At 71.9% G+C, this 55,371-nt stretch carries 53 protein-coding genes, 1 tRNA gene, 1 other RNA gene and 1 riboswitch (1 of these 56 only partly in view); of the genes, 30 read left to right on the plus strand and 25 right to left on the minus strand.

Annotated elements, in window-relative coordinates; all coding sequences use genetic code 11:
- Positions 1 to 299: 299 nt before the first annotated feature.
- Both RQG84_RS01935 and RQG84_RS01940 read right to left on the minus strand, forming a co-directional pair.
- On the minus strand, positions 300 to 896 hold the full coding sequence (locus tag RQG84_RS01935) for a GNAT family protein (RefSeq protein WP_311208615.1): 597 nt from the start codon (positions 894 to 896) through the stop codon (positions 300 to 302).
- Positions 897 to 1,757, minus strand: coding sequence for a 3-hydroxybutyryl-CoA dehydrogenase (locus RQG84_RS01940; protein WP_311208616.1), 861 nt, complete (start codon positions 1,755 to 1,757; stop codon positions 897 to 899).
- A gap of 145 nt (positions 1,758 to 1,902) precedes the next feature.
- On the opposite strand from RQG84_RS01940, the gene RQG84_RS01945 reads away from it, so the two are divergent.
- Positions 1,903 to 2,319: a hypothetical protein gene (locus tag RQG84_RS01945; protein WP_311208617.1), complete on the plus strand. Its 417-nt coding sequence runs from the start codon at positions 1,903 to 1,905 to the stop codon at positions 2,317 to 2,319.
- Positions 2,320 to 2,379: 60 nt separating this feature from the next.
- On the opposite strand, the gene RQG84_RS01950 is transcribed toward RQG84_RS01945, so the two are convergent.
- From RQG84_RS01950 to RQG84_RS01970, 5 genes are all read right to left on the minus strand, one after another.
- The gene (locus RQG84_RS01950) at positions 2,380 to 3,753 is read right to left on the minus strand and encodes an FAD-dependent oxidoreductase (RefSeq protein WP_055962959.1); all 1,374 of its coding nucleotides are present in this window, start codon (positions 3,751 to 3,753) and stop codon (positions 2,380 to 2,382) included.
- A 173-nt stretch (positions 3,754 to 3,926) separates the two neighbouring features.
- A complete protein-coding gene (locus RQG84_RS01955) occupies positions 3,927 to 4,712 on the minus strand; it encodes an ABC transporter permease (protein WP_311208618.1) in 786 nt (261 codons plus the stop codon).
- 45 nt (positions 4,713 to 4,757) lie between these two features.
- Positions 4,758 to 5,636, minus strand: a complete 879-nt coding sequence (locus RQG84_RS01960; RefSeq protein WP_055962968.1) for an ABC transporter ATP-binding protein — start codon at positions 5,634 to 5,636, stop codon at positions 4,758 to 4,760.
- Entirely contained in the window at positions 5,633 to 5,929 is a 297-nt protein-coding gene (locus RQG84_RS01965) for a transcriptional regulator (RefSeq protein WP_311208619.1), read from the minus strand. Before RQG84_RS01965 ends, RQG84_RS01960 begins: the two co-directional genes overlap by 4 nt.
- On the minus strand, positions 5,926 to 6,546 hold the full coding sequence (locus RQG84_RS01970; RefSeq protein ID WP_311208620.1) for a hypothetical protein: 621 nt from the start codon (positions 6,544 to 6,546) through the stop codon (positions 5,926 to 5,928). Before RQG84_RS01970 ends, RQG84_RS01965 begins: the two co-directional genes overlap by 4 nt.
- Positions 6,547 to 6,743: 197 nt before the next feature.
- Between RQG84_RS01970 and RQG84_RS01975 the strand changes: the two genes are divergently transcribed.
- From RQG84_RS01975 to RQG84_RS02000, 6 genes are all read left to right on the plus strand, one after another.
- Entirely contained in the window at positions 6,744 to 7,208 is a 465-nt protein-coding gene (locus tag RQG84_RS01975) for an FMN-binding protein (RefSeq protein ID WP_311208621.1), read from the plus strand.
- A gap of 20 nt (positions 7,209 to 7,228) precedes the next feature.
- Entirely contained in the window at positions 7,229 to 8,110 is an 882-nt protein-coding gene (locus RQG84_RS01980) for an FAD:protein FMN transferase (protein ID WP_311208622.1), read from the plus strand.
- Positions 8,107 to 9,723: an FAD-dependent oxidoreductase gene (locus RQG84_RS01985; RefSeq protein WP_311208623.1), complete on the plus strand. Its 1,617-nt coding sequence runs from the start codon at positions 8,107 to 8,109 to the stop codon at positions 9,721 to 9,723. Before RQG84_RS01980 ends, RQG84_RS01985 begins: the two co-directional genes overlap by 4 nt.
- A gap of 629 nt (positions 9,724 to 10,352) precedes the next feature.
- Positions 10,353 to 12,968, plus strand: a complete 2,616-nt coding sequence (gene clpB, locus RQG84_RS01990) for an ATP-dependent chaperone ClpB (protein ID WP_311208624.1) — start codon at positions 10,353 to 10,355, stop codon at positions 12,966 to 12,968.
- Positions 12,969 to 13,041: 73 nt separating this feature from the next.
- A complete protein-coding gene (locus RQG84_RS01995; protein ID WP_311208625.1) occupies positions 13,042 to 14,082 on the plus strand; it encodes a hypothetical protein in 1,041 nt (346 codons plus the stop codon).
- Between the two features lie 63 nt (positions 14,083 to 14,145).
- Entirely contained in the window at positions 14,146 to 15,510 is a 1,365-nt protein-coding gene (locus RQG84_RS02000; protein WP_311208626.1) for an NAD(P)/FAD-dependent oxidoreductase, read from the plus strand.
- Between the two features lie 120 nt (positions 15,511 to 15,630).
- Here the strand turns inward: RQG84_RS02000 and RQG84_RS02005 are convergent, their stop codons facing one another.
- The 5 genes from RQG84_RS02005 to icmF all read right to left on the minus strand — a co-directional run bounded on the left by RQG84_RS02005 (position 15,631) and on the right by icmF (position 21,664).
- On the minus strand, positions 15,631 to 16,380 hold the full coding sequence (locus RQG84_RS02005) for a helical backbone metal receptor (RefSeq protein ID WP_311208627.1): 750 nt from the start codon (positions 16,378 to 16,380) through the stop codon (positions 15,631 to 15,633).
- On the minus strand, positions 16,377 to 16,877 hold the full coding sequence (locus tag RQG84_RS02010; RefSeq protein WP_056556506.1) for a thioesterase family protein: 501 nt from the start codon (positions 16,875 to 16,877) through the stop codon (positions 16,377 to 16,379). The genes RQG84_RS02005 and RQG84_RS02010 overlap by 4 nt, the downstream gene beginning before the upstream one ends.
- Positions 16,878 to 16,956: 79 nt before the next feature.
- Positions 16,957 to 17,607 carry a hypothetical protein gene (locus tag RQG84_RS02015; protein WP_311208628.1) on the minus strand — a complete coding sequence of 217 codons (651 nt, stop codon included), beginning with the start codon at positions 17,605 to 17,607 and terminating at the stop codon, positions 16,957 to 16,959.
- 110 nt (positions 17,608 to 17,717) lie between these two features.
- Positions 17,718 to 18,272 carry a hypothetical protein gene (locus tag RQG84_RS02020; RefSeq protein WP_311208629.1) on the minus strand — a complete coding sequence of 185 codons (555 nt, stop codon included), beginning with the start codon at positions 18,270 to 18,272 and terminating at the stop codon, positions 17,718 to 17,720.
- Positions 18,273 to 18,436: 164 nt separating this feature from the next.
- Positions 18,437 to 21,664, minus strand: a complete 3,228-nt coding sequence (icmF, locus tag RQG84_RS02025) for a fused isobutyryl-CoA mutase/GTPase IcmF (RefSeq protein ID WP_311208630.1) — start codon at positions 21,662 to 21,664, stop codon at positions 18,437 to 18,439.
- 56 nt (positions 21,665 to 21,720) lie between these two features.
- On the opposite strand from icmF, the gene RQG84_RS02030 reads away from it, so the two are divergent.
- Both RQG84_RS02030 and RQG84_RS02035 read left to right on the plus strand, forming a co-directional pair.
- Positions 21,721 to 22,227: a MarR family winged helix-turn-helix transcriptional regulator gene (locus tag RQG84_RS02030; RefSeq protein ID WP_055963004.1), complete on the plus strand. Its 507-nt coding sequence runs from the start codon at positions 21,721 to 21,723 to the stop codon at positions 22,225 to 22,227.
- A gap of 858 nt (positions 22,228 to 23,085) precedes the next feature.
- Positions 23,086 to 24,459, plus strand: coding sequence for an SLC13 family permease (locus tag RQG84_RS02035; RefSeq protein ID WP_311208631.1), 1,374 nt, complete (start codon positions 23,086 to 23,088; stop codon positions 24,457 to 24,459).
- Between the two features lie 31 nt (positions 24,460 to 24,490).
- On the opposite strand, the gene RQG84_RS02040 is transcribed toward RQG84_RS02035, so the two are convergent.
- From RQG84_RS02040 to RQG84_RS02050, 3 genes are all read right to left on the minus strand, one after another.
- The gene (locus tag RQG84_RS02040) at positions 24,491 to 24,943 is read right to left on the minus strand and encodes a hypothetical protein (protein WP_311208632.1); all 453 of its coding nucleotides are present in this window, start codon (positions 24,941 to 24,943) and stop codon (positions 24,491 to 24,493) included.
- On the minus strand, positions 24,940 to 26,841 hold the full coding sequence (locus tag RQG84_RS02045; protein ID WP_056556489.1) for an acyl-CoA dehydrogenase: 1,902 nt from the start codon (positions 26,839 to 26,841) through the stop codon (positions 24,940 to 24,942). Before RQG84_RS02045 ends, RQG84_RS02040 begins: the two co-directional genes overlap by 4 nt.
- Positions 26,842 to 26,931: 90 nt before the next feature.
- A complete protein-coding gene (locus tag RQG84_RS02050; RefSeq protein ID WP_311208633.1) occupies positions 26,932 to 27,627 on the minus strand; it encodes a metal-dependent transcriptional regulator in 696 nt (231 codons plus the stop codon).
- A 96-nt stretch (positions 27,628 to 27,723) separates the two neighbouring features.
- On the opposite strand from RQG84_RS02050, the gene RQG84_RS02055 reads away from it, so the two are divergent.
- The 11 genes from RQG84_RS02055 (at position 27,724) to RQG84_RS02105 (ending at position 38,225) form a co-directional block, all read left to right on the plus strand.
- Entirely contained in the window at positions 27,724 to 27,876 is a 153-nt protein-coding gene (locus RQG84_RS02055; protein WP_156366770.1) for a hypothetical protein, read from the plus strand.
- Positions 27,877 to 27,962: 86 nt separating this feature from the next.
- On the plus strand, positions 27,963 to 28,451 hold the full coding sequence (rraA, locus tag RQG84_RS02060) for a ribonuclease E activity regulator RraA (protein ID WP_055963023.1): 489 nt from the start codon (positions 27,963 to 27,965) through the stop codon (positions 28,449 to 28,451).
- 82 nt (positions 28,452 to 28,533) lie between these two features.
- Positions 28,534 to 29,970 (plus strand): hypothetical protein, encoded by a 1,437-nt coding sequence (locus RQG84_RS02065; RefSeq protein WP_311208634.1) that lies wholly within the window; start codon positions 28,534 to 28,536, stop codon positions 29,968 to 29,970.
- Positions 29,971 to 30,028: 58 nt separating this feature from the next.
- Positions 30,029 to 30,098, plus strand: a riboswitch (cobalamin riboswitch).
- An 85-nt stretch (positions 30,099 to 30,183) separates the two neighbouring features.
- Entirely contained in the window at positions 30,184 to 31,782 is a 1,599-nt protein-coding gene (locus RQG84_RS02070) for a hypothetical protein (RefSeq protein ID WP_311208635.1), read from the plus strand.
- Positions 31,779 to 32,612, plus strand: coding sequence for a hypothetical protein (locus RQG84_RS02075; protein ID WP_311208636.1), 834 nt, complete (start codon positions 31,779 to 31,781; stop codon positions 32,610 to 32,612). Before RQG84_RS02070 ends, RQG84_RS02075 begins: the two co-directional genes overlap by 4 nt.
- Positions 32,613 to 32,634: 22 nt before the next feature.
- Entirely contained in the window at positions 32,635 to 33,780 is a 1,146-nt protein-coding gene (locus RQG84_RS02080; RefSeq protein WP_311208637.1) for an energy-coupling factor transporter transmembrane protein EcfT, read from the plus strand.
- Complete coding sequence (locus tag RQG84_RS02085) at positions 33,764 to 35,392, plus strand: ATP-binding cassette domain-containing protein (protein ID WP_311208638.1); 1,629 nt, start codon at positions 33,764 to 33,766, stop codon at positions 35,390 to 35,392. The genes RQG84_RS02080 and RQG84_RS02085 overlap by 17 nt, the downstream gene beginning before the upstream one ends.
- A gap of 139 nt (positions 35,393 to 35,531) precedes the next feature.
- Complete coding sequence (locus RQG84_RS02090) at positions 35,532 to 36,338, plus strand: ECF transporter S component (RefSeq protein WP_055963035.1); 807 nt, start codon at positions 35,532 to 35,534, stop codon at positions 36,336 to 36,338.
- A gap of 31 nt (positions 36,339 to 36,369) precedes the next feature.
- Positions 36,370 to 37,014, plus strand: a complete 645-nt coding sequence (locus tag RQG84_RS02095) for a hypothetical protein (protein WP_311208639.1) — start codon at positions 36,370 to 36,372, stop codon at positions 37,012 to 37,014.
- Positions 37,015 to 37,043: 29 nt separating this feature from the next.
- Complete coding sequence (locus RQG84_RS02100; protein ID WP_311208640.1) at positions 37,044 to 37,799, plus strand: 2-phosphosulfolactate phosphatase; 756 nt, start codon at positions 37,044 to 37,046, stop codon at positions 37,797 to 37,799.
- A 93-nt stretch (positions 37,800 to 37,892) separates the two neighbouring features.
- Entirely contained in the window at positions 37,893 to 38,225 is a 333-nt protein-coding gene (locus tag RQG84_RS02105) for an Lsr2 family protein (protein ID WP_156364880.1), read from the plus strand.
- A gap of 60 nt (positions 38,226 to 38,285) precedes the next feature.
- Here the strand turns inward: RQG84_RS02105 and RQG84_RS02110 are convergent, their stop codons facing one another.
- Positions 38,286 to 39,434 carry a TDT family transporter gene (locus RQG84_RS02110; RefSeq protein WP_311208641.1) on the minus strand — a complete coding sequence of 383 codons (1,149 nt, stop codon included), beginning with the start codon at positions 39,432 to 39,434 and terminating at the stop codon, positions 38,286 to 38,288.
- Between the two features lie 94 nt (positions 39,435 to 39,528).
- Here RQG84_RS02110 and RQG84_RS02115 point away from each other — a divergent pair, with 94 nt between their 5' ends.
- The 3 genes from RQG84_RS02115 to RQG84_RS02125 all read left to right on the plus strand — a co-directional run bounded on the left by RQG84_RS02115 (position 39,529) and on the right by RQG84_RS02125 (position 41,998).
- Positions 39,529 to 40,434, plus strand: coding sequence for a LysR family transcriptional regulator (locus tag RQG84_RS02115; protein WP_311208642.1), 906 nt, complete (start codon positions 39,529 to 39,531; stop codon positions 40,432 to 40,434).
- Positions 40,431 to 41,030, plus strand: a complete 600-nt coding sequence (locus RQG84_RS02120) for a uracil-DNA glycosylase family protein (protein WP_055963053.1) — start codon at positions 40,431 to 40,433, stop codon at positions 41,028 to 41,030. Before RQG84_RS02115 ends, RQG84_RS02120 begins: the two co-directional genes overlap by 4 nt.
- A gap of 437 nt (positions 41,031 to 41,467) precedes the next feature.
- Positions 41,468 to 41,998, plus strand: a complete 531-nt coding sequence (locus tag RQG84_RS02125) for a hypothetical protein (RefSeq protein ID WP_311208643.1) — start codon at positions 41,468 to 41,470, stop codon at positions 41,996 to 41,998.
- Positions 41,999 to 42,070: 72 nt separating this feature from the next.
- On the opposite strand, the gene RQG84_RS02130 is transcribed toward RQG84_RS02125, so the two are convergent.
- Positions 42,071 to 42,158: transfer RNA gene (locus RQG84_RS02130), tRNA-Ser, on the minus strand.
- A gap of 62 nt (positions 42,159 to 42,220) precedes the next feature.
- Between RQG84_RS02130 and ffs the strand changes: the two genes are divergently transcribed.
- An RNA gene (gene ffs, locus RQG84_RS02135) (signal recognition particle sRNA small type) lies at positions 42,221 to 42,316 on the plus strand.
- Between the two features lie 58 nt (positions 42,317 to 42,374).
- Positions 42,375 to 43,160, plus strand: coding sequence for a hypothetical protein (locus tag RQG84_RS02140; protein WP_311208644.1), 786 nt, complete (start codon positions 42,375 to 42,377; stop codon positions 43,158 to 43,160).
- Here the strand turns inward: RQG84_RS02140 and RQG84_RS02145 are convergent.
- From RQG84_RS02145 to RQG84_RS02170, 6 genes are all read right to left on the minus strand, one after another.
- Complete coding sequence (locus RQG84_RS02145; protein ID WP_056573749.1) at positions 43,150 to 43,965, minus strand: ABC transporter permease; 816 nt, start codon at positions 43,963 to 43,965, stop codon at positions 43,150 to 43,152. The genes RQG84_RS02140 and RQG84_RS02145 overlap by 11 nt on opposite strands.
- Positions 43,962 to 44,849 (minus strand): ATP-binding cassette domain-containing protein, encoded by an 888-nt coding sequence (locus RQG84_RS02150; protein WP_311208645.1) that lies wholly within the window; start codon positions 44,847 to 44,849, stop codon positions 43,962 to 43,964. Before RQG84_RS02150 ends, RQG84_RS02145 begins: the two co-directional genes overlap by 4 nt.
- Entirely contained in the window at positions 44,846 to 45,940 is a 1,095-nt protein-coding gene (locus tag RQG84_RS02155) for a sigma-E factor regulatory protein RseB domain-containing protein (RefSeq protein ID WP_311208646.1), read from the minus strand. The genes RQG84_RS02150 and RQG84_RS02155 overlap by 4 nt, the downstream gene beginning before the upstream one ends.
- Positions 45,941 to 46,128: 188 nt before the next feature.
- The gene (locus RQG84_RS02160) at positions 46,129 to 47,244 is read right to left on the minus strand and encodes an acyl-CoA dehydrogenase family protein (protein WP_311208647.1); all 1,116 of its coding nucleotides are present in this window, start codon (positions 47,242 to 47,244) and stop codon (positions 46,129 to 46,131) included.
- A gap of 7 nt (positions 47,245 to 47,251) precedes the next feature.
- Positions 47,252 to 48,409, minus strand: a complete 1,158-nt coding sequence (locus tag RQG84_RS02165) for an acyl-CoA dehydrogenase family protein (protein ID WP_055963076.1) — start codon at positions 48,407 to 48,409, stop codon at positions 47,252 to 47,254.
- Between the two features lie 118 nt (positions 48,410 to 48,527).
- Positions 48,528 to 49,850 (minus strand): threonine/serine exporter family protein, encoded by a 1,323-nt coding sequence (locus RQG84_RS02170; protein WP_311208648.1) that lies wholly within the window; start codon positions 49,848 to 49,850, stop codon positions 48,528 to 48,530.
- Between the two features lie 100 nt (positions 49,851 to 49,950).
- Between RQG84_RS02170 and RQG84_RS02175 the strand changes: the two genes are divergently transcribed.
- Entirely contained in the window at positions 49,951 to 50,646 is a 696-nt protein-coding gene (locus tag RQG84_RS02175) for a GAF and ANTAR domain-containing protein (RefSeq protein ID WP_311208649.1), read from the plus strand.
- Positions 50,647 to 50,649: 3 nt separating this feature from the next.
- Here the strand turns inward: RQG84_RS02175 and RQG84_RS02180 are convergent, their stop codons facing one another.
- Both RQG84_RS02180 and RQG84_RS02185 read right to left on the minus strand, forming a co-directional pair.
- Positions 50,650 to 51,399 (minus strand): GAF and ANTAR domain-containing protein, encoded by a 750-nt coding sequence (locus RQG84_RS02180; RefSeq protein ID WP_311208650.1) that lies wholly within the window; start codon positions 51,397 to 51,399, stop codon positions 50,650 to 50,652.
- Between the two features lie 79 nt (positions 51,400 to 51,478).
- On the minus strand, positions 51,479 to 52,030 hold the full coding sequence (locus RQG84_RS02185; RefSeq protein WP_311208651.1) for a hemerythrin domain-containing protein: 552 nt from the start codon (positions 52,028 to 52,030) through the stop codon (positions 51,479 to 51,481).
- A 75-nt stretch (positions 52,031 to 52,105) separates the two neighbouring features.
- On the opposite strand from RQG84_RS02185, the gene RQG84_RS02190 reads away from it, so the two are divergent.
- The 4 genes in view from RQG84_RS02190 to RQG84_RS02205 are tightly spaced (at most 50 nt apart) and all read left to right on the plus strand, a layout consistent with a single transcriptional unit that may run on beyond the window.
- On the plus strand, positions 52,106 to 52,735 hold the full coding sequence (locus RQG84_RS02190) for a hypothetical protein (RefSeq protein WP_311208652.1): 630 nt from the start codon (positions 52,106 to 52,108) through the stop codon (positions 52,733 to 52,735).
- Positions 52,732 to 53,589, plus strand: a complete 858-nt coding sequence (locus RQG84_RS02195; protein ID WP_311208653.1) for an SDR family oxidoreductase — start codon at positions 52,732 to 52,734, stop codon at positions 53,587 to 53,589. Before RQG84_RS02190 ends, RQG84_RS02195 begins: the two co-directional genes overlap by 4 nt.
- Positions 53,590 to 53,639: 50 nt before the next feature.
- Entirely contained in the window at positions 53,640 to 53,918 is a 279-nt protein-coding gene (locus RQG84_RS02200) for a Rho termination factor N-terminal domain-containing protein (protein ID WP_311208654.1), read from the plus strand.
- Positions 53,919 to 53,967: 49 nt separating this feature from the next.
- Positions 53,968 to 55,371, plus strand: partial view of a fused MFS/spermidine synthase gene (locus RQG84_RS02205; protein WP_311208655.1) — the 5' portion only. The gene runs 102 nt beyond the window's last position; only the first 1,404 of its 1,506 coding nucleotides appear in the window; the start codon lies at positions 53,968 to 53,970; the stop codon falls past the right edge of the window.

The following is a 55,371-nucleotide window of genomic DNA, read 5'->3' on the forward strand; positions in this document are numbered from 1 at the left end:
AGTAGTGGGAGCGGCGAGGAACGAGTGGTGCTCCTGCGTATCGAGACCATCGGTGGGGCGGGGGTGATGATCTCGATACGTCCGACCCTGCTCGTTCCTCGCGGGTCGGGCTACTCGATCGCTGGGTTCGGGGGCTCGTGGTTCGACGTGATGCTGGTCGAGTAGTGGGAGCGGCGAGGAACGAGTGGTGCTCCTGCGTATCGAGACCATCGGTGAGGGCTGGGGTCATGATCTCGATACGTCCGACCCTGCTCGTTCCTCGCGGGTCGGACTACTCGATCATCAGGGGCGCTACTCGATCAACGGATGGCGTGGGCCGCGCGCCACTCGTCGGCGAGCAGCGCGTAGCCGAGGGTGTCGACCCAGCCGAGGTCGCGGTGGAGGGAGTCACGGACCGCGTGGAGCTCGCGACGCATGCCGACGCGCTCCATGAGTCGCCACGACGGCTCGTTCGCGGCGAAGCATTCCGCCTTCACGCGGTGCACTCCGAGGTCCTCGAAGCAGATCCGCAGGACCTCCTCGACTGCCTCGGTCATCAGGCCCTGTCCGCCTCGACGGGGCGCCAAGGTCCAACCGAGCACCACGAGCTCTCCGCGACCACGGTGCGCGACGTCGCGCTGCGCCCAGGCGTCCTCGACGTGGACCATCAGGTCACCGACGACCTCGCCGTCGAGCTCCGCGACCAGGGTGCAGCCGCGCGCCCGAGCGGTGAAGTGCTCGAGCACGAGCTCGTCGCGCGAGGCGGGCGATCGACCGGTCCACTGGTGCAGCGACGGATCGCTCCGATAGGCCCACAGAGCATCGACGTCGTCGAGAGTCAGAGGGCGCAGCGACAGGCGCTCGGTCCGCCTCGGCCAGTCGAGACGGAGCAGGGGTGAGTCGGGTGCGTCGGGCACTCAGCGATCGTAGGGGTAGAAGCCGTGGCCGGACTTCTTGCCGAGCAGGCCCGCGTCGACCATGCGGTCGAGGACCGGGGGCGGGGAGTACAGGGGCTCCTTGAACTCGTCGTACATCGAGACGCCGATGGCGCGCACGGTGTCGAGACCGATCAGGTCGGCCAGCGCCAGCGGGCCCATCGGGTGCCCGCACCCGAGCACCATGCCGGAGTCGATGTCGGCCGCCGAGGCGTACCCCGCCTCGTACATGCGGATCGCCGACAGCAGGTACGGCACGAGCAGGCTGTTGACCACGAAGCCGGCCCGGTCGGTGGCCTCGATGGGCTCCTTGCCGAGCGTCTCGGAGACGAACGACTGCATGCGCTGCAGCGTCTCGGGGCTCGTGGTGAGCGACGGGATGAGCTCGACCAGCTTCATGACCGGTGCCGGGTTGAAGAAGTGCACCCCCATCACGCGGTCGGCCCGACCCGACACGGCGCCGAGCTTGACGATCGGGATGGACGACGTGTTGGACGCGAGGACGGCGTCGTCGGACTCCAGGAGCGAGCCGAGCGTGCGGAACAGCTGGAGCTTGGTCGCCTCGTCCTCGCTCGCGGCCTCGACCACCAGGTCGCGGTCGGCCAGCGCCTCCAGGTCGGCCGTGAACGTGACCCGCTCGAGCGTCTCCGCGACGTCCTCGGACGTCATCTTGCCGCGCTTCTCGGCCCGGCGCAGCGAGCCCTCGACCCGCTCCGCGGCACGCTTGGCGGCGTCGTCGTCGACCTCCACCGTGACCACGGACAGGCCCGCGCGGGCGCCGACCTCCGTGATGCCGGACCCCATGAGTCCGCCCCCGACGACACCCAGTCGCGCGATCGTCATCGTCTCTTCCTCACCCTCGATTGCTCGGACGTCCAACGATCTCCAGCGTACGGGACGCCGACGTGCGAACGTGAGGCGACCCTCAGGTGTGACGCAGGCGCGTGGTGCGGCCCGACGAGCGGGGTCGACGTGGTGGGATGGGGCCATGCGTGCACGTCGTCCGGCCCTGCTGGCCCCGATCCTGGCCGTCGCGGTGCTGACGGCGGCCTGCAGCGGCGACGACCCCGAACCCGCCACGAAGCCGACGGCGACCGCCTCGCCCACGGCCAGCGGCCTGCCCGCGGGAACGCCCGTGCCCGAGCTGCTCTCCGGGGTCCGGTGCAACCCCGACGACGACGGCGTCTGGGCTGCGGTCGGCGTCGTCTCGAACCCCACCAAGAACCCGGTCAGCTACCAGGTGAGCGCCCAGGTGGGTCCGGCCGACGGCGCGGGACCGGCCACCACCCGCCGGCTGGTCGACGTCGCCGCCGGGACGAAGGTGCGGTTCAGGCTCGACGAGATCCCGACGTCCTCGCCGGACGGCCCGTGCCACCTGCAGCTGCTCGCCCTCCAGCCCGACTGACCCCGGACACGGCACGAGGGGCCGACCGCGTGCGGCCGACCCCTCGTGCTCGGGGCTGCGTCAGGAGCGGGCGATGCTCACCATGTCCTCACGCGGCACGACCTTCACGCGTTCGCGCTCGTGCTCGTGGGCCTCGCCGAGGCCCATCTCGTGGGCGTCGAGCTTCTCCCAGCCCTCCCACGTCGTGTACTCCAGGCCGCGCGAGTCGAGGTAGGCGTCGACGGACTGGGGCTCCGGCTGCGCCGCCTGGGCGAGCGTGGGAGCGTCCTCGAGCAGCATCGAGATGGTCTGGGCCGCGTCGGACTTGGTGTGGCCGATGAGCCCGACCGGTCCGCGCTTGATCCAGCCGGTGACGTAGGCACCCGGCAGGGCGGAGCCGTCGATCTCCACGACCCGGCCGCCGTCGTTGGGCACGACGCCGGCGGTGATGTCGAAGGGCAGGCCGGGCAGGTTGTCGGAGTAGTAGCCGACCGCCCGGTAGACGGCCTGGACCGGCCAGTCCACGAGCTCGCCCGTGCCGCGGACGTTGCCCGTGCCGTCGAGCTCGGTGACCTCGGTGCGCAGACCCACGACCTTGCCGTCCTCACCGAGGATCTCCACGGGGTTCTGGCAGAAGTGGATGTGGATGCGGTGCGGGGCGCCCGTGGGCTCCTTGGCCAGGTAGTTCTGCAGCACGTCGACGACGAGCTTCTGGCTCTTCGCGGCCCGGATCGCCTCGAGCGAGCCCTCGTCGAGCTCGAAGCCCTCGGGGTGGACGATGACGTCGATGGTCGGGGAGTGGCTGAGCTCGCGCAGCTCCATGGGCGTGAACTTGACCTGCGCGGGACCGCGGCGCGCGAACACGTGCACGTCCTTCGTGACGTTCTTCTTGAGCCCCTCGTAGACGTTGTCGGGGATCTCGGTGACGAGCAGCTCCTCGGCCGTCTTGGCCAGGATGCGCGAGACGTCGAGGCCGACGTTGCCGACGCCGAGCACCGCGACGGACTCCTGGTGCGGCTGGAAGGGCCACTCGCGGTCGACGTCGGGGTGCCCGTCGTACCAGTACACGAAGTCGGCGGCACCGTGCGAGCCGTCGAGGTCGATGCCGGGGATGTCGAGGTCGCGGTCCCGGCGCGCACCGGTCGCGAACACGACCGCGTCGTAGAACTGACGCAGGTCGTCGAGCTTGAGGTCGTCGCCGAACGCGACGTTGCCGAAGAAGCGGATGTCGTCGTTGGCCATGACGCGCTTGAGCGCCTTGACGATCTCCTTGATGCGCGGGTGGTCCGGCGCGACGCCGTAGCGGATCAGCCCGAAGGGCGTGGGGTCGCGCTCGAGGAGGTCGACGCTCGCGCCCTCGAAGGGTGCGGGGACCTCGGACTTGGTGAGGATGTCGGCGGCGTAGACGCCGGCCGGGCCGGCGCCGACGATCGCGACCCTGAGCTTCCTGCTCATCAGTGTGACTCCTGGGGGCTTGCGGGCACACCGACCGGATCATGCGGTGTGCATGAGGCCATCCTAAGTTCTCCGCACCAACACTGCGCAGTCGTCCGCGGTGCGAGATCGCCCACGTCGAGCGCGCGGCCGAGCCCGGCGATCCGTTCGGTGATCGGGCTCGGCCGGCCCGGTCAGCGGAAGCGACGACCCTCGTCGCGGCGGAACGCCCAGACGGTGACCGCGCCGGCGACCAACGTCCAGCCGAGCAGGACCAGCAGCTGGGTGGCCTCGGCACCCGACCCCGTCATCGACGAGACGACGAGGTCGCGCGCCGCTCGGGTGGGCGTGGCCTGCGAGGCGGCGTCGAGCCACGACGGGAAGGTCTCGGGCGGGACGAACAGCCCGCCCAGGAAGGCGAGCGGGAACAGCACGATCTGGGCCACGGCCAGCGCGGCCTTCGGGCGCAGCGAGTATCCGATGGCGAAGCCGATCACGAGGAACGGGACGCCGCAGGTCAGCAGCGTCAGGCCCACCAGCGGCAGGCGAAGGAACGGGACGTCCGCGTCGGTGAGCAGCGTCGAGATCAGGGCGACCGGCACCAGGCCGAGGGCGCTCAGCACCACGCCGGTGACGATCCGGGCCACGAGCGGCGCCAAGGGGCCCGCGGGGAGCGACCGGATGAACGTGTCGAAGGGCCGTTGCCGGTCCTCGGCGATGCCGGCGCCGTAGGTGAACAGGCAGACCGACACGATCGAGAACAGTGCGATCTGGCCGGTGGCGGCCGTCGCGGCGGCCGGGTCGCCGGCGATCGTGCGCTGCGGCACGACGAAGCACAGCAGCACGAGGGCCGGGAAGGCCACGGTGCTCACGATGACGATCGGCTCGCGCAGCGCCTCGAGGACGGACAGCCGGGTGTGGGCGAGGGTGATGCGCAGCGCGGGTGCGGTGGGTCGTGGTGCGGTGGTGGTCGTGGTCATGAGGTCCCCCGTGGACAGTGGGTGGGCTGGGTGGGTCGGGCGAGGTCAGGCGGCGGTGAGGTGGGTGAAGGCGTCCTCGAGCGAGGCGCCGCGGACGCGCAGCCGGGCGAAGTCGGCGGCGCCGTCGACGAGGGCCCGGACGACGAGGTCGGCGTCGCGGGCGAGGACGACCACCTGGTCACCGTCGACCTGGACGTCCACCACGCCGTCGAGCTCGGCCACGCGGCCCGTGGTGCCGGACCAGGAGAGCCGGTCCACGTCGACCCGGCCGAGCACACGCTCGAGGGTGTCGTCGACGAGCACTCGGCCCTCGGCCATGACGGCCACGCGGTCGGACAGCTCCTCGACCTCCTCGAGGTGGTGGCTGGTCAGCAGGACGGCGACGCCGTCGTCGCGGTGGGCGCGGATGCCCCGCCAGAGAGCGTGCCGGGCGTCGACGTCGAGCCCGGTCGTCGGCTCGTCGAGCAGGACCAGGGCGGGGCGCCCCACGAGGGCGAGCGCGCAGGCGAGGCGTCGCTTCTGCCCACCGGACAGGCCCCCGCACCGCCGGTCGGCGAGCTCGGCGATGCCGAACCGGTCCAGCGCCTCCAGGGTCGGGAGCGGGTCCGCATGATGGTCGGCCACGAAGCGCACGACCTCCGCGGCGGTGAGGGACTCGGGCAGTCCGGTCTCCTGGGGCGTCACGCCGATCACGGCACGGTGCGCCGGCCGACGGGGGTCGAGCCCGAGCACGCGGACCGTGCCGGTGTCGGGCGTGCGCAGCCCGGAGACCATCGACAGCAGCGTGGTCTTGCCCGCGCCGTTGGGTCCGAGCAGGCCGACGACCTGCCCGGCACGGACCTCCAGGCTGACGTCGTCGACGGCGGGTCGGTCGCCGAACGAGCGGCTGACGTGGTCGATGGTCAGGACGGGTGTGCTGGTCATGAGTCCCCCTGGAGGAGCTGGCGGAGCGTGCGGGTGTAGGTCTCGAAGGCCGTGCGGCCCGCGTCGGTGAGGCCGACATAGGTGACGGGGCTGCGACCGTTGATGGTCTTGGTCTGCTCGACGTAGCCCGCGTCCTCGAGCTTGCGCAGGTGCGTGGAGAGGTTGCCGGCGGTCATGCCGAGCTCCTTCTGCAGGCGGGGGAAGGTGAGCGACTCGCCGGGCTCGAGCACGGCCAGGAAGGCCGTGACCCGGAGGCGGGCCTGCGCGTGGATGACGGGGTCGAGCTCGCTCACGGGCGCCCCGCCCGGTCGCGTGCCGCCGCCACGGTCGCAACGGCGAACCCGCCGCCGCCGAGCACCGCCATGGCCAGGTACAGGTGTGCGCCGCCGACGAAGGAGGCGATCCCCACGGTGACCGCGATCCAGCCGCCGAGGACGAGCTGGCGTCGGTCGCGCAGGGCCGCGCCGGTGCCCATGTAGAGGCACGCGACGACGAGGCACGGCAGGCCGTTGTAGACGATGGCCGCGGCGTCGCCCTCGATGCCGGCGCGTCCGATCGCGCCCGCCGTGAGGCTGCTGCCGATGAAGCCGAGTGGCCACGCCCAGCCGAGCATCGTGTTGGTCTCGGCGTCGGGCCCGCCGGTGCCGCGCGTCCGGCCCTCGATGTGCGCGACCGTGACCACGATGGCGGCCACGATGAGCACGCCGAAGACGATCGGTCCGGGCAGTCCCGGCTGCCCCTCCGGGCCGGCCCACGCGAACATCGCCAGGTAGCCGACGCCCCAGGCCAGCGCCCAGACGCCGTAGACCACCCGTTCGTCGACGCGGACCGAACGTCGGGCGCGCTCGCGCTCGGACTCGATCAGCGCCCAGCTCTCGGCCAGGTCGGGTGCTCGGTCGTCGTCGCTCATGGTTCCTCCGCAAAGCAGTTTGTATTGCAAAGTAGTTTGCACGCCGTTCGTCGAAAGGTCAAGGCCTCGCGGAAGTCCCGGGTGCTGTGGCTGCGCTGTGGAGTGCGCCAGGATGGAACCTCGCGGAGGTCGGGTCCGTTGGGCTGGTTGACGACGCAACCACATCCGCGTCCCAGCCCGGCTGACTGGAGAGACCCATGACCCTGCGCCGCCACCAGAAGGCCCTCCTGGCCCTGACGGCCACCTCCACGCTGCTCCTCACCGCCGCGTGCGGGAGCGACGCCGACTCCGACGCCGGCTCGTCCTCGTCGAGCTCCGCCACGAGCGAGGCCACCGACGACAGCGGGTCGTCCGAGGCGTCGGGCGACTACACGGCCGGCACCTACGAGGCGTCCGGCAGCTACTCCAACCCCGCGGGCACCTCCGAGGTCGACGTCGAGATCACCCTCGGCGACGGCGGTGTCATCGACGACGTGACCGTCACGCCCAAGGCGTCCGGCACCTCCAAGCAGTACCAGGACAAGTTCGCCGGCGGCATCGCCGACGAGGTCGTGGGCAAGAACATCGACGACATCGACGTCTCCAAGGTCGCCGGCTCGTCCCTCACGTCGGGCGGCTTCAACGAGGCCGTCGACCAGATCAAGTCCGAAGCCCAGGCCTGAGCCCCACCGGGGTCCGACGCATGGCGACCTGGACGTTCGAGGCCATCGGGACGCGGTGGGCGGTCGACACCGCGCAGCCGCTGGCTCCGGGCGTCCAGGTCGACGTGCTCGCCGCCATCGAGCGGTTCGACCGGGCGTGGTCGCGGTTCCGCGCCGACTCCGTGGTCACGGCCATGTCGCAGCGGGCGGGGACCTGGCGCGACGTCGAGTCCGCCACGCTCCTGCTCGACCTCTACGACGGCCTGCACGCCGCGACCGACGGTGCGGTGACGCCCCTGGTGGGTCGCTCGCTCGTGGCGCTCGGCTACGACGCCGACTACTCCCTCAAGCCCACCGGTGCCGACGCGGTGCCCGAGGACTGGGCGGCGCTTCGGCGTGACGGCGCCGTCGTGGCCGACGTCGACGGGACCGTCCGCACCGACCGTCCGCTGCTGCTCGACGTCGGGGCGGCAGGCAAGGGCCTGCTCGTCGACCTCGTGGCGGTCGTCCTGGAGAACCGTGGGCTGAACTCGTTCACCGTCGACGCCAGCGGCGACCTCTACCACCGCGGCTCGGCGCCGATCAGGGTCGCGCTGGAGCACCCGGCCGACCCGACGAAGGCCATCGGCGTCCTGGAGCTGGAGCCCGAGCAGGCCCTGTGCGCATCTGCGGTGAACCGTCGGACCTGGGGCGACGGCCTGCACCACGTGGTCGACGGTCGCACCGGTCTCCCGACGGACGACGTGGTGGCCACGTGGACCCTCGTCGAGCACTCCTGCATGCAGGCCGACGGCCTGGCCACCGCGCACTTCTTCGCCGATCCGGAGGTCCTGATGGACCTGCACCCGCACCACTTCGTCCGCATCCACGCCGACGGTCGCGTCCTGCGGTCGCCCGACCTCCCTGGGGAGCTCTTCACATGACTCGAAGCACGACGACGCGGTCCCGTCCGAGCATCGACGGGCTCCTCGGCCGCGTCACGACGTACCGGCTCGTCACGATCGTGCTGGCCGTGGTCGCGGCGGTGTACGTGGTGTTCACGGCGACCGGCGTGATCGAGGGGCTCTCCACCGTCGGCAACCTGGTGGCCCTCGCGGTGCTGCTGGTCGCCTCGGTCGGGTCGAACCGCCTGCTCGGCCTCGTGTGGCGGCTGAGGCCGCACGACGAGTCGGCGGTGATCACGGCACTCCTGCTGTTCTTCCTGTTCGCCCCGCTCCCCGAGGCGGCCGGGGGCGACGGTGCGGGTGTCGGCGCCGCGAACCTCGCCTGGCTCGCAGCCGCGGCGGTGCTGGCGAACGCGTCGAAGTACCTCCTGGCCTGGCGGGGTCGGCACGTGCTCAACCCGGCCGCCGCCGGCGCGCTGCTCGTCGTCGTCGCGCAGTGGGCGGTGGGTCGGGAGTCCAGCATCAACGCGTTGTGGCAGACCGCGGCGACCGAGTCGCTGGCCCCGTTCGTCGCCGTGGGCGCCCTGCTGGTGCTCTGGCGGACACGTCGGCTCGACGTCGGCCTGGTGTTCGCGGTGGTCGCGTTCGCCCTGGTGCTGACCGGCCTCACGGCGGGCTTCGGCACGCCGCTGTCCGAGGCCTGGCGGACGGCGCTGTACTCCTACCCGATCCTGTTCATGGCGGGCTTCATGGTGAGCGAGCCGCTCACCCTGCCGCCGCGGCGCGGGCAGCAGCTGGTCGTGGCCGCCGTCATGGCCGTGCTCCTGGGGTTCCCGACGTTCGCGTCGGTCCTCGACGTCACCCCGCCCACGTGGGGGCCGCTCTCGATGACGCCGGAGCTCGCGATCGTGCTGGGCAACCTGGTCGCGTTCGCCTTCGCCCGGCGGACCGGCGTGGTGCTGGAGTCCGCGGGCGCGCGTCGGCTGGCCGGCGACACGTGGGAGGTCGCCTTCCACCCCCGCCGCCGGGTGCGCTTCGAGCCCGGCCAGTACCTCGAGCTGCACCTCCCGCACGCCGGTGCGGACCGCCGTGGCGTGCGACGTGTGTTCAGCATCAGCTCGCCCCCGCAGTCCGACGACCTGCGCATCGCGATCCGGGTGCCCGAGCCCGCGTCCTCGTTCAAGCGGGCGCTGGTGGATCTCGACGCGGGGCAGCGCGTGCGCGCGACGGGGGTCCACGGGGACTTCGTGTGGCCGCGCGACGCGAGCCGGCGCGGCGGGAAGCCCCTCCTGCTCGTGGCCGGCGGCATCGGGGTGACCCCGTTCCTGAGCCAGCTGCGCTCCGGCGAGGCACGCGACGTGGTGCTCGTCTACGGCGTGCCCGACGGCGACGCGGTTCCGTACCGCGACGAGCTGGTGGCCACCGGCGTGCGGGTGGTGCTGGTCTCGCCGGAGCCGCCGGGCGACCTGCCCGACGGCTGGGTCCACGTGGCGGCCCCGTTCGTCACCGGCGAGGCGATCGACGAGGCGGTGCCCGACGCGGCCTCGCGCACGGCGTACGTGTCCGGCCCGCCCGCGATGGTCGCCGGCGTCCGGTCCGCCCTGCGTTCCCGCTGCGCGGGTGTGCGGACGGACTACTTCTCCGGGTACTGACCTGCGGCTCCGTGAGGGCCTGCGGCTGCGTCGGCGCGGTGGGTGTGGACCTGCGGCTGCGCCTACGTCGGCTCCGTGTGGGGCCTGCTGCTGCGTCGGTGCGGTGGGTGTGGGCCTGCGGCTGCGTCGGCGCGGCTCCGTGTGGAGGCGGCCTCCGAAAGGCCTCGACGGGACGGTGGCGCGGCGCTCGGCCGAGCTCACCGGCCCCGGCCGTGCGTTTTGACGCCTTAGTGCCGATCCTGGCGGAGGAAACCGACATCAACGGGTCAAATCGCGGATTCGGACAGTTCCGGGGCGGTCGAGGGGTCCGAAATGCCCCGAAGGTGTCCGAAACGGAAGCCGCGGTCCGAGAGCTCGCTCTGGTCGGTAGGGGCTGTCCGGTTGAGGCCCTTTCGGAGCCCACCGCGACGACGACCGCAGCCGACGCAGCCGCAGGTCCAGGCTCGCGCAAGCGGTCCGCGACGAAACGGCGTGTCGGACAGTTCCGGGCCGGTCGAGGGGCTGGGAACGCCCCGCACGTGTCCGAGACGGGTGGCCGCCAAAGTTGAGTGGAATGGACTCAACTCTCATGATGTTGTACCTGATGTACGGCGAACCGCGCCGACGGAAGGACGCACCAGGAGCAGCCCATGGACCTCTCGAACCTCACCACCCGCAGCCAGCAGGCGCTGGCCGCCGCGATGCAGCAGGCCGCAGCCGCCGGCAACCCGGCCATCGAGCCGGCACACGTGCTCACGGCCCTGCTCGCGCAGGATGGCGGCACCGCCGCACCCCTGCTGCAGGCCGCCGGCGTCGACGTGGCGGTCGTGAGGTCCGAGCTCAAGGCAGCGGTCGACGCGCTGCCGTCCGCGTCGGGCACCAGCGTCCAGAACCCCGGGCTGTCTCGCAGCACCCACGAGGTGCTGCAGCGCGCCGCCGACCTCGCCGGCGAGCTGGGTGACGAGTACATCTCGACCGAGCACCTCGCCGTGGGCGTCGCCACCGTCGCCTCGTCCGCCAAGGACGTGCTCGCCAAGCACGGCGCCACGCCCGACGCCCTCGGTGCCGCGTTCGAGACCGTCCGGGGCGGGGCCCGTGTCACCAGCGCCGACGCCGAGGACACGTACCAGGCGCTCGAGAAGTACGGCGTGGACCTGACGGCCGTGGCCCGCGAGGGCAAGCTCGACCCCGTCATCGGCCGCGACGCCGAGATCCGTCGGGTCGTGCAGGTGCTGAGCCGTCGCACCAAGAACAACCCGGTGCTCATCGGCGAGCCGGGCGTCGGCAAGACGGCCGTCGTCGAGGGTCTGGCCCAGCGCATCGTCGACGGCGACGTGCCGGAGTCGCTGCGCGGACGTCGGCTCATCAGCCTCGACCTCGGCGCGATGGTGGCCGGCGCCAAGTACCGCGGTGAGTTCGAGGAGCGGCTCAAGGCCGTGCTCGAGGAGATCAAGGCCTCCGACGGCCAGGTCATCACCTTCATCGACGAGCTGCACACCGTCGTGGGCGCCGGCGCCACCGGCGACTCCGCCATGGACGCCGGCAACATGCTCAAGCCGATGCTGGCGCGCGGCGAGCTGCGCATGATCGGCGCGACGACGCTCGACGAGTACCGCGAGAACGTCGAGAAGGACCCGGCGCTGGAGCGCCGCTTCCAGCAGGTGCTCGTCGGCGAGCCGTCCGTCGAGGACACCATCGCGATCCTGCGTGGTCTGAAGGAGCGGTACGAGGCCCACCACAAGGTCGCCATCGCCGACGCCGCGCTCGTCGCGGCCGCGGCCCTCTCGGACCGGTACATCCCCGGTCGCCAGCTGCCCGACAAGGCGATCGACCTGGTCGACGAGGCCGGGTCGCGCCTGCGCATGGAGATCGACTCCAGCCCGGTCGAGATCGACGAGCTGCGCCGCGCTGTCGACCGCCTCCGCATGGAGGAGCTGCACCTGCAGAACGAGACCGACGACGCGAGCCGTGACCGCCTCGACAAGCTGCGTGGCGAGCTGGCCGACAAGCAGGAGACCCTGCGGGCGCTCGAGCAGCGGTGGGAGAGCGAGAAGCAGAGCCTGAACGCCGTCGGCGAGATCAAGGAGCGCATCGACGAGGTGCGCATCGCCGCCGACCGCGCCCAGCGTGACGGCGACCTCGAGACGGCCGCGCGGCTGCTCTACAGCGAGATCCCCACCATGGAGGCGCAGCTGGCCGCGGCCCAGGAGGCCGAGTCGGCGCGCGAGTCCGGCGACGGCGAGGACCGGCTGGTGAACGAGGAGGTCACGGCCGACGAGATCGCCGAGGTGGTCGCGGCGTGGACCGGCATCCCCACGGGCCGTCTGCTCGAGGGCGAGACGGGCAAGCTCCTGCGCATGGAGGACGAGCTGGGCAAGCGGCTCATCGGCCAGCGCGAGGCGGTCACCGCCGTCTCCGACGCGGTGCGACGCAGCCGGGCCGGCATCGCCGACCCCGACCGCCCGACCGGGTCGTTCCTGTTCCTCGGTCCCACCGGCGTCGGCAAGACCGAGCTGGCCAAGACGCTGGCCGAGTTCCTGTTCGACGACGAGCGCGCGATGGTGCGCATCGACATGAGCGAGTACGCCGAGAAGCACGCGGTCTCGCGGCTCGTCGGTGCCCCTCCCGGCTACGTCGGCTACGACGAGGGCGGCCAGCTGACCGAGGCGGTCCGACGTCGGCCCTACTCGGTGGTGCTGCTCGACGAGGTCGAGAAGGCGCACCCGGAGGTCTTCGACATCCTCCTGCAGGTGCTCGACGACGGCCGGCTGACCGACGGGCAGGGTCGCACGGTCGACTTCCGCAACGTCATCCTCATCCTCACCTCGAACCTGGGCTCGGCGTTCCTGGCCGACCCGGCGCTGGACGACGCGGCGAAGAGGAGTGCGGTGATGGACGTGGTCAAGGCCTCGTTCAAGCCGGAGTTCCTGAACCGACTCGACGAGATCGTGACGTTCGAGCCGCTGGGCACCGCGGAGCTGACGCACATCGTGGACCTGCAGCTGGCCTCGCTCGGCCGACGCCTGGAGGCGCGGCGCATCACGCTCGACGTGACCGACGCGGCCAAGGAGTGGCTGGCGCTCACCGGCTGGGACCCGGCGTACGGGGCCCGTCCGCTGCGCCGGCTCGTGCAGCAGGCCATCGGCGACCGGCTCGCGAAGGCGCTGCTGGCCGGCGAGGTCCGCGACGGCGACACGGTGCGGGTCGACCGCGAGGTGGGCGCCGACGGGCTGCCCGTCGACGCGCTCTCGGTGCAGGCCGGCTGAGGCACTCGGCCCCCGCCGCGGCCTGTCCGCGGCGGGGGTCTGCCATGGGGGCCGCCTCGTTAGGGTGGTGCCCATGGCAGACCGCCCGCCGAGACCTCAGGCCCTGACCCTCACCTGCATCTTCGTGGGCGTGGGGTCGGCGCTCCTGCTCGTGAACCTGGTCTCGACGTTGTCGTCGTGGGGCTCCATCGAGCTGCAGGACGCGGTGCGCGAGGCGCTGGCCACCGAGCCGCTCAAGGAGGCCGGGATCGGCCTCGACCAGGCTCTCGACGCCCTTCGGTACGCCGCCTACGTCGGGGTCGTGCTCACGGCCTCCGGAGCCGTCTTCGCGCTCTACGCCGCCCGAGGTCATCGGACGTCGCGGGTCATGCTGACCATCCTGTGCGGCCTGGCGTTCCTGGTCTTCGCGGCGATCGGGCTCCCGGGACTGCTCCCGGCCGCCTTCGCCGGCGTGTGCGGATGGTCGCTGTGGACGGCCGAGTCGCGGCGCTGGTTCGACCAGGTGAACGGGCGGGCCGTGCCTGCTCTCGCGACCACCACCCGCACCGGTGCAGCGGATCCCTTCGCCGCCGTGCCGCCGTCGTCGACGCCCGAGGTCGAGGCCCCGGCGGCCTTCCCGTCCGCCGGCGAGCAGCCCGCGACCCCCACCCCGTCGCACCCCGTGCCGTCGCGCGCAGCCTCCACCGCTCGACCGCGGTCGGTCACCGTCGCCGTGGTCACCACCGTCGTCTCGTGCGCCGTGGTCGGCTTCTTCGGCCTGATCGCCCTGCTGGTGTCGACGATCGGGGCCGACGCCTACCGGTCCGCGCTCTCCGAGCCCGGGATGGCGCAGGACTGGCTCCGCTCCGCCGGGGTCGACGCCGACCAGGTCATCGGGCTGCTGCGTCTGTCGTCGACGGTCTGGCTCGTGCTCAGCGCCGTCGGCCTGGCCGCCGCGATCGCCACCGCCAGGCGGATGTCTGCCGGCGTCGTCGCCCTGAGGATCGTCGCGGCCCTGACGGTCGGCGTGTCCGTCTTCTTCCTCCCGCTCGGCATCGTCACGGCTGCGGCGGCCGTCGTCGTGGTCGTGCAGCTGCGCCGTCCGGACGCGCGCGCCTGGCTCGCGCGGGCGTGACCGGGCTCACTGACCCCCTCGTCGGGAGGCGGCCCCCGGAGCGGCGCGAGTAGAGTCTGAGGCATGAGCAGCAACGTCGTTCCCGCCCGCAAGCGCCCCCACGTCGTCGTGGTCGGAGGCGGATTCGGAGGCCTGTCGCTCGTCCGCAAGCTCAAGCGCGCCGACGTCGACATCACCCTCATCGACCGGCACACGTACAACACCTTCCAGCCGCTGCTGTACCAGGTCGCGACCGCGTCGCTGAACCCCGGCGACATCACCTGGTTCCTGCGTGCGGTGCGCGCCGACCAGAAGAACGTGCGCTTCGTGAAGGGCATCGTCACGAACATCGACCACCAGGCCAAGGTGCTGAGCCTGCACGGCGAGGTCTCGGTGACGTACGACTACCTGGTGCTCGCCAACGGCGTCACCACCAACTTCTTCGGCACCCCCGGGGCGGAGGAGTTCTCGCTCCCGCTCTACAAGCGCTCGCAGGCGCTGCAGGTGCGCGACCGGTTGTTCGAGAACCTCGAGGAGTTCGCGATCAACGGCCAGGACGAGGACCTGCGCATCATCGTCGTGGGCGGCGGTGCCACGGGCGTCGAGACCGCCGGTGCGTTCGCGGAGTTCCGCAACAACGACATGCCGACCACCTACCCCGAGCTGGACCGCGCGCGGATCCACGTCACACTGCTCGAGATGGCCCCGAACGTCCTGGGCCCGTTCGACGAGAAGCTCCGTGCCTACGCCGAGAAGTCGCTGCTCAAGCGCGACGTCGACCTGCGGCTGAACACGGCCGTCAAGGAGGTCCGCGAGGACGGTGTGGTCGTCGAGACGGACGGCCGCAGCGAGTTCCTCTCGGCGGGCATCGTCGTGTGGGCCACGGGCGTCACGGCGCACCCGACGGTGCTCGACTGGGACGTGCCGCAGGGCCGCGGCGGCCGCATCGAGGTCGACGAGCACCTGCGCGTCAAGGATCGCGCCGACACGTTCGCCATCGGTGACATCGCGATCGGTCCCGACCCGCTCCCGCAGCTCGCGCAGCCCGCGATCCAGGGCGGCAAGCACGTGGCCAAGCTGATCAAGGCCGAGCTCAAGGGCAAGGCCGACCGGGTGAAGCCGTTCAAGTACTCCGACAAGGGCACCATGGCCACGATCGGCAAGTCGTCGGCCGTCGCGGAGATCACCTACCTCCCGAAGCTCACCGGCTTCCCGGCGTGGATCATCTGGGTGGGCCTGCACATCGCGACCCTGCTGGGCAACCGCAACCGGTTCGCGACCCTCATCAACCTCTCCAGCAAGTACCTGTTCTCCGGCAGCCACAACGCGATCGTCGGCGAGACGCCGTACGTCGTGTCCAAGCACAAGCTCGAGATCACCCCCCTGGAGAAGCAGAAGGCCGAGCGCCGCGTGCTCGAGCGCAAGGCCGCGTCGCAGCGCCAGTCCTGACCCGGCCGGGTTCGCGATTCCCATCACCTGATGGGAATCGTGAGCTCACCGGGGGAACGCCTCACTCACCATGGCGTGCACTCCATGGTGAGTCGGTGATGTCCAGGGTGAGTGGACCTCTCAGAGGTCGAGGGCGGTCCGGGCCTCGACCAACGACGGTCCGTACCAGGTGAGCAGCCGGCCCGACACGAGCCGCGTCGGCGCCGACGTGAACGCCTCGGGGCCGTCGTCGGGTCCGAACACGTAGGGCTCGTCGGGCAGCAGCACCAGGTCGACGTCGGGGGTGTCGACGTCGGCCAGCTCGACGTGCGGGTACCGCGAGGTCGGGTCCGGAGCCGCGCCGACCGACACCGTCCACCCGAGCCGACGCAGCAGGTCGGCGGTGAAGGTGCGGGGGCCGACGACCATCCACGGGTCGCGCCAGATCGGCACCACCACGGTGCCGCGCGCCGCCGGCACCGGGCCGCTCCAGGCTTCCTCGGCCGCGCCGAGCCAGTCGGGCACGCCCCACCCGAGCGCGTCGTCGAACAGACGTCGCAGCGACCCGAGCGCCTCGTCCACGGTCTCGATCCGGGTGACCCACACGGGCACGCCGGCCTCACGCAGACGCCGGACGTCGAGCTCGCGGTTCTCCTCCTGGTTCGCGACCACGAGGTCCGGGCGCAGCTGCTCGATCGCGGCGCGATCGGGGTTCTTGGTGCCTCGCACACGCGTGACGTCGAGGTCGGCGGGGTGGGTGCACCAGTCGGTGGCGCCCACGAGCGCGTCGGGTCGAGCGGCGGCCAGACCCTCGGTGACGGACGGCACGAGGCTCACCACGCGGCGCGCCTCGCGGGGCACGTCGACGTCGTGGCCGAGGTCGTCCTTCATCGGCGGATGCCGAGCCCTCCGCTGAGGGGGAGCGCCCAGTCGGTGCGGTCGGTGGCGATCGCGGCGTCGAGCAGGGCGGCGATGTCGTCGGGGAAGGGCGTCGGCCGACGGGTCGCGAAGTCGACGTGGACCGAGACCGCCTCCATCACGCAGGACAGCTCCTGCCGGGTGTGGTTGGTCATCAGCGCCGCGGCGTGCAGCACCTTGTCGCTGCGGTCGACGATGACCACGCTCACGCCGATCCGGTCGCCCTCGAGTGACTCGCCGAGGTAGCGCAGGTGCTGCTCCGCGGTGAACGTGGTGAGGCCCCGCTCGGTGATGTAGGTGTCCGGCATGCCCAGCTCGTCCTGGTGGCGGGCCCAGAGCGCGTGCCCGCCGAAGGTGAAGTAGTGGCCGATGTTCATGTGGCGGTTCTCGTCGAGGTGCTCCGGCCCCACCACGTGCTCGTGCACCGTCGGGAGGGCTGCGACCTGGGCGTAGGTGGGGTGCGTCGTCACCTGACCGACCGTATCGGGCGCCGAGCGCGACGAACCCCGGGGCCGCGACGTGGGTCGCGGCACCCGGGGTCGGTCCGGCTCAGCGGCCGAGGCCCTCTCGGTCGACCTTGCGGTGGAAGTGCATGCCGGCCAGTCCACCGAGCATGGCGCCGACGAGGGCGGCCGCGACCACACCGACGAGGAGCACGACGGCGGCGAGGCTCAGGTCGGACAGGTCGCTCGGGATGCGCGGGAAGGCGTTGAGCTGGTCGAGGACGTCGTAGCGGGTCCCGGCCACGGCTCCGAGGACCGCGACGACGATGGCGGCGACGACGGCCCACGCGAAGACCGCGATGCCCTGCCGGATGCCGTCGAAGCGCGCCATGCGGCCGGCCACGTAGCCGCCGCTGTAGTACGACACGAGGACGGCGACGAGCACCAGCGCGACGCCCGCCCAGCCGATCTCGTCGGCCGAGAGACCTTGGTCGGCGGCGGCATCGGTCACGTCGGTGCCCGAGACCAGGCCGACTCCCGCGCCGGCCGCGGCGACGAGGGCGGTGAGCAGCACGGTCATGCCGGTGGCGGTGACCCAGCCGAAGAACGCGCAGACGATCTTGACCCCGCCGAAGCGCTCCTTCTGCCGCTCGACGACTTCCTTGCGGTCGACGACCGGGGTGGCGCGGTCGACGTCCGCGGTCGTGTCGGCGTGCCTCGGCTCGGAGGCGGCGGGCTGGTGGTCGTGCGTGCTCATGGCGAGCTCCTTGTCATGGGGCCTGATCGACGACCGAAGGCGTGGTCACGAACGTAGACCGGGTCCCGGGGCGGCGCGACTCGATGAGCGCGCCGCCACCGTCCCGATGCTCAGGACCTGGGCGGGGGAGTGCGGTGCTCGCCCGGCGTCTCGAACGAGTCCGGGTCGACGGCGGGTCGATCGGTCACGCCGTGCTCGTCCGCGACGTGGGAGCCGTGCGTCGTCGGGTCGGCAGGTGCCTCGGTGCCCGGGGTGAGGGGCGCCTCGTCGACCGGGCTCCGGTCGGACGCGCGGTGGTCCCGCCCGGCTTCGGGCACGTCGGGGTCCAGGCGATCGGCCTCGACGAGCCGGTCCTCGGCGGCGCCCTGCACCTCGGTGGCCTCGTTCTCCAGGTCGACGGCGTGGCGCTCCAGGCGCTCGGCCTCCAGACGGGCCTCGTCGGCGTCGGCCCGCGCCACGGCGGCGCCGGCCTCGGTGTGCTGTGCGGCCACGGCGGCCTCACGCGCCTCGTCGCGGAGCGTGCCGGCCCTCTGCCGGTCCCGCTGCTCCTGCTCGAGCCGGTGGCGGCGCTTGGCCTCGGCGCTCTTGCGGGCGACCGACACCACCACGGCGAGCAGCAGCAGTGCCACCACGACGGCGACGACGATCCAGATCCAGGTGTCCATCTCGATTCCCTCCGGGTCCGCGGCCGCACCGTCGGGTGCTGGGGGGCCACGTCCTACCCCTCCTTGGTAGCGCAGATGGCGCACGGGCGCGCGTCGGGAGGGGCGCGCAGGAGGGGCTCGAGCGCCGTTCCGTGGGTCCGGGACGGTGGCGCTCGAGACCCTGCTCAGACGTTGCGCCGGTACTGTCCGCCGACCTCGAAGAACGCCTCGGTGACCTGCTGGAGGGAGCAGACGCGGGCGGCGTCCATGAGCACGGCGAACACGTTGTCGCCCTCGACCGCAGCCTTCTTGAGGCGGGCGATCGCGGCCTCGGCCTCGGTGCGGTGCGTCTCCTGGAAGGCGTGCACGCGGTCGAGCTGCGACTGCTTCTCGGCCTCCGTGGCGCGGGCCAGCTCGACCGTCGGAGCCTCGACCTCCGACTCCGGGCGGCGGAACGTGTTGACGCCGATGATCGGCAGGGAGCCGTCGTGCTTGCGGTGCTCGTAGAGCATCGACTCGTCCTGGATGCGACCGCGCTGGTAGCCCGTCTCCATGGCGCCCAGCACGCCGCCGCGCTCGTTGATGGCGTCGAACTCGGCCAGCACGGCGTTCTCGACGAGGTCGGTCAGCTCGTCGATGATGAACGAGCCCTGGAGCGGGTTCTCGTTCATCGCCAGGCCCCACTCGCGGTTGATGATCAGCTGGATCGCGAGCGCGCGGCGCACGGACTCCGCGCTCGGCGTCGTGACGGCCTCGTCGTAGGCGTTGGTGTGCAGGCTGTTGGCGTTGTCGTAGATCGCGATGAGCGCCTGCAGCGTGGTGCGGATGTCGTTGAAGTCCATCTCCTGCGCGTGGAGGGACCGACCGGACGTCTGCACGTGGTACTTCAGCTTCTGGCTGCGGTCGTTCGCGCCGTACTTCTCCTTCATCGCGACGGCCCAGATGCGTCGTGCCACCCGGCCGAGCACCGAGTACTCCGGGTCCATGCCGTTGGAGAAGAAGAACGACAGGTTGGGCGCGAAGTCGTCGATGTCCATGCCGCGCGCCAGGTACGACTCGACGTACGTGAACCCGTTGGCGAGGGTGAAGGCCAGCTGGCTGATGGGGTTCGCCCCGGCCTCGGCGATGTGGTAGCCGGAGATGGAGACGGAGTAGAAGTTCCGCACGCCCTCGTCGATGAAGAACTGCTGGATGTCGCCCATCATCCGCAGGCTGAACTCGGTGGAGAACAGGCAGGTGTTCTGGCCCTGGTCCTCCTTGAGGATGTCGGCCTGCACGGTGCCGCGGACGTTCTTGAGGGCGTACGAGCGCAGCTCGGTGTGCTCGGCCTCGGTGGGCTCGCGGCCCTCCTTCTCCCGGAAGCGGGCGACCTGCTGGTCGACGACGGTGTTGAGGAAGAAGGCCAGCACCGTGGGTGCAGGACCGTTGATGGTCATCGAGACCGACGTGGACGGCGACACGAGGTCGAAGCCGTCGTAGAGCGCCTCCATGTCGTCGAGCGTCGCCACGGAGACGCCCGACGTGCCGACCTTGCCGTAGACGTCGGGGCGCGGGTCGGGGTCGCGGCCGTAGAGCGTGACCGAGTCGAAGGCGGTGGACAGGCGGGTGGCGTCGCCGTCCTCGCTCAGCAGCTTGAAGCGGCGGTTGGTGCGGAACGGGTCTCCCTCGCCGGCGAACATGCGGGCCGGGTCCTCGCCGTCGCGCTTGAACGAGAAGACGCCCGCGGTGTACGGGAAGTGGCCGGGCAGGTTCTCGCGCCGCCAGAAGCGCACGAGGTCGCCGTGGCCGGTGAAGCGGGGCAGCGAGACGCGCGGGACCTTGGTGCCCGAGAGCGACTCCCGCGTGAGATGGGTGACGATCTCCTTGTCGCGGACCTTCACGACCTGCTCGTCGCCGGAGTAGGCCTCGACGACGGCCGGCCACTGCTCGATCTGGTCGGCGACGTCGTGCGGGACGGCCTTGCGGGCGGTCTCGAGCAGCTCGGTGACGCCCGAGGCGTCCAGGTCGGCCTCGGCGAGCTCGTTCGCGGTGGCCTCGAGGCGCTGGGCCCGGTCGGCGGCGTCGGCCAGGCGCTCGGTCTCGGCGTGGTAGCCGCGCACCGTCTCGGTGATCTCGGACAGGTACCGCACGCGGTCGGCGGGCACGACGGCCTGGATACCGCTCGAGTACCGCACGGCCACGGGAGGCAGCACGCCCTCGGCGACCGGCAGACCGCGCTCGCCCAGGGCGTCGCGCAGGTGCTGGTACAGCGCGGTCACGCCGTCGTCGTTGAAGGTGGCGGCCGACGTGCCGAAGATCGGCATGTCCTCGGGCTTCTTGCCGAAGGCCTCACGGTTGCGGACCAGCTGCCGGCCGACGTCGCGGTAGGCGTCCTTGGCCCCGCGGCGCTCGAACTTGTTGATCGCCACGACGTCGGCGAAGTCGAGCATGTCGATCTTCTCCAGCTGCGACGCGGCGCCGAACTCCGGCGTCATCACGTACATCGAGGTGTCGACGTGCGGCACGATCGCGGCGTCGCCCTGGCCGATGCCGGGGGTCTCGACGACCACGAGGTCGAACGCGGCTGCCTTGAGCACGGCGACGACGTCGTCGAGGCAGTCGGGCAGCTCGTGGGAGCCGCGGGTGGCGAGCGACCGGAAGTACGCCCGCTCCCCGTCGAGGGAGTTCATCCGGATGCGGTCGCCGAGCAGGGCTCCGCCGCCGCGGCGGCGGGTGGGGTCGACGGCGAGGACGGCGACGCGCAGCTTGTCCTGCTGGTCGACGCGGAAGCGCCGCACGAGCTCGTCGGTGAGCGAGGACTTGCCCGACCCGCCGGTGCCGGTGATGCCGAGGACGGGGGAGGGGTGCGCGGCCGCGGCGTCCTGCAGGCGCTGGCGGTCGGCGTCGGCGAGTCGGCCGGTCTCGGCGAGCGTGATGGCCCGGGCTACGGCGGAGCGGTCGCCGGCGAGCACCGCGTCGACGTCGAAGTCGCCGAGGGTGGTGAGGTCGACGTCGCAGTCGCGGACGACGGAGTTGATCATGCCCACGAGCCCGAGGCGCTGCCCGTCCTCGGGGGAGAAGATCGTGACGCCGGACTCGCGGAGCCGGGCGATCTCCTCGGGCACGATGACGCCGCCGCCACCACCGACCACGCGGACGTGGCCGGCGCCCTGCTCGCGCAGCGACTCGACCAGGTACTCGAAGTACTCGACGTGCCCGCCCTGGTACGACGAGACCGCGACGCCCTGCACGTCCTCCTCGATGGCGGCGTCGACGACCTCCTTGACCGAGCGGTTGTGCCCGAGGTGGATCACCTCGGCCCCCTGGCTCTGGAAGATGCGCCGCATGATGTTGATCGAGGCGTCGTGGCCGTCGAAGAGCGCCGACGCGGTGACGAGTCGGACCGGGTTCGACGGGACGTGGAGATCAGCCATAGGAACCACAATAGTCGGACATCCAACTAATCGTCCACCCTGGGTAGACTGACCCCATGACCTCCGTGCCCCCCACGCCGCGGCTCGCGTTCGACCCGCTGGAACGGGCCGGAGAGCTGTGGGAGGAACGCATCGGCGACGCCACGGCCATGCGGCTCGCGACGTCGATCATGCGGGTGCAGCAGCTGGTGATCGGCCGGCTCGACGCGGCGCTGAAGCCGCACGGCATCACGTTCGCCCGGTTCGAGGTGCTTCGGCTCATCTCGTTCAGCCGGGAGGGGCGCCTGCCCCTCAGCAAGATCGGCGAACGGCTCATGGTGCATCCTACGTCGGTCACGAACGCGATCGACAGGCTCGAGACGCACGGACTCGTGGTCCGCGAGCCCGATCCGGCCGACCGGCGGCGCACCTTCGCGGCCCTCACGCCCGAGGGCGAGCGGGTGGTCGAGGCGGCCACCGAGGCCCTCATGGACGTCCAGTTCGGCGTGGCCGAGCTCGACGCCGACGACCAGCAGGCGGCCTACACGCTGCTGCGGGGGCTGCGGCAGGTCGACTTCACGTGACCGCGCCGGCGGCCCCGGCGCGCTGAACCTCGACCTGCGGCTGCGTCGCCGCGGGTGCGAGCCGACCTGCGGCTGCGTTGCTCCGGCTGGGGTGGGCCTTGCTGCTGCGTTGCTGTGGCTGCGAGTGGACCTGCTCTCCGAAAGGGCCTCGACCGGCGGACGGGTCCGGGGTCGGTCGGGCTCTCGGAGCGTGGCTTCGGGGGGACGCAAGATTCTGCGTTCGTGCGTGAGGGGGCGAAGGATGCTGCGTTCGTGGTCGGATCCCGTCGTGAACGCAGCATCGTTCGGGGTTCTGCGCGCGAAGGCAGAATCCTGCGTCCGCCGGGGGCCCTCGTGCGGCGGGTGGGCAGAGATTCTCCCTTTGCGCGGACCGTTCCACGCGAAAGGAGAATCCCTGCCCCTACGGGGTCCTTTTCGTCGCCACGATTCTTCCTTCGCGAGGCACGGTCCACGAGAAGGGCGAATCGTGCGTGAATCCCGCACAGATGAAGAATTGTGGCCGCGCCCCGCAGACCCAGCCGACCCGAGACCCGCTGCTCCGGTCGAGGCCCTTTCGGGGGCCGCCCCGACTCGGAGCCACAGCGACGCAGCAGCGAGCAAGAACCCAGCCGCGCCCCGCAGACCCAGCCGACCCGAGGCCCGCGGCTCCGGTCGAGGCCCTTTCGGGGCCGCCCCGACTCGTGGCCAAAGCGACGCGGCAGCGAGCGCGAACCCAGCCAGGACCAGTCCCACCGCTCCGGTCGAGGCCCTCTCGGAGACCAAACCGACGCGGAGCCACAGCGGCGCAGCCGCAGGCGTAGACCCCGTCAGCCCGACGTCGCCTAGGGTGAGGCCCACATCGAACGAGGGGGGATCGACGTGGAGGTCGTCCACACAGCCATCGCCATCGTGCTGGTCGTCGGGCTGATCATCTGGGTGAAGGTCGACCCGGTGATCTCGCTGGTGATCGCCTCGCTCTACCTCGGCCTCGCCGCCGGGGTCGGGTTCGCGGACACGATCACGGCGATCACCGAGGGCTTCGGCTCGATCATGGCCGAGGTGGGTCTGCTCATCGGCTTCGGCGTGCTCATCGGGGCGTTGCTGCACTCGCTCGGCACCTTCCGCAAGCTCGTGCACGCGCTGCTCAAGGTCGTGGGCGCGAAGCGTCTGCCCTATGCCCTCACCGGAGCGCTCTCCACCGTCTTCCCGTCCATCTACGTCGACGTCCAGGTCGTGCTCGCCGCACCCATCGCGCGCTCCTCGGCCCCGCACATCGGCCCGCGCGGGCTCGCGCACCTCGCCGGCGCGATCGGCACCGGCATCTTCGCCGGCTACGTCTTCGTGATCCCCGGGCTCGCGGCGGTCTCGATCGCCGGACTCCTCGACGTCCCGCTCGGCACGTGGATGCTCTACGGCATCGTCCTGGGGCCGCTCACCGCCGTCATCACCACCTACCTGTTCGGGCTGATGCTGCGGGCCGGCTGGTGGAAGCCCGAGGCCGACGAGGCGGAGGACGACCCGCTCGACTACGACGACGGCGTCGAGCAGAACACCGCCGGCACCGGCCCGGGCGAGCGCGACACGCTCCACGACGTCGAGGTGCCGCTGTTCACGTCGCTGCTGCCGATCCTCGTGCCGCTCGTGATGATCGCCTTCGGCGCGTTCGCGGAGCTGCTCGACTTCTCCAACGCGTTCATCGCCTTCATCGGCAACGCCAACGTCGCCCTCTTCGTGGGACTGCTCGGTGCCTACGTCCTCGCCCGCGCGGCCGCCGGGACCGAGCGGACCGACAAGGCGCTCAAGACCGGCTTCCACACGACGGGTGAGATCCTGCTGATCACCGGCATCGGCGGCTCGCTCGGCGCCGTCATCGAGGCCACCGGGCTCGACGCCACGCTCGCCGGGCTGTTCTCGGCCAGCGAGGGCGCGGCCGTGGTCACGAGCGTCCTGCTCGCCTGGTTCATCGCCGCCGTCCTGCACCTGGCCATCGGCTCGGTCTCGGTCGCCGCCATCACCGCCGCGGGCATCATCGGCCCGGTGCTCGCCTCCATCGAGGTGGCACCGATCGCCATCGGCCTCGCGATCGCCTCCGGAGCCATGTTCGCGCTGACGGTGAACTCCAACTTCTTCTGGATGTTCAAGTCGTTGCTCGGCCTGACCACCCAGGGCGCCCTGAAGTCGATGACGGTGGTCACCAGCATCGCGTCACTCGTCAGCCTGCCGATGGTGCTGGCGATCGCCTTCGTGGTCTGACGTCCCACCGCCGAGCGCCCAGGTCCGAGCGTCAGGGGTCGACGCGGTAGCGGCCCTCCAGGAACACGTCGACGCCCTGGATCTTCGGCACGTCGATGCAGCCGCTGACCACGCCGAGCAGCACGGAGTCGGGACTGATCTCGACCTCCACCTCGTACTCGGCGGGGACGGCGTCCCGGACCCGGTCGGCCAGGTCGGACGGTGCCGGCTGGGCGAGCTCGAGCCTCGCGTCGACCCGGTGCCGGACCCGGCTCAGGTCGTCGGGGTCGCACCGCTGCGTGTCCGCCAGGCCGGCCAGCTCGTCGTCCGGTGACAGCGCGATCCGTGGACCGACCGCCTCCAGGGCGGACCGGAACGCGTCGTCGGTGCGGTCCTGCCAGCGCGCGACGCCCTCGACGTCGACGTCCGGGGAGGTGCATCCGGACGTCACCGTGACGAGAAGGACCGTCGCGGCGACGGCGCCGCCGAGGCGTCGAGGGGTCACTGCTTGAGCAGCATCGCGGCGCCGAGCGTCTCCTCCGGCACGCCCAGGCCCTCGATGAGGGTCAGCAGGTGCGGGCGGAGCTCGGCCAGCTGCTCGTTGAGCAGCTGGGTCACGGCCTTGGCGCGCTGGTCGGAGATCCGGTTGTGGGCCATGAACCAGGCGAGGTCGTCCTCGATGACGCTCAGCGCGTACAACGTGCAGACCTTGCGCAGCAGGTCGGCGGCGTCGGGGTCCTCGCAGCGCGCGATGCCGGCGGTGAACGCCTCGAGCACCACCCGGTCCACGTGCGCCCGTCCGCACCGGATCAGGTGGTCCTGAGCCTCGTTGAAGATGCGGAAGGCCTCGTCGCCCTCGGCCTTGGCGGCTCGCTGCAGCCGTCGGGCGGCGGTCTCGATCAGGTGCTGCTCACGGTCCTCGAACAGGCTCAGCTGCGTGCCGCGGTCGAGCAGGTCGTGGGCGTCGCCACCGGTGGGCGCGGCGTCGATGAGCCGCTGGATGAGCTGGCTCGCGGCCGTCCGCTCGCGGACCGTCTCGGCCACGGTCTCGGCCACGAACCGCACCATGCCGACCGCGTCGAGCCCGCCGACCTCCTTGGCGTACGACGTGAGCAGCTCCTTGCTGAGCAGCTGGAGCATCACGTGGTTGTCACCCTCGAAGGTGGTGAACACGTCGATGTCGCCGCGCAGCACCGTGAGGCGGTTCTCGGCGAGGTAGCCGGCGCCACCGCACATCTCGCGCGACTCGTTGATCGCCCGCGACGCGTGCCAGGTCATGATCGCCTTGAGGCCGGCGGCGCGGCCCTCGAGCTCGCGCTGCTCCTGCAGGTCGGGCTCCGTCGAGCGCTGCAGCCGGTCCATGCGCGAGACCTGCTGGTTCTGGGCGAACCGGTAGGCGTACGAACGGGCGATGAGCGGGAGCAGGCGGCGCTGGTGCACGCGGTAGTCCGCCAGCAGCACCTCGGGCTCGCCGTCCTGGCCGAACTGGCGCCGCTCCAGGGCGTAGCGTCCGGCGATGCTGAGGGCCACCTCGGCGGCGGCGAGCGCCGACCCGCCGACGCTGATCCGCCCGCGCACGAGCGTGCCGAGCATCGTGAAGAACCGTCGGTTCACGTCCTCGATGGGCGAGGAGTAGGTGCCGTCCTCGGCCACGTCGCCGTACTTGTTGAGCAGGTTCTCGCGCGGGATCCGCACCTGGTGGAAGGAGAGACGGCCGTTGTCGACGCCGCCGAGGCCACCCTTGTGGCGGTCGTCGCCGATCTCGACGCCGTCGCAGGTCTGCCCCTTCTCGTCGCGGATCGGCACGATGAAGCAGTGCACGCCGTGGTTCTCGCCCCGGGTGACCAGCTGGGCGTACACCGCGGCGACGGTGGCGTGGGCGGCGGCGTTGCCGATGTAGTCCTTCGTGGCCGACGGCGTGGGGGAGTCCACGACGAACTCCTGCGTGTCCGCGTCGAAGGTGGCCGTGGTCTCGAGGTGCTGCACGTTGCTGCCGTGGCCGATCTCGGTCATGGCGTAGCAGCCCACGAGGTCGAGCGAGATGAGCCGCGGGATGAGGTCGCGGTGGCGCTCGGTGCCGAGGTTCTCGACCGCGCCGCCGAACAGTCCCCACTGCACGCCCGCCTTCACCATGAGCGAGAGGTCGAACTGGGCGAGCATCTCGATGCCGGTGACGGCCATGCCCGGATCGCCACCGCCGCCGTGCTCGGTGCGGAAGCCGGCTGCGGGGACGCCGGTGTCGACGAGGCCCTCGAGCTGGCGCAGCGTCCGCTCGCGAGCGGCGTCGATGTCGAGGTCGAGGTCGTACGCCAGGTCCATCTCGGCGAGCTCCCTGCGGGACTGCTCGCGCACGTGGCGCCACTTGCCGTCGAGGGCGATGCGGACTTCTTCGGACAGGCTCATGGACGAAACGCTACTCGTGGGTCGCTTCCGCCGCAGCGGTCCGCGCGAGGTCGGTCGGCCAGGACGCCGGGTGGTGCCGTGCAGCGGGTCTCAGGCGGCCGAGACGAAGATCGCCGCCGCGGCCACGTGCCCGACGTCGAGCGTGCGACCGTCGATCCGGACCGCCAGGGTGCCCGCGAAGTCGTGCCGCTCCACGAGGTGCACACGGACCCCGAGGACGAGCCCGAGCTCGACGAGGTGGCGCAGCAGGGCCGGGTCGTCGTCGGAGACGCGCACCACGACGAGGTCGGCGGGTGCCTCGACGTCGACCAATCGGCGTGCGTCGAGCGCGGGCAGTCGGCCGTCGGCCGTCGGGATGGGGTCGCCGTGGGGGTCGAACTCGGGGTGACCGAGCCGCTCTGCGAGCCGTTCGACGAAGTCGTCGCTCACGGCGTGCTCCAGCACCTCGGCCTCGTCGTGCACCTCGTCCCACGCGTAGCCGAGGTACTCGACGAGGAACGTCTCGACGAGCCGGTGGCGGCGGACCATCGCGAGCGCGGCCGTTCGACCCGACGCCGTGAGGGTGACCGCCCCGTAGCGCCGGTGGTCGACGAGCCCCTGGGCGGCGAGCTTCTTGAGTGACTCGGAGACCGTCGAGGGCGTCACGCCGAAGCGGTCGGCCAGCGCCTTGGAGGAGATGGGGGTGTCGTCCCACTCCTGGCTCGTCCAGATGACCTTGAGGTAGTCCTGCATCGAGGAGGACAGCGCCGAGGGGGCCTGGGTCGAGGTGGAGGGGGCGTCGGGCACACGTCCAGGGTATCGGCGGACGGCCGCAGGACGGGCGTCACAAAAGTTCGGTGGACCGAACTTCCATGTTGTCCCATGCCTGGTAGTGTCTGAGGCATGGCGAACATCGCGCACTCCGGCTCCAGCCGTCCGGCACCCCGCCGGCTCACGGCCGTCGAGTCGCGCCTGCTGCGCACCGGCCTGCTCCGCACGGTGCTCTTCGTGGCTGCCTTCGTCGCGTTCCTGGCGATCGGTTCCGCCGTCTCCTGAGGCGTTGAGTGCGTTGCGTACGTCGTGGCCGGGCGTCGGCCGCGGCGCACGCGTAGCGTCCTGCTGAGTCGACCGATGGAGGACCCATGACCAGCTGGACCACGCCCGACCTCTGCGACACCCACCACCCGGATCGGCTGGTGGTCGTCCAGCCGGGTCTGCTGCGTGGCTTCGGTGGCCGTGAGGCGTTCAGCGGCGCCGTCGAGACGGTGGCCTGCTTCGAGGACAACTCGCACGTCAAGCGACTCGCGGACGAGCCGGGCGACGGGCGCGTGCTGGTCGTCGACGGCGGGGGATCGCTGCGGCGCGCCCTCCTCGGCGACGTGATCGCCGCCCGCTTCGTCGAGAACGGGTGGTCCGGGCTGGTCATCCACGGAGCCGTGCGCGACGTCGAGATCCTGCGGGACCTCGACCTGGGCGTCCAGGCGGTCGCCCCGTGCCCCGTCCGGACCGAGAAGCGCGGCCTCGGCGACGTGGGCGTCGCGGTGACCTTCGGCGGCGCAACGATCCGGTCCGGCCAGTGGGTCTACGCCGACGCCAACGGCGTGGTCGTGGCCGACGTGCCCTTGGCCTGACGGAACCACGTCGTCCAATCTCCTGCGGCAGGCGGCGACGACCCGGCAGGATGAGGTGATCGTTCGACTTCCCGGGGGAATCATGCTCGTCTCGTCACGTCACGCACTCGCCGGCGCGTCGGCTCTGGTCGTCGCACTGAGCCTGGTGGTCGCTCCCGCGGAGGCGGCGCCCTCGCGCTCGGAGGCCACGACCACCACCTGTCCGACCTCCGTCGAGCCGCCCACTGTCGTGGGCGACCGGGTCGCGGGCGCGACGCTGACGGCCTCGGTCCCGTCTGCCCCGACGGACACGGTCGGGTGGGAGTGGCGGCGAGACGGCTTCGTCCGGGGCACCTCGCACCAGCAGGTGCTGCTCAGGACCGACGCCGGGGCCACGTTCGAGGTCACCACCACGCTGACGGCACCCGACTGCGAGCCTGTCAGGTCCACGACGGACGTCGCCGTGCCGAAGGAGATCTCGGTCCTCGCCACGCCAGCGGCCATCGCGGGTCGGCCGGCGGTCGGGTCGCGCCTCACGGCGAAGGGCGACACCTACGCGCCGTCGCCCTACGCCTACACGCGGGTCGTCCGGTGGTTCCGCGGGAACCAGCTGCTCGGCACGTCGCCGTCGTACGTCGTCAGGCCTGACGACATCGCCGGCGAGGTCAGGGCCGAGGTGCGCATGACGTCGCGGTATGCCGAGGACGTCGTCAGCAGCACGGCACCGGTCGAGATCGCGGCTGGGCCGCTCACGGGCACCGGCCCCAGCATCAGTCAGGCGGCGGTCGGGGCCACTCCTGTGGTGGACCCCGGGACCGTGACGCCGCACCCCGACGACCTCGTGACGACGTACCGCTGGTTCCGCGACGGCGTGGAGGTCGCGCAGACACGCTCCCTGCCGCCCCTGGGGCCCCAGGACCATCGGGCCGAGCTGGTCGTCGAGACCACCGCGACGACCAGCGGGTACGGCACCCTCGTCCAGCGCAGCGAGCCCGTCACGGTCCTGGGCGCGGAGGCGACGCTCGCGGTGTCGTCGAACCCGCGCGCCGTCCAGGTCGGGTCGACGTCCGTCGTGACCGTACGGGGTCTTGGTCCCCGGGAGCCGTTCTCGGTGCTGCTCTCGGGCGCCGTCCTGGCGCGTGGCACGGCCTCGCCCTCGGGTACTGGCACGGCCACGATCCGTGTCCCCGCTGACGCCACCACGGCGTCGGCTCGTCTGCTGCGCGCGGTCGGCGACTGGCCTGGCCGGACCGGGGTCACCACGGTCGCGACCGGCCGTGCAGCGCGCCTCGGCATCAAGCTGGGGTCGACGGCGCCGACGCGACGAGCGAAGAACATCATCTGGGTGAGCCGTCTGCTGCCCCACGAGAACGTGACCGTCCGGATCGGCGGCAAGGTCGTCCTGAGGAGCAAGGCCTCCTCCACCGGCTCGTTCCGGTGGACCTTCGGCGTGGGGAGCAGCCTGGGCCGTCGCACACTGACGGTCACGGGCGCCGGTGCGTCGCGCACGGGAGCGACGTCCTTCGTGGTACGTCGCTGACGCGCAGGTGATACCGTCCGCCTGTCACTCGACACACAACTCCACGTGCCCGAGTGCGGGGAAGCCGGTCCGAATCCGGCGCTGACCCGCAACCGTAGCCCTCGCTCCGCGAGGGGAGCCGGAACGCCGCATCGGGCGCCTGACCAATCACGCTGTCGTGGTCGCAGCGGGTCCCCTCGGGATCCTCATGCCTTTGCAGCGGGTGAGGACCCCATGAAGAAGTCCCTGCGTCGCGGCCTCGTCGCGACCGCCGCCACCGCCCTCGGTGCCGGTCTCCTCGCCGTCCCGGCCGCCCAGGCGGACACGTCGCGCACCCCGCAGACGGTCAACGCGGCCGACTGGCTGTCGGGCCAGGTCATCGACGGTGTGCTCGTCAACGAGGCGTTCGGTGACCCCTTCATCGACTGGGGCCTGACCCTCGACACCCTGTTCGCCCTCGACGCCGTCGGCGGCTACAACGCGAAGGTCGCCGACATCGCCGACGCCCTCGCCGAGGATCTCGGCAGCTACATCGGCACCGGCGAGGAGAGCTACGGCGGCTCCACGGCCAAGGCGCTCGTCGCCGCGCAGGCTGCCGATCGCAACACCGCCGACTTCGGCGGCACCGACCTGGTGGAGGCCACCGAGGCCCGTGTCGACGGCACGGGTCGCCTGGCCGATGAGTCGGCCTTCGGCAACTTCGCGAACGTGTTCGGCCAGGCCTTCGCGGTGAAGGGCCTTCACGCCGCCGACTCCGGCGAGGCGCCTGCGGCCACGACCTTCCTGCTGCAGCAGCAGTGCGCCGACGGCGGGTTCCGGCTGGACTTCACCGCCACCGACACGTCCTGCTCGGGCGACGACGCCCAGACCGACTCGACCGCCATCGCGGTCGACGCGTTGCTGCCGCAGAGCGGCACCCCCGCGGTGGCCACGGCGCTCGACGAGGCCGAGGCCTGGCTGAACAGCCAGCAGGACGCCTCCACGGGCGCCTTCGCGGGCGGCCCCGGCACGGAGACCGTCAACACCAACAGCACCGCGGTCGCCGCAGTGGCGCTCGAGAAGCTCGGTCAGGCCGATCGCGCAGCGAAGGCCGCCGCCTGGGTGGCGGAGCGCCAGGTCACCGCCTACAGCGCGTGCGGCACGGACCTCGACGGCGAGCGCGGAGCGGTCGGCTACGACGACGCCGCGATCGCGACGGCCGAGGACGACGGCATCGAGGTCGAGACCACGGACCAGTGGCGTCGCGCCACCGCTCCTGCGGTCGCTGCGCTGCAGTCCTACGACGACCCGAGCCCCGGACCGACGGCCACGTTCACCGTGACGCCCTCCGCTGCCAACGGTGGCTGGGTGGCCGCGGGTGGCACGACCACGGTCTCGGTCTCCGGTCTCGCAGCCGCTGAGCGTTACTGCGCCTACACCGTCGACGGCACGGCTGCCCGTGGCGGCAGAGCCTCCGCAGAGGGTGCGGCCACGCTCCAGGTCACTGCTCCGACGACTGCGGGCAACCAGCCGGTCGTCGTATACGGCTCCCGCGACGCCCGTCGGGGCACGGGCACGCTCAAGGTGCTGGGTGCGCGGACGCTCGGCCTCAAGCTCAGCGCCACGAAGATCAAGCGCAAGGGCACGATGCGGGTCACCGTCTCCGGGCTGGCCGCGGGTGAGCCCGTCAAGGTCGGCTACGGGGGGAAGTTCGTGGCCACCGGCACCGCAAGTGCTTCCAAGACCGCGACGCTCTCGTTCGCGGTCGGCACGGCCACCGGTACGAGACGAGTGAGCGTGCAGGGCATCTCGAGCAAGCGATACGCGTCCAAGACCTTCACGGTCGTCAAGTGACCCGACGCGTCCTTTCCGCACTGGTCGCCGTCCTCCTCGGGACGGCGACCGGTGCGGTCGTCCTCGCCGCACCCGCGCAGGCTGCGGCCTGCGCCAAGGGTGACGGCGTGACCGTGGTCGTCGACTACCACCAGCTGGGTGGGGGTGCCTCCACGACGTGCGTCCCCGGCGGTGGTCGCAAGGCCACCTCCGCGTTCGACGCCGCAGGCGTCTCCCTCCGCTACGCCGCCCGTCAGCAGGGCTTCGTCTGCCAGGTCAACGCGAAGCCGGCCAACGCCGGGTGCGTGCAGGCCTCGCCGTCCGACGCCTACTGGTCGCTCTGGGTCTCCAGCGGCAACGGCAGCTGGAGCTACGCGACGGCCGGCGTCGGCGGCGTCTCCGTGCCGAAGGGCGGCTGGGTCGCCTGGAGCTGGCAGGGCCAGAGCGGCAGGGCCCAGCCCGGGGTCTCCCCGGTGGGCAAGGCGGCCGCGGCCCCGGCCCCGAAGCCGTCGAGCCGGCCCACGCAGAAGGCGCCCACGGCTGCGCCGACGTCGGCGGTCCAGTCCGCGGAGGCCTCGGCCAGCGCCAAGGCGAAGGCCGAGCAGAAGGCCCAGGAAGAGAAGAAGGCTGAGCAGAAGGCTGAGCAGAAGTCGGGGCAGGAGGGAGAGGCGGGCGCCGCCAGCCCCTCCGACGGAGCCGGCGACGACGGCGCGACGTCCGACGACGAGACCCGCGCGACGTCGGCCGACGCCCGGTCGCCGTGGCCCACGCTGGTCGGTGTCGCGGCCGTGCTGGTGCTGCTCGGTGCCGCCGGGATCGTCGCGTGGCGGCGGAGGGGAAGCGCGCCCTGAGCTGCCCTGCCGCGGAACGGCGATGACCGCTCCCGCCCGTGACCTGCATCCTGGAGCCTGGTGGCTCTGGGCGCTCGGTCTCGCCGCGGCGGCGTCGTTCACCCTCAACCCGCTGGTGCTCGCGTTGATCGCGGCGGTGGTGGTCCTGGTGGTGATGGCCCGTCGCAGCGAGGCGCCGTGGGCGATGTCGTTCCGGTTCTACGTGTACTTCGCGCTGTTCGTCGTGGTGCTGCGGGTCGTGTACCGGATCCTGTTCGGCGGAGGTGCGCTCGAGGGCGACACGATCGTGCTGCACCTGCCCGAGATCCCGCTGCCCGACGCGGCCCGCGGCATCCAGCTCCTGGGCGACGTGACGTCGACGGCGCTGCTCGGTGCGCTCTACGACGGCATGCGGCTGGCCGTGATCATCCTGTGCGTGGGAGCCGCGAACTCCCTGGCGAACCCTCGTCGCCTCCTCGCCGCCGTGCCCCCCGCGTTCTACGAGGTCGGCACCGCCGTGGTCGTGGCCCTGTCGGTCTTCCCGCAGCTCGCCGAGAGCGTGCAGCGGGTCAACCGTGCGCGTCGGCTGAGGGGCGACGCCGGCAAGGGAGTCGGCCGGCTCCGGCGCGTGGTCGTGCCGGTGCTGGAGGACGCCCTGGAGCGGTCGATGACCCTGGCGGCCGGGATGGACGCGCGCGGCTACGGGCGGTCGGGTACGGCGACCCCGCGGCAGCGGCTCCTGACCGGGGTGCTCATGCTCACCGGGCTCGGCGCGCTCTGCGTCGGCGCGTACGCCTACCTCGACGGAACCGCGCCCCGTCTGCTCGCCGGGCCGGTGCTCGTGCTCGGGGTCCTGCTGGCCGCCGGCGCGCTGTGGTCGGCCGGCCGGCGCGTGCAGCGCACCCGCTACCGGCCCGACCGGTGGCGTCGGCCCGAGGTCCTCACGGCGCTGTGCGGCGTCGTGGTCGCCGTCGGGGTCGACCGCGCCTTCGACCTCGACCCGTACGTGGTGGTCCCCGACCTCGAGCGGTGGCCCACCATCGGCGTCCCGCTCGTGCTCGTGCTGCTGGTCGGTGTGCTCCCGGCCTTCCTGACCCCAGCTCCGGCGCCCGACGTCGCCGGCGGTGCCGACCGTGCCGGTGGTCCGGGGCGCGAAGCCGAGGAGGTGGACCGTGCTCGAGCTGCGTGACGTGACCTTCTCCTACGACGACGCTGCGGGGACCGGGACGGCGGAGCCGACGCTGCGCGACGTCGGCCTGGTTCTGCCCGACGGCGAGCTGCACCTGGTGTGCGGACGCACCGGCTCGGGCAAGTCGACGCTGCTCGGTCTGTTCAACGGCCTCGTGCCGCACTTCAGCGGTGGTCTGCTCGAGGGGGACGTGCGGGTCGACGGCAGCTCGATCGTCGGCACGCCACCGCGCGAGCTGGCACACCTCGTCGGGTACGTCCCGCAGGACCCGCTGTCGGGCTTCGTGAGCGACGTCGTGGAGGACGAGCTGGCCTACGGCATGGAGCAGCTCGGGCTCGACCCGCAGACCATGCGGCGTCGGGTGGAGGAGACGCTCGACCTGCTGGGCATCGCTGACCTCCGACGTCGTGCGCTGCGCACGCTGTCGGGCGGCCAGCAGCAGCGGGTCGCGATCGGCGCCGTGCTCACGATGCACCCCAGGATGCTGGTGCTCGACGAGCCGACGTCGGCACTCGACCCGACGGCCGCGGAGGACGTGCTGGCCACGGTCGCCCGGCTCGTGGCCGACGTCGGGCTCGGGGTGGTGGTGGCCGAGCACCGGATGGAGCGGGTGATCCCCTTCGCCGACCGCCTCGTGGTGGTCGAGAACGGTCGGGTCCGCGACGGCGAGCCGGCCGACCTGCTGCGCGAGAGTCCCGTCGCGCCGCCGCTGGTGGAGCTGGGCAGGCTCGTCGGGTGGGAGCCGCTTCCGCTCACCGTCCGCGACGCGCGGCGTCGGGCCGGCGACCTGCGCTCTCGGCTCGCGGGCGCGCCGGCCCGGACGGCGTCGGCCCAGACCGCATCGGCCCAGACGGGGCCCCCGGTGCTGCGGGCGCGCGACATCTCGGTCGACTACCGCCGGCACCGCGCGGTCAGCGGCGTGGACCTGACGGTCGACCCCGGCCAGGTGGTCGCGCTCATGGGCCGGAACGGGTCGGGCAAGTCGTCGCTGCTGTGGGCGCTGCAGGGCGGTCTCAAGCGCGCGAGCGGCTCCGTGGCCGTCGGGGCCGACGGGCTCGACCCGGCCGGCCTGTCGCCGGCGGCCGCCCGTGCGCTGGTGGGGCTCGTGCCCCAGACCGCGTCGGACCTGCTGTACCTCGAGACCGTCGACGACGAGTGCGCGGCGGCCGACACCCACGCGGACGCCGAGCCGGGGCGCTGCCGCGGACTGCTTGACCGGCTCGCACCGGGCATCGCCGGAGCCCACCATCCTCGCGACCTGTCCGAGGGCCAGCGGCTCGCCCTCGTGCTGGCCATCGTGCTCACGACGTCGCCGAGCGTGCTGCTGCTCGACGAGCCGACGCGCGGCCTGGACTACGCGGCGAAGGCGCAGCTGGCGGCCATCCTGCACGCCCAGGCGGCCGAGGGCCGCGGCGTCGTCGTGTCGACCCACGACGTGGAGTTCGTCGCCCAGGTGGCCGACGCGGTCGTCGTCCTCGCCGAGGGCGAGGTGGTCTCGGCCGGAGGCGTGTCCAAGGTCCTGGCCGAGTCGCCCGCCTTCGCCCCCCAGGTCTCCAAGGTGCTGGGGTCGGAGTGGCTCACCGTCGCCGACGTCGAGGGAGCCCTCCCATGACCTCCCTCCATCGGTGGATCCTCAACCTCAGGACCGCACGGGGCCCCGCATCGGTGGATCCTCAACCCCAGCGCCGCGGCTGCGGTTGCGGACCCACCGATGGGTGCGGCCACGCGTCGGCCCGGGACGGGGGTCGACGATGACGGCGCGGCTGGGACTGCGCTCGGCGCTCGTGCTCGGCGTCGCGTCGCTCGCGGGCCTGGTCATGTTCCTGTGGCCGTTGTTCATCGAGCCGACCGCGGGGGCGGAGCGGGTCGACCAGCCGTTCCTGTTCATGGCGCTCCTGCCGATCGTCGTCATGGTGGTGGTCGCCGAGCTCACCGAGGGCGGCATGGACGCCAAGGCCCTGGCGATGCTCGGCGTGCTGACGGCGGTGAACGCGGCACTGAGACCCCTGGGTGCCGGGACGGCCGGCATCGAGACGGTGTTCTTCGTGCTCGTCCTCGCCGGGCGGGTGTTCGGGCCCGGATTCGGCTTCGTGCTGGGCTGCACCTCGTTGTTCGCGTCGGCCCTGCTCACGTCGGGCGTGGGGCCGTGGCTGCCGTTCCAGATGATGTGCGCCGCGTGGATCGGACTGGGTGCGGGCCTGCTGCCGCGGCGGGTCACGGGACGGGCGGAGATCGCGATGCTCGTGGTCTACGCCGTGGTCGTGGCGTACCTGTTCGGCATGCTGATGAACCTGTCGTCGTGGCCGTTCCAGCTCGGCATCGCCGCCCCCGGGGCCGACGAGACGCTGCAGCTCGTGCCGGGTGCGCCGATCCTGGAGAACCTGCACCGCTTCCTGGTGTTCAACCTCGTCACGTCGACCTGGGGCTGGGACACGGGCCGCGCGGTCACCAACGCACTGCTGGTGGCCACGCTCGGACCCGCCGTGCTGGTGACCCTGCGCCGGGCGGCCCGGCGTGCTCGGTACGGCCGCACGGCCGAACCGGTCCCGCAGCCCTGAGGCGCGCTCGTCGTCTGTGACGATGGACGACATGCTCCGCCATGCTCACCACCTGCTGTCCGTCGTCGTCTGCGCCGCTGCCCTGGCAGCCGCTCCGTCCGCGGCGCAGGCGGCCGCCGAGGGCGAGTGCGGGTCCGACGACGTCGTGGTGGTGGTCGAGCCCGCGACGCTCGACGGTGATCGGCTCGTCCGCTGCGCCACGGACCTCGCCGGCGACGCCACTGCCTACGACGCTCTCCAGGCGGCCGGTCTCGACGTCGAGGAGACGCAGGGCTCCGCACCCTTCGTCTGCCGGATCGACGGTCGGCCCGACGCGGCCCAGGAGACGTGCGGCGCCTCGCTCTCCGGCGACGGGTACTGGGCCTTCCTCACCGCCGACGAGGGCGGCGAGTGGTCGTACGCCCAGACCGGCGTGCGCGACCACGACGTCGTGCCCGGCGAGTTCCTGGCCCTGCGGTACCAGCTGCTCGCGGACGGGGAGGACGTGACGGTCGAGACGCCCAGCACGCAGCAGACCCGCGCCGAGGCCGAGCTGGTCGCGACCCCGGGCGAGGCCGACGACGTGGCCACCTCCACCGGGTACGCCATCGGGTGGGTCGAGATCATCGTCTTCGTCCTCGTGCTCGGCGTCCTCGTGGTCGGCGCCGTGGTCCTGGCACGCCGCCGTCGGCCCTGACGGTTCTCGCTGCCCGGCACACTGGGCCCATGCTCACGACACACCAGCCGGGCCACACGGTCCGCTTCGACTGGGGCCCGGTCGGCGGCCGCGCGATCTCCGAGGGGGCCGACGTCGCCGTCGTCGTCGACGTGCTGTCGTTCACCACGGCGCTGGGGGTGGCGGTGGAACGCGGCAGCGTGGTGGTGCCGTACCCGACGGGTCGCGCCGACGCGGCCGAGGTCGCGGCACAGACCGGCGCGGTGCTGGCCGCCGACCGGGCCTCGGCGGGCCCGGACGAGCCCACGCTCTCGCCGGCGCGGCTGCTGCGGGTCCCGCTGCCGGGTCGTCTGGTGCTGCCGTCACCGAACGGGTCGGCCGTGGCGCACGCACTCGCGGGCTCGGCCACCACGGTGGTGGGCGCGAGCCTGCGCAACGCGGCTGCCGTCGCTGCCTGGATCGCGCGGGAGCACGACGCCGACGACACGGTCGTGGCCGTGGTCGCCGCGGGGGAACGGTGGAGCGACGGCTCGTTGCGACCTGCCCTCGAGGACCTGTGGGGAGCCGGTGCGGTGCTCGCGGCGCTCGAGGACTTCGAGTGGCCGGGCCTGTCTCCGGAGGCTGCCGCCGCGGCCGACGCGTACCGGCTCGTGCAGGGGCGCGAGGCCGCCCACCTGACGGCCTGCGCGAGCGGCCAGGAGCTCGTCGCGGCGGGCTGGTCCGACGACGTCGCCGTGGCGGCCGAGGTCGGGGCCAGCAGCGTCGTGCCGGTGCTGAGCGACCGCGGTTTCGTCGCCGCGCCGTGAAAGTCGACGCATTCGGAAACTATTCATGACTTTGGTCCTGAATGCTCTCGTGAAATGTCCGCATTATCGGGTGGTGGGCGATATGGTTCCGGCATGGCGAAAAAGACCGTGGAAAAGTTCTACTCCGACCTGAGTGGCGACGAGATCGACACCCCGGCCCCGACGGTGTCGTTCACGTTCGATGGAGTGGGCTACCAGGTCGACCTGACCGAGTCCGAGCGTCAGGCCTTCGCCGACGCCGTGGCCCCCTACATCGCCGTCGGCCGCCGCGCCGCCGGTCGCACCACCCGGACCTCCTCCTCGGGCGGCGGTTCCGGCGTCGACGCCAAGGCCGTGCGTGCCTGGGCCCAGGAGCAGGGCCTGGACGTCCCGGCCCGTGGCCGCGTCCCGTCCTCGCTCATCGAGGCCTACCAGTCCGCGAACTGAGCCGCCTCGGCTCCGTGACGTCCGGCCAGGACATGCGTCGTGCGAGGCGTCATCCAACGGTCAGGGCTTCTTCAGCAGCGCCCCGGTGTGCACGCCGCGAGCGGTGCGGACGGCGACGACGGCCCAGGCGCCGAGCAGGACGACGAACAGGGCGCCGGCTGCGACCTGGAGCACGTGGTTGCCGGTCAGCTGGGCGAGTCCGGAGGTGCCGGTGACCACGGTGCCGACCGGGAAGGTGAAGGACCACCAGGTCAGGCTGAATGGGAGTCCTTCCTTGGCGGTGCGGGCGGTGAGGGTGATGGCGATCGCCAACCACAGCATCGCGAATCCCCACATGGGAATGCCGTAGACGAGGGCGAAGGCGTGGAACGCGGTGCCGTAGGGGCTGTCGAGCACGTCGGGGGTCACGTTGCCCAGGTGGTGGGCCGCGGTGATCGACTGACCGACGGGACCGAGGACGATCCAGAGGGTGGGCACGGCGCCGGCGGCTCCGATGCCGTGGCGCAGAAGCCGGTTCCAGATGAACGCGATCATGACGATGCTGCACATGAGAGTGAGGCCGAAGAACATGTAGCAGGCCAGCAGCATCGTCTGCTGGGCCTGGCCGGCCGGTAGGTGCGGGATGAGGGCAGCGCCGGTGGCGGCACTGACCATGGGCGGGACCACCGGCATGAGCCAGCCGCCGAAGGCGGAGTCCTCGTGGACCTCGTGCGAGGTGAAGGCGCGGATCGGCACCAGCACGGCCGTGGTGAGACCGAGCAGGGTCCCAGCGGTCCACAGCACCCAGTCCAGCGTCAGCGCGGCAGTCATGCCGATCAGGTGGTGTCCCACCAGCACTGCGCCGGCACCAACGGTCATGAGTCCCATCGCGGGCGCGCCGTAGAAGTGCGACATCACCGGATCGTCCAGGTGACCGCGAGCCACCTCGCCATGCAACGTCCAGTGGCCGACAGTCGCCACGACCACCACGACAAGCAGTAGGAGCGCGAGGACCCAGACGGTGGTGGCGAAGACCGTGATCCCGGGCACCGTGAAGGGCAGGGAGGCAGCGGCAACTGCGACGATGCCGGTCCCCATGACCGAGGCAAACCAGTTGGGTCCGATGAAGCCAAGAGCCGGAGCGCCCTCGAGCTCACGCAGCCAGCCCGTTCGGTCGAGGGTGCTGCGGGCAGGGTGCTCGCTAGTCGTCGTCAGGTGTGCGGTGGTCATGACTCCACAGTGGTCTCGATGCGGGGTTGCCGGTAGAACCCGTCACCCTGTGGCTCCACAGGGCAAACCTGTGGAGGGCGGGTATTCTTGGAAGATGCGCAACATCCCCGATCTGGCTGCTTTGCAGCTGCTGGTCGACGTGGCTACCCATGGCAGCATCGGCGCTGCGGGTCGAGCGAACGGCATCACGCAGCAATCGGCGTCCGAACGGCTCAGAGCCGTCGAGGCCCAGACGGGATTGACCCTCCTACGTCGTGCTGCCGGAGGATCGACGCTCACCGAGTCCGGTGTCCTCATGGTCGGCTGGGCCGCACGTCTGATTGATCTCGCGCACGAGATCGACGAGTCGATCGCGACCCTGCGCGACGACCGGGCCCACCAGCTGAGCATCGCGGCGAGCATGACCGTCGCCGAGCACCTGCTTCCCCTGTGGCTGGTTCGGCTTCGCCAACAGCACGACACCGTCGTCAGCCTGATCGCCACCAACAGCGAGCACGTGCGGACGGCCGTGGCGGACGGGTCGGTCGACATCGGTTTCGTCGAGGACGGTGCCGACCCCGGTGACTTGGCGTCACTGGTCGTCGCTCGCGACGAGCTGGGCCTGTACTCGGCACCGCACGACCCGTGGGCCAAGCAGGACTCGCCGCTGGCGCCAGATGAGATCGTCACACGGCCTCTGACGTGGCGTGAGCAAGGGTCAGGCTCCCGGCGTGTCGTCGATGACGCGCTCGCAGGGCTCGGCTTGACCGCCATGGCGCCAGCCGTCGAGCTGACCACCACGTCCGGCATCCGATCGGCGGTCAGCGCCGGAAGCCCGCCAGCGTTCATGAGCCGGCGCTCGGTGCGCAGCGACGTGGAGGCGGGCCGGCTCGTCGAGGTGCCGATCACCGGGTTGGACCTTTCGCGCGACCTCACCGCGCTGTGGGTCGGCAGCGGCCGCCCGCCCGCCGGTCCGGTCCGCGATCTGCTGGCGATCGCCACGAAGGTTCGCACGAGATGAGCACCGATCGCCGGTCGCGAGTCGACGAGCCGCACGTCTTCGCGCTCAATGCGCTGGTCCGTGCGTGGCGCGCGGTGGGCGACGAACAGCGGTTCGTCCCGTGGTTCGACCCGGACGGTCCTGGCGTGAACGCGAGGATCCTGGTGCTGATGGAGTCGCCCGGCCCTCGCACCGTCGCCGCGGGTGACCTCGGGTTCAGCACCGAGGACAACGACGACCCGACGGCGGCCGCACTCCGTTCCGCGCGAGTTTCTGCGGGCATGGCCCGTGACGGGTATCTGCGGTGGAACGTGGTGCCGTGGCCGACCTACGACGCTGCCGGCCACCGCCGCCCTCCGCTGGTACGAGATCTTGAAGAGGCGCGTCCGGCGCTGGCCGCGCTGTGGGCGGCTCTGCCCGACCTCCAGGTCGTCGTCGCCGTCGGGACACCAGCCCTCCAAGGTGTCATGCGGCTGATGACGATCGACGAGACTGCCCGAGTCGTGCCCGCGCTGGGCGCACCGCATCCGTCACCACGCAACGCCCACGCTCGCGCAGAAGCCTTCAATCGACTGCGTGTGGCTCTTGAACGAGCCCAGGAGATCGCGACCTCCTGAGAGCGTGAAGATCGTGACTCACGTCCGCCGCCGACCTGTCGCACTCGTTCGGCGCGCAGGCTGTCGTTGCGCCCCAGGGCTGATGTTGCGGCAATGTCATCTCGCGGTACGACCACGAGGGTAGGGACACCCAACTGGGTTCGCGCTGCGCTGATTGCCGCCGTCGTCGGTGGTATCGCGGCCATGCACGGCCTGCTGCTCGGTGTCGACCAAGGCAGATCTCGATCAGAAAGTGGACGACCCGGAGAGCCTGACGAGCCGGTTCGCGAGACTGCTGGACGAGGAGTAGGCGCCGTGCATTTTCAGTGCGGACTGCGCCAATCCCATCCACCAGGCTGCGGCGTCGAGCAGGCCAAGGGAACTGCGGTTGGACGACCCATCGCGTTGTGCGGCCGATGTCTTCACGCGGACGCATCGGCGACGTTGAATCAAACCTGATGGCCGTACACATCGCAGAGCTCTCCGCTCTATCGGAGCGGTGCCGAGGGATCGGCGGAGGAGGTCTGGCCGAGTTCGTCGGCGATGACGTGGTCCGAAGCCTTGACTGGCCCGAGGATGTCGTGGAGCAGTGGCTGTACGACTTCGCCAGTTTGGCACCGTTTCAGGTTGGCTACGGCGATCTGGACTTGACGACCGTCGCTTGGAGGGACGAACTCGTGCCGGCGAGTGAGTTCCTTGAGATGTCGACGGGCCCAACCGACCAAGGGCTCATCGAGGAATTCGCAGGAAACCCCGATCACTGGTCTGAAGTCCGTAAACACCTCGGAGTTTCACAACACTGGGAGTCCCACGGAACTTGGCTGCGGCGCCCGCTGCTCATCGACCGTGCGCTTCTCCACACCGGTGGGATTGGACTGCAGGTCATAGAGGGGCGCACGCGGGTAGGGGTTCTGCGGGGCTTCATGGCGCGCGGGCGTCCGGTCGCGCCTAATCATGCTGCTTGGGTGGCACGCCGACGGATGATGTGACTCCAACAGTGGGACTCGACCGGGACCGGCTTCGGCGCCATTGGTTGGAGTAAGCACCCCAAGGGGTGCTCCTGGCGGAGGATAGGGGATTCGAACCCCTGAGAGCTTTCACTCAACCCGCTTTCCAAGCGAGCGCACTAGGCCACTATGCGAATCCTCCGCGGACGAGCGTACCCGCCGCATCCCGCCTGGAAGGCACCGGGTCGACCCCCGTATGCTGGCCGCAGCCCCTCGCGTGGCGCTATCTCACCCAATCCCCCAGGGCCGGAAGGCAGCAAGGGTCAGTGGGCTCTAGTGGGTGCGCGAGGGGTCCTCACGTTCCTGGAGCTTCCTCACGCCCACCCCACGGTCAGGGGTCGTCGGCAAGGATGGCGTCGTGCTCGACGACCTCGCGCCCCAGCGGCGGCGCACCCTGCTGACGGGGGCGGCGCTGCTCGTGGCCGCGGTCCTGGTCGCGGCCGGCATCGGGGTCGTCCGCACGCTCGACGCCACGGACCCCGCGCCGCAGGACGAGCTCGGACCCGTGCTGCTGGTCTCCGGGTACGGCGGGCGCGTGGCGTCCCTCGACCCCCTGCGAGACGCGCTCCGGTCGGCCGGCCGCGACGTCGAGGTGCTCGAGCCTGAGGGCGACGGTAGGGGAGACCTGCGCGCCCAGGCGGCCGCACTCGGCCGCTCGGTGGACGCGGCCCTCGAGCGCACGGGCGCGGACTCGGTCGACGTCGTCGGCTACTCCGCAGGCGGTGTGGTGGCCCGGTTGTGGGTGCGCGACCAGGGCGGCGCGGACGTGGCTCGACGGGTGCTGACGATCGGCTCGCCCCACCATGGCACCGACGTCGCCGCGCTAACGGTCGAGATCGCGGGCAGCTGCCCCACCGCGTGCGAGCAGCTCGTGCCCGACAGCGACCTGCTGCGTGGCCTGAACGCCGGTGACGAGACGCCGGACGGACCCGAGTGGGTCACGCTGCGCTCCGACGCCGACCGGGTGGTCGTCCCCACGGACTCCGCGGTGCTCGACGGCGCACTCAACCTGCGGGTGCAGCGGCTGTGCCCCGGCTCGACGACGCCGCACCGGGCGCTTCCCGGCGACGCCGCGGTGCTCGCGACGGTGGCCTCGGCGCTCGGTCGGGACGCCGCCCGCACGCCGACCGACGTCAGCTGTTGACGTCCTTGCTGCCGAAGTTGGCCCAGGCCGCCCCGAGGAACACCACGAGGTAGGCCGCCTGGGCGGCGACGCCTCGCACCACCTCGGTCCACCGGATGGGGTCGCGGAACAGGTCGACGAACGCCAGCCAGTACCGGGTCGGCAGGTACGGCTGCAGCACGTCGGCGGCCTCGAGCCCGAGGAGCACCGTCGAGCCGATGAGCACCGCCACCGTCCCGAGCGCGGCGGTCAGCCCGGACTCCACGATCGTGGAGAGGAGCAGCGCGAGCGCGGCCACGCCCAGCATCATCCACGTCACGTAGCCGAGCGCCAGGACCGTCCGCTGGATCATCTCCGCCTGGCTGAGGGTGGAGCCGGAGACGCTGGTGACCGTGCCGCTGGGGTCGCCGTCGCCGAGCAGCAGCCGTCCGAGGACGTAGGCCACGACGGCCACGACCAGCACGGCCACGAGCACGAAGGCCACGACGCTCACGAGCTTCGCCACCAGCAGCCGGGTGCGGCCGACGGGCCGGACGAGCAGGTAGCGCAGCGTGCCCGTCTGCGACTCGCCGGCGATGGCGTCACCGGCCACGACCGCCACCGCGACCGGCAGGAACAGCGGGAGCACGATGCCCAGGGCAGCGAGGGGAAAGAGCGTGCCGTCGCTCAGGACGGCGGAGAGGAACGGTGGCCCGGTGCCGGGACGGGGTCCCAGCTGCGTGGTCGCGAGCAGCACCGCCACGAGCGCGGGCAGGGCGTTCAGCATCGCGATGACCACCCAGGTGCGTCGGCGCCGCAGCATCGCGGCCAGCTCGACCCGGATCATGACGTCTCGCTCGCGCGCAGCACGACGTCCTCCAGGCTGACGCGCAACGGCCCCACGGAGTCGACGCGGACGCCGGCGGACACGAGCCGTGCGTTCACCCGGGCCGGGTCGTCGGACACCACCACCAGGCGCTCTCCGACGGACGACTCCACGGCCTCGCCCAGCAGGGCGACGGCACGCGCGACGTCGCGGGTGCCCACCACGACGCGTTCGCTCGGTGCCAGAAGGGTCTCCAGCTGGTCCTGCAGCACCAGTCGGCCGCGGTCGAGCACCCCCACGCGGGTGCACATCTGCTCGATCTCGCTCATGAGGTGGCTGGACAGGAAGATCGTGGTGCCCTCGCCGCTCAACGCCAGCAGCAGCTCGCGGATCTCGCGGATCCCTTGCGGGTCGAGTCCGTTGGTGGGCTCGTCGAGCACCAGCAGCCGCGGCCGACGCAGCAGCGCACCGGCCAGGCCGAGGCGTTGGCGCATGCCGAGCGAGTACGCACGCACGGGCCGACGGTCGGCGGGGTCCAGCCCCACCTGCTCGAGCACCTCGCCGATGCGACTGGACCGTCCACGGCGCCGCGCGTCGGGCCCGGCGGCATCGAAGGTGGCGAGGTTCCTGCGTCCCGACAGGTGCGGGTAGGCGCCGGGTCCCTCCACCAGGGCGCCGACGCGCGGGAGGACCGACGCGGCCGACGCAGGCATCGCCTCGCCGAGCACCTCGGCCTCCCCGGAGGTCGGCAGGACGAGGCCCAGCAGCATCCGCACCGTCGTGGTCTTGCCGGAGCCGTTGGCCCCGAGGAACCCGTAGACGTCGCCCTCTCGCACGTCGAGGTGGATGCCGTCGACCGCCGGAACGCCGCGGTAGCGCTTCGTCAGCGCTCGGGTCCTGATCATCGCCGCCCCACCTGCTCGGCCAGCTCGGCCGCGGCGTCCGCGAGCACCTCGGGCGTCACGGTCCCGGCCAGCAGGAAGGTGCCCTGACCACGGCCCCCCTCGGTGAGCAGCACGGACAACGGCCCGATCTCCAGCGAGGTGCCGACGTCGGTGCGCACGGCCGACGAGGCGCTCAGCTGCTCGCGCACCTGGCCGGCGAGACCGCGGCGAAGCGGCACCGCCACGAGGGCGGTGGGCCCACGGCCGTAGCCGCCGACGGCTCCGAGCTCCTCGGGGTCGCCGCGACGCTCGAGGCCGGCGACTGCGTCGGGAAGCACGAACGGTGCGAAGGCGTTGGCGCCCGCGGCGACGTCGATCGCGTCGCGAAAGCCCACGCGGGCGCCCGGGGGAGCGGTGAACGTGGTCGTGCCGGGATCGGGGGTCGACGGGTCGAACCGGATGACGGCGGTGGACACCACGGGCAGGTCCGAGGCGGTGCCGACGACGTCGACGCGCAGCGCCAGACCAGTCTCGGCGTCCGCCCAGACGTCGACGTGATCGATGGTCGACTGCTCGTCTGCCGGCTCCAGCCTCAGGCCGGGCGCCGACCGCCCCGCCACGCGTCGCTCCGGCAGGCGGGACAGCTCGGTGGCGTCGGCCCCGGCGAGCAGGCGCCGGGCCAGCTGTGACGGCACGAGGTCGGATGCGTCGGGCAGGCGGACGGTGGCATAGGGGGACGAGGTGGCGCGCTCGGACTCGAAGCGCCAGGTGGTGAGCAGGTCACCCTCGCGCACCAGGTCGGTCTCACCACTCGCGCGGACGCGGTCGACGCGCCACTGCTCGTCCGACCGCCACCAGACGCGCAGGGTGCTGGTGTCGCCCAGCAGGTCGGCGACCCCGGCGAACGAGTCGGTCTCGGGGATCTGAAGCGTGCCGCGGCTGCGCACCTCGCCCGACCACCCCAGGTCGCGTGACGCGACGACCCGCTCGAGCAGTCGGTCCGCCGAGACGTCGGAGGCCTCGGCCGGGAGCAGGCGGGGGAGCACCGGCGCCGCGGCCAGCAGGGCCGACACCAGTGCCACGAGCAGCCAGCGTCGGGCGGAGGGCTTCATCTCCTGACCACGGTACGAGGTGGGACCCCGCCTCGCCGGGTGGATCAGGGTGGATCCGGGAGCCGTCGAGTGCGTCGGTGGCGCGCTGCGGCCACGGACGGCCCCCCGACGCACGACAGCCGCACGCGGCGCCGGAAAAGGATCTGCGCCACGTGCGGCTGGATCGTGGGTCGAGCCGCGCTCCGCCGTCAGCCGATGGGGTCGACGACGCCGTGGTCGGCCACCGAGCGGGCCAGCGTGAGCAGGTGCTCCGAGCCGTCGCCGAGCGTGTGGTCGATCGCGGTCAGACGGCTCGTGTAGTGGCCGACGGAGTACTCCGCGGTCATGCCGATGCCGCCGTGCAGCTGGATCGCCTCCTGGCCGATGTGGCGGCCGGCGCGCGAGACCTGCAGCTTGGCACGCGCCGCCGCCTCGAGGACCCGGTCCGGGTCGTCCTGGAGCACGAGCGTGGCCCACGTGACGGTGCTGCGGACCAGCTCGGCCGACACGTACAGGTCGGCCGCGCGGAACGTGAGCGCCTGGAACGTGTTGAGCGGGACGCCGAACTGCTTGCGCGTCTTGAGGTACTCGGTGGTGGTCCGCAGGGCCACGTCCATGGCACCCACGGCCTCGTGGCTCAGGGCGATCTGCCCACGGGCGACGTTCCGGGCCACGACGTCGGACGCGTCGGCGGCCGGGTCGCCCAGGGGCGTGGCCGTGGCACCGTCGAACGCGATGCGCGCCGCGCGACCGCCGTCGTGCGTGCGGTAGCCGATCCGGTCCACGCCACCGGCCGAGGGGTCGACGAGGAACACGCCGACGCCGGCGTCGGTGCGGGCCGTGACGACCAGCAGGTCGGCGCGCTCGCCGTGCAGCACCGGCTCCTTGACGCCCGTGAGCGTCCAGGTGCCGTCGGACTCGGCGGCCACGACGGCGTCGCCGACGTCGTGGTGGGCGAAGGAGAGCACCAGGGCGCCCTCGGCCACGCGGCCGATGACGTCGGCGCGCTGCTCGGCCGAGCCGAGGTCGGCCACCAGGCCGGCGGCCAGGATCGTCTCGAGGTACGGCTCGGGCGCGAGCACGCGTCCGATCTCCTCGGCCACGATCGCGACCTCCACGGGTCCGGCGCCGAAGCCGCCGTCCTCCTCGGAGAACGGCAGTCCGAGGGCACCGAGCTCGGCGAGCTGCTGCCAGGTCTTCTCGGAGAAACCGGGGTCGGTCTTGGTGACCTCGCGGCGGGTCTCAGACGAGTCGTAGGTCTTGCTCAGCAGGCCGCGCACCGCGTCACGCAGGGCGGTCTGCTCGGAGTCGAGGGTGAAGTCCATGGCTGCCTCACAGTCCCAGGATGGTCTTGGCGATGATCTGACGCTGCACCTCGTTGGAGCCGCCGTAGATCGACGCCTTCCGGAAGTTGAGGTACTGCGGGGTGCTGACGCGGGCCCAGTCGGGCACGTCGGAGCCGTCTCCGGCGCCGGACGCGAGCGAGAGCGGGCCGGCGAGGTCGACGTAGAGCTCGGTGACGGCCTGCTGCAGCTCGGTGCCGCGCAGCTTGAGCACCGACGACGCCGGGTGCGGCTTGCCGTCGGCGGAGTGGGCCACGACGCGCAGCGCCGTCAGCTCGAGGGCGAGCAGCTCGTTCTCCAGGTCCGCGACGCGGGTGGCGAGCAGCAGGTCGGAGTCGAGGCGGTCGCCCGCGATCTCCTTCGCCGCGGCCAGCCAGCGCTTCGTGGAGCCGACGGGTGCCACGCCGACGCGCTCGTTGCCGAGCAGGAACTTGGCGTAGTCCCAGCCGCGGTTCTCCTCGCCGACGAGGTTCTCGGCCGGCACGCGCACGTCCTCGAAGAAGACCTCGTTGACCTCGTGGCCGCCGTCGATGAGCTCGATGGGACGCACGGTCAGGCCGGGAGACGTCATGTCGATGAGCAGGAACGAGATGCCCTGCTGCTTCTTGGGGGCGTCGGGATCGGTCCGCACGAGCGTGAAGATCCAGTCGCCGTACTGGCCGAGCGTGGTCCACGTCTTCTGCCCGTTGACGACGTACTCGTCGCCCTCGCGACGGGCCGTGGTGCGCAGCGAGGCGAGGTCGGAGCCGGCGTCGGGCTCGGAGAAGCCCTGCGACCACCAGATGTCGAGGTTGGCGGTGGCCGGGAGGAACCGCTCCTTGATCTCCTGGGAGCCGAAGGCCGCGATGACCGGGCCGACCATCGACGCGTTGAACGCCAGCGGCGTGGGGACGCAGGCCAGCTGCATCTCCTCGTGCCAGATGTGGCGCTGCAGCGGGGTCCAGTCCTTGCCGCCCCACTCGACGGGCCAGTTCGGCACGGCGAGACCGGCGGCGTTCAGCGTCTGCTGCGCCTCGACGATCTGCTCCTTGCTGAGCTCGCGCCGGGCGGCGACGGTGTCGCGGATGTGCTGCGGGACCTGGGTGGTGAAGAACGTGCGCATCTCCTCGCGGAATGCGGCGTCCTCCTCGGACAGACGAAGCTTCATGGGGACTCTCCGGGTGGGTAAGCGCTTGCTTAATCGTCACGATACGCGCTGCACCCGACACCCTGCCAGGTGCCGGGTCCCACGGCTCGACGAACGAGGGCCCCCGGGCCCGGCTCGCTCAGCCCTTCTGGCGGCGCGCGGCGGCAGCGCGCAGGGGCCCGACGAGGCGGGGTCCGGCCAGTCGACGCTCGAGCCGACGCGCCTCCCGCCCGAGCGGCTGGGCCACGTACTGGCCGAGGAGCACACCGGACGCGAGCGCCACGGCGACGCCGCCGGCGGTGATCATCCAGAGCAGGCCGAGCAGGTTCTCGCCCGCCAGCAGTGACAGGGCCCGGAAGATGGACAGACCCGGCAGCAGCGGCACGATGCACGAGACGACCACCACGAGCGGCGGCACCCGGAACCGGCGGGCGACGGAGTAGCCCACGAAGCCGACGGCGAACGCGGCCACGCCGGCGGCGGCCGGCCGGCCGACGTCGGCCTGGGTGAGCGCGGCGTAGGCGCCCGAGGTGACGGCGGCGAGCAGACCGATGGGCACCACGATGCGCTTGGGCGAGTATGCCGAGAGGGCGAAGGCGGCGGCGGTCAGGCCGGCCCCCGCCATCACCTGGGGCAGCTGCGAGAGCCCGGACGCCCCCGGGTCCAGGGCGAAGTCGACCCCCAGCCACTCGCCGACCTGCAGACCGGCGGAGACGCCGACGATGATGCCGACGGTCGCGATCATCACCTCCATGATCCGGGCGTTGGCGGTGATCGAGAAGCCGGTGAGCGCGTCCTGGATGGCACCGATGAAGCCGAGTCCGGCGAGCAGCATGATGATCGCCGCCGTCACGACCAGGGACGGGTTGACCTCGGCGGGCGTCGCGGCCACGGCCACCGCGATGAGCGTGGCAAGGAGTGCCCCGGCCACCTGGGAGTAGAAGAAGGGCAGCCGCAGACGTTCGATCCGTCGCTGCAGCACCTCGATCGCAGCACCCGCGACCCCGGCCACGGCCAGCACGATCCAGTCGCCGCCCAGCAGGAGCGCCACGCCCGCGCCGGTGAGGCCCCAGCTGGCCGTGATCGCCCAGCGCGGCCGCGGGTGGCCGGTGGAGGCGATCCGAGCCACGCGGGACGCGGCCTCCTCGCGGTCGATCTCGCCGGTGAGCAGCGCGTTGACGAGCAGGTCGACGGCGGTCAGGTCGGCGTAGTCGACCTCGCGGTGGGTCACGTGCCGGCGCATGACGATCGGCAGGTCGTCCACGCTCTCCTGGTGGCTCAGCGTGAGCGACGTGAAGGTCACGTCGACCAGCGTCTGCCGCAGTCCGAGGTGATGGGTCACCGAGGCCATCGTGGCGGTCACGTCGGCCGCACCCGCACCGTTGGACAGCAGCATCTCGCCGATCCTCAGGGCGAGGTCGAGCGTGCGCTGCACGTCCTTGGAGTCCGTCACGCGGACCATGGTGCCGGGTGGGGCAGCGAGCCTCCAAGGGTGTCCGGATCGCGAGTGGTGAAGGCAAGGCCCGGACCTCGGTATCCTCCCCTGCAGGAGGATCCTCGACATGGCGGAACAGGTAGACGACGGGCTCGACGAACGGCTGGCGGCGATGGCCCGCGAGCTGGCCACCCAGCCCACCGCGGAACGCACCGCCGAGCGCCTGACGTCGTTGGCGCTCGAGCTGGTCCGCGGCGCCTCCGACGCGGGTGTCTCGCTGGTCCGTGCTCGGGGCCGCATCGAGACCGTGGCCCCCACCAGCGAGCTCGTCGCCCGGGCCGACGACCTCCAGCACACGCTGCACGAGGGGCCGTGCGTCGACGCTCTGCACGCCGACGAGGTGGATGCACCCGACCTCACCACCGAGGAGCGCTGGCCGCGGTGGCGTCCCGAGGTGGTCGAGGCCGGTGTCCGGGCCATGTTCTGCGTGCAGCTGAACCTCGACGACCGCGGCCTCGGTGCCCTGAACCTCTACGGCACCTCCGTCGACGCGTTCGACGAGGCCGACCGCGAGGCAGCCCGTCACCTCGCGAGCCACGCCGCCATCGCCATCGCGTCGTCGCAGGAGCGGGCGTCGCTGCAGGAGGCCCTCGCCAGCCGCACGGTGATCGGTCAGGCCGAGGGCATCCTCATGGAGCGCTTCGGCGTGGACGCCGACCAGGCCTTCGCGGTGCTCGTGCGCTACTCGCAGCACCACAACGTGAAGCTGGCGAAGGTCGCACACGAGCTGGTCGACACGCGGAACCTGCCGGGCATCGGCTGACCGTCAGGCCTCCCAGGACCCCTCGTCCGGCAGGTCGCCCTCCTCGACCAGCCGACGCGCGACGTCGCGAAGCTTGACGTTGTGGTGCTGCGAGTGGCGCACGAGCACCTGGAAGGCGGCGTCGACCGTCAGCCCGTAGCGCTCCACGAGCACGCCGACGGCGATGCCGATGTCGCCGCGAGCGTCGAGGGCGCGGCGCAGTCCGTCGCGGTCGTGCGCGACGCCGATCGCCACGGAGGCGAGACCGCCCAGCTCGGTGGCGCGCAGGCACGCCTCGTCGTCGAACGCGTCCGGGTCCTCGGCGTAGAGGTCGAGCCGGCCGGGCTCGCCGCTGCGGCTGGACAACGGCACCACGACGACCGACCGGTGGCCCAGCGTCGCGACCTCGCGACCCCAGTCGCGCCAGCGCGGTTCATCGGCGGTGTCCCGGACGTGGACGTGGCCGGCGGGGCCGACGTCGGCGAGCGAGGAACCGGCTCCTGGGCCTCCCGGGAGACGGAGCGCCTCCATCGCCTGGGAGGACGTCGCCGCGATGGCCGGTCGACCCGAGGCGACCGGCACCGTCACGGCGGCGGCATCGCACGGGACCACGGCGAGCGCGAGCGAGGCGATGCGGTGCGCGACCGACTCGGTGGGCGGTGGCTGGACGCGGAAGGCCGAGGACGCCGAGGGGCTTTGCCCGGCGGTCGTGGAGCCCGAGGCCTCGGGCGAGGACGGCGACGGGGGTGGAGCAGGACGGGTCAGCGCGACCACCTCCTGGTGCGTGAGGTCGTCGGCTGCTGCTCAACCGAGGGGTAGCGAACCACATCGGTGTGGTCCGACCCACGCCGGGTCACTCCTCGTCGATGAGACCCTCGCTCCGCGCCTCGCGGACGATGCGTCGGAGGTTGTCCAGTCGTCCGCAGTCCGCGTCGATCTGCTCGTTGCGCTCCGTCGCGAAGGCCTCGCCGAGCTTCGCGAGGACCTCGGGACCGAGCTCCTCGCGCGCCGGGTTGAGGATGGTCAGCTCCTCCTCGGTGAGGTGGTGGCTGACGAGCCGGGTCAGCTCCTCGACGGCGTCGTCGAACTTCTGCGTGTCGGTGGCGGCGCACTCCATGACCGCGAGCAGGGCCTCGTTGCCCTCGGCGTGCTCGTGCTCGCCGTGGTCGGCCTCGTGGGCGTCGACGGCGCGCCGCTTCTTCAGCTGCGGGTACACGTGGCGCTCCTCGGCCTCCGCGTGCGCGACGTGCAGGGCCGAGAACGCCTGGCGCACGGCGTCGCGGTCCGACGCGGTGCTGCGCAGCTGGCGCAGCAGGTCCTCGAAGCGGCGGTGGTCGTCGAGGATCAGCTCGATGACGTCGCCCGAGACGGGCCGGCCCAGGTCGATGGTGGTGGAGGAGGTCATGGCGCGAGCGTAGGCACCCGCGATCGGTCGCGCACGTCGGTGCATGACGCGCCCGGTCCTGGGTACGTCGCGCCCATGACGACCCGAATCGGACTGGAACAGGGCCGACGATCGGCCCTGGTGCTGAGCATCGCTCATGCCGAGGACGTGGCACACCTGCGGGACCTCGAGGACGACCCCGCCACGGACGCCGTGCTGTGCCTGGTGCCGGCCGCTGTCGAGCCGGACGCCGAGGTGCAGTCCCTCTGGCACCGCGTGGCGGAGCGCCGCTTCGTCGTGGTGCTGCGGTACTCCACGGGGCCCGACGCCCAGGCTCGTCGCGCGGGCGGGGAGCTGGCCGCTCCCGGCGTCCTGGCCGCCATCTCCCGGGTGGCGGCGTGGACGACCGCGCAGGACGTGCCGGGTCTGCGGCTCATGGTCCTGGAGCCCGCCACGCCCGACGGCGCGAGCGCGGTCCTCGAGGACGAGCCCGAGATGCAAGGTCTGACGATCCAAGCGAACGTCGACGTGTGCACGACAACGGAAGGAATCACCATGACCATCGCTCCTGACGACCCGTTCGCCGTTCCCCAGCCGGACGCGGACCCCGCATCCGACCCGGGAGCCGAGCCCGACGTGCAGCCGATCGAGCCCGACGACCCGGACGACGTGCCCGAGGTCCCCCTCGAGCCGACGCCGGCCCCCGACGAGACGGGGATCCGATGAGTGACGGCTTCCCCGCCCAGCAGCAGGACCCGCCCGGCAGCACGGGGGCGATGGACCCCCAGCCGGACCACGGCGAGGAGTCCTACGTCGGCCACGGCCGCCTGGAGGGCAAGGTCGCCCTGGTGACCGGCGGTGACTCCGGCATCGGCCGCGCCGTTGCGATCGCCTACGCCCGCGAGGGCGCCGACGTCGCCTTCACGCACCTGCCCGACGAGAGCGACGACGCGGCCGAGACCGGCCGCCTGGTCGCCGAGGCGGGCCGTCGCGTGCTGGCCCTGGAGGCCGACCTGCGCGACCGCTCGGCGTGCGACGACGTGGTCGCCCAGACCGTCGGAGAGCTCGGCGGTCTCGACGTGCTGGTGAACAACGCCGGGTATCAGATGGCGCGCGAGGAAGGCATCGAGGCGCTGACCGACGAGAACCTCGACCGCGTGCTGAAGACGAACCTCTACGCCGCGTTCTGGCTGACCCGTGCGGCAGTGCCGCACCTGCGTGAGCGCGGGGGCAACGTCATCAACAACACGTCGATCCAGGCCTACGAGCCGTCGACGTCGTTGCTGGACTACGCCTCCACCAAGGCGGCGCTCAACAACCTGACCGTGAACCTGGCCGCCGAGCTCGGGGCCGACGGCATCCGCGTGAACGCGGTGGCGCCCGGCCCCATCTGGACGCCGCTGCAACCCGCCACCCAGCCGGCGGAGAAGATCGAGCAGTTCGGCTCCGACACCCCGTTGGGACGCGCGGGCCAGCCGGCCGAGGTGGCGCCTGCCTTCGTGTTCCTGGCGTCGGAGCGCGACGCGAGCTACGTGTCCGGCACGGTGCTGGGCGTGACGGGCGGCAAGCCGGTCTTCTGACCGGACGGTGCCACGATCGAACCAGAGAACCGAACGACAGGAGGTGCGCCATGCCGGCAGGCAAGGACGCGAGCGACGAGCCGTCGCTGAAGAACCCCGAGATGTACGAGGCGCTCCGGGACGACGGAGCCTCGAAGGAGAAGGCCGCCCGGATCTCCAACGCGGCCGCCCGCGACGGCGAGAAGACCGTCGGCAAGCGCGGAGGCGAGTCCGGCTCCTACGAGGACTGGACGGTCGACGACCTGCGCGGCCGGGCCAAGGAGCTCGGTCTCGAAGGCTACTCGGACCTGCGCAAGGACGAGCTGATCGAGAAGCTGCGCAACCACTGAGGGACGCCGTCCACCCTGCGGGGGTGGGAACGGCTGGAAGACTGTCGGCATGACCGACGGAGAGTCCTCCAGCGCCGTGCCCGCCCCCGGGAGCGGGCCGCCACCGCTGAGCGACCTCGCCGCGGCCGTCCTGGTGTTCGGATCGTCCGCCGCGGTGCTGGTGGTCGAGATCGTCGCGCTGCGGCTGCTCGCGCCGTACCTCGGCCTCACCCTCGAGACGTCGACCACGGTCATCGGTCTGGCCCTGGCGGCCATCGCGGCGGGCTCGTGGGCCGGTGGCAGGGCCGCCGACACGATCGACCCGCGCCGGGCCCTCGCGCCGCTGCTCGCGATCTCGGGCGTCGTCATCGCCGCCACGCCGTTCGCGGTGCGCAGCGTGGCCGATCCCGAGTCCGTGGGGCTGCTGTACCTGGTGGCCGCCGCGACGATCGTGGTGCCGGGCGCCCTCCTCTCGGCAGTGACGCCGATGGTGACCAAGCTGCTGCTGCGCACCCTCGACGAGACCGGGACGGTCGTCGGTCGCCTCTCGGGCATCGGCACCGTGGGCGCCATCGTCGGCACCGTGCTGACGGGCTTCGTGCTCATCTCGCACGTCCGGGTGAGCGTGATCCTGGTCGGCCTCGGGGTGCTCCTGGCCGTGGCCGCCGCCGTGCTGGAGCTGCGTCTGCGCGGGCCGGGCTTCGGCCTGCTCGCCGTCGGCGGCGCGGTGCTCGTCGGTGGCACCGCGGCCCTGGCGCCCGGCGGCTGCGAGGTCGAGACCACCTATCACTGCGCGTCGGTGGAGCCGGGGGGATCCACCCCCGACGGCCGCCTGCTCGTGCTCGACGGCCTGCGCCACTCCTTCGTGGACCTCTCTGACCCCGAGTACCTCGAGTTCGCCTACACCCGCGGCTATGCCGCCGTGATCGACGCGATGTTCCCGACGCCGGAGCCGCTGGCCGCGCACCACCTGGGCGCCGGTGGCGTGACGATGCCCCGGTGGCTGGCCTCGACGCGCCCGGGCACCACGAGCGTGGTCTCGGAGATCGACGGCGGCGTGGTGCAGCTCGACCGCGACGAGCTGGGGCTCGAGACCAGCGACGCCCTGCAGGTGCGGGTCGAGGACGCCCGGCTCGGGCTGCGCGACGTCGAGCCCGGCAGCCTCGACCTCGTGGTCGGTGACGCCTTCGGCGGCGTGAGCGTGCCGTGGCACCTGACCACCCGCGAGATGGCCGAGGAGGTGCACGAGGCCCTCGACGACGACGGCGTCTACGTGCTCAACGTGATCGACCACGGCTCGCTGGACTTCGCCCGCGCAGAGGTGCGGACCGTCCAGGAGCGCTGGCCGCACGTGGCGGTGCTCGGCTGGCCGGCCGACGGCCCCGGACCGGGCGGCGGCAACATCGTGGTGGCGGCGTCGGAGCGACCGGTCGACGTCGATGCGGTGCGCGCCGGACTGGGTGAGCGCCAGGTG

Origin of the sequence: Aeromicrobium sp. WCS2018Hpa-31, from assembly GCF_031843905.1 — a bacterium.
In the GTDB taxonomy this organism is placed as follows: Bacteria; Actinomycetota; Actinomycetes; order Propionibacteriales; family Nocardioidaceae; genus Aeromicrobium.

Coding starts and splice junctions, on each gene's coding strand:
- RQG84_RS01940 (WP_311208616.1), bottom strand. CDS start 1,757: ATGACGATCGCGCGACTGGGTGTCGTCGGGGGCGGACTCATGGGGTCC.
- RQG84_RS01945 (WP_311208617.1), top strand. CDS start 1,903: ATGCGTGCACGTCGTCCGGCCCTGCTGGCCCCGATCCTGGCCGTCGCG.
- RQG84_RS01950 (WP_055962959.1), bottom strand. CDS start 3,753: ATGAGCAGGAAGCTCAGGGTCGCGATCGTCGGCGCCGGCCCGGCCGGC.
- RQG84_RS01955 (WP_311208618.1), bottom strand. CDS start 4,712: ATGACCACGACCACCACCGCACCACGACCCACCGCACCCGCGCTGCGC.
- RQG84_RS01960 (WP_055962968.1), bottom strand. CDS start 5,636: ATGACCAGCACACCCGTCCTGACCATCGACCACGTCAGCCGCTCGTTC.
- RQG84_RS01970 (WP_311208620.1), bottom strand. CDS start 6,546: ATGAGCGACGACGACCGAGCACCCGACCTGGCCGAGAGCTGGGCGCTG.
- RQG84_RS01975 (WP_311208621.1), top strand. CDS start 6,744: ATGACCCTGCGCCGCCACCAGAAGGCCCTCCTGGCCCTGACGGCCACC.
- RQG84_RS01980 (WP_311208622.1), top strand. CDS start 7,229: ATGGCGACCTGGACGTTCGAGGCCATCGGGACGCGGTGGGCGGTCGAC.
- RQG84_RS01985 (WP_311208623.1), top strand. CDS start 8,107: ATGACTCGAAGCACGACGACGCGGTCCCGTCCGAGCATCGACGGGCTC.
- clpB (WP_311208624.1), top strand. CDS start 10,353: ATGGACCTCTCGAACCTCACCACCCGCAGCCAGCAGGCGCTGGCCGCC.
- RQG84_RS01995 (WP_311208625.1), top strand. CDS start 13,042: ATGGCAGACCGCCCGCCGAGACCTCAGGCCCTGACCCTCACCTGCATC.
- RQG84_RS02000 (WP_311208626.1), top strand. CDS start 14,146: ATGAGCAGCAACGTCGTTCCCGCCCGCAAGCGCCCCCACGTCGTCGTG.
- RQG84_RS02005 (WP_311208627.1), bottom strand. CDS start 16,380: ATGAAGGACGACCTCGGCCACGACGTCGACGTGCCCCGCGAGGCGCGC.
- RQG84_RS02015 (WP_311208628.1), bottom strand. CDS start 17,607: ATGAGCACGCACGACCACCAGCCCGCCGCCTCCGAGCCGAGGCACGCC.
- RQG84_RS02020 (WP_311208629.1), bottom strand. CDS start 18,272: ATGGACACCTGGATCTGGATCGTCGTCGCCGTCGTGGTGGCACTGCTG.
- icmF (WP_311208630.1), bottom strand. CDS start 21,664: ATGGCTGATCTCCACGTCCCGTCGAACCCGGTCCGACTCGTCACCGCG.
- RQG84_RS02030 (WP_055963004.1), top strand. CDS start 21,721: ATGACCTCCGTGCCCCCCACGCCGCGGCTCGCGTTCGACCCGCTGGAA.
- RQG84_RS02045 (WP_056556489.1), bottom strand. CDS start 26,841: ATGAGCCTGTCCGAAGAAGTCCGCATCGCCCTCGACGGCAAGTGGCGC.
- RQG84_RS02055 (WP_156366770.1), top strand. CDS start 27,724: ATGGCGAACATCGCGCACTCCGGCTCCAGCCGTCCGGCACCCCGCCGG.
- rraA (WP_055963023.1), top strand. CDS start 27,963: ATGACCAGCTGGACCACGCCCGACCTCTGCGACACCCACCACCCGGAT.
- RQG84_RS02065 (WP_311208634.1), top strand. CDS start 28,534: ATGCTCGTCTCGTCACGTCACGCACTCGCCGGCGCGTCGGCTCTGGTC.
- RQG84_RS02070 (WP_311208635.1), top strand. CDS start 30,184: ATGAAGAAGTCCCTGCGTCGCGGCCTCGTCGCGACCGCCGCCACCGCC.
- RQG84_RS02080 (WP_311208637.1), top strand. CDS start 32,635: ATGACCGCTCCCGCCCGTGACCTGCATCCTGGAGCCTGGTGGCTCTGG.
- RQG84_RS02090 (WP_055963035.1), top strand. CDS start 35,532: ATGACGGCGCGGCTGGGACTGCGCTCGGCGCTCGTGCTCGGCGTCGCG.
- RQG84_RS02095 (WP_311208639.1), top strand. CDS start 36,370: ATGCTCCGCCATGCTCACCACCTGCTGTCCGTCGTCGTCTGCGCCGCT.
- RQG84_RS02100 (WP_311208640.1), top strand. CDS start 37,044: ATGCTCACGACACACCAGCCGGGCCACACGGTCCGCTTCGACTGGGGC.
- RQG84_RS02105 (WP_156364880.1), top strand. CDS start 37,893: ATGGCGAAAAAGACCGTGGAAAAGTTCTACTCCGACCTGAGTGGCGAC.
- RQG84_RS02110 (WP_311208641.1), bottom strand. CDS start 39,434: ATGACCACCGCACACCTGACGACGACTAGCGAGCACCCTGCCCGCAGC.
- RQG84_RS02115 (WP_311208642.1), top strand. CDS start 39,529: ATGCGCAACATCCCCGATCTGGCTGCTTTGCAGCTGCTGGTCGACGTG.
- RQG84_RS02120 (WP_055963053.1), top strand. CDS start 40,431: ATGAGCACCGATCGCCGGTCGCGAGTCGACGAGCCGCACGTCTTCGCG.
- RQG84_RS02125 (WP_311208643.1), top strand. CDS start 41,468: ATGGCCGTACACATCGCAGAGCTCTCCGCTCTATCGGAGCGGTGCCGA.
- RQG84_RS02145 (WP_056573749.1), bottom strand. CDS start 43,965: ATGATCCGGGTCGAGCTGGCCGCGATGCTGCGGCGCCGACGCACCTGG.
- RQG84_RS02150 (WP_311208645.1), bottom strand. CDS start 44,849: ATGATCAGGACCCGAGCGCTGACGAAGCGCTACCGCGGCGTTCCGGCG.
- RQG84_RS02155 (WP_311208646.1), bottom strand. CDS start 45,940: ATGAAGCCCTCCGCCCGACGCTGGCTGCTCGTGGCACTGGTGTCGGCC.
- RQG84_RS02160 (WP_311208647.1), bottom strand. CDS start 47,244: ATGGACTTCACCCTCGACTCCGAGCAGACCGCCCTGCGTGACGCGGTG.
- RQG84_RS02165 (WP_055963076.1), bottom strand. CDS start 48,409: ATGAAGCTTCGTCTGTCCGAGGAGGACGCCGCATTCCGCGAGGAGATG.
- RQG84_RS02170 (WP_311208648.1), bottom strand. CDS start 49,850: ATGGTCCGCGTGACGGACTCCAAGGACGTGCAGCGCACGCTCGACCTC.
- RQG84_RS02175 (WP_311208649.1), top strand. CDS start 49,951: ATGGCGGAACAGGTAGACGACGGGCTCGACGAACGGCTGGCGGCGATG.
- RQG84_RS02185 (WP_311208651.1), bottom strand. CDS start 52,030: ATGACCTCCTCCACCACCATCGACCTGGGCCGGCCCGTCTCGGGCGAC.
- RQG84_RS02190 (WP_311208652.1), top strand. CDS start 52,106: ATGACGACCCGAATCGGACTGGAACAGGGCCGACGATCGGCCCTGGTG.
- RQG84_RS02195 (WP_311208653.1), top strand. CDS start 52,732: ATGAGTGACGGCTTCCCCGCCCAGCAGCAGGACCCGCCCGGCAGCACG.
- RQG84_RS02200 (WP_311208654.1), top strand. CDS start 53,640: ATGCCGGCAGGCAAGGACGCGAGCGACGAGCCGTCGCTGAAGAACCCC.